The sequence below is a fragment of the Enterobacter sp. HG048 genome (genome assembly GCF_024702055.1).
Taxonomy (GTDB): Bacteria; Pseudomonadota; Gammaproteobacteria; order Enterobacterales; family Enterobacteriaceae; genus Enterobacter; species Enterobacter dykesii.
This window is the reverse complement of record NZ_JANLIZ010000012.1, coordinates 56,632-114,302: the sequence shown is the minus strand read 5'-3', so window position 1 is coordinate 114,302 and position 57,671 is coordinate 56,632. Positions and strand designations below refer to the sequence as shown.

At 51.1% G+C, this 57,671-nt stretch carries 51 protein-coding genes and 1 tRNA gene (1 of these 52 running past the window's edge); 34 read left to right on the top strand and 18 right to left on the bottom strand.

Annotated features, from left to right (window positions below; genetic code table 11):
• Nucleotides 1-888: the 5' portion of a cytosol nonspecific dipeptidase gene (pepD, locus tag NUX24_RS15010; RefSeq protein WP_047653273.1), read on the bottom strand. It extends 570 nt beyond the left edge of the window; only the first 888 of its 1,458 coding nucleotides appear in the window; the start codon lies at nucleotides 886-888; its stop codon lies off the left edge, out of view.
• A gap of 260 nt (nucleotides 889-1,148) precedes the next feature.
• Between pepD and gpt the strand changes: the two genes are divergently transcribed.
• The 3 genes from gpt (at nucleotide 1,149) to crl (ending at nucleotide 3,415) form a co-directional block, all read left to right on the top strand.
• Nucleotides 1,149-1,607, top strand: coding sequence for a xanthine phosphoribosyltransferase (gene gpt / locus NUX24_RS15005; protein WP_010427903.1), 459 nt, complete (start codon nucleotides 1,149-1,151; stop codon nucleotides 1,605-1,607).
• 104 nt (nucleotides 1,608-1,711) lie between these two features.
• The gene (gene frsA, locus NUX24_RS15000) at nucleotides 1,712-2,956 is read left to right on the top strand and encodes an esterase FrsA (protein WP_047653274.1); all 1,245 of its coding nucleotides are present in this window, start codon (nucleotides 1,712-1,714) and stop codon (nucleotides 2,954-2,956) included.
• A gap of 57 nt (nucleotides 2,957-3,013) precedes the next feature.
• Nucleotides 3,014-3,415, top strand: coding sequence for a sigma factor-binding protein Crl (crl, locus tag NUX24_RS14995; protein ID WP_023310506.1), 402 nt, complete (start codon nucleotides 3,014-3,016; stop codon nucleotides 3,413-3,415).
• Nucleotides 3,416-3,512: 97 nt separating this feature from the next.
• Here the strand turns inward: crl and phoE are convergent, their stop codons facing one another.
• Nucleotides 3,513-4,565, bottom strand: coding sequence for a phosphoporin PhoE (phoE, locus tag NUX24_RS14990; RefSeq protein ID WP_047653275.1), 1,053 nt, complete (start codon nucleotides 4,563-4,565; stop codon nucleotides 3,513-3,515).
• Nucleotides 4,566-4,870: 305 nt separating this feature from the next.
• On the opposite strand from phoE, the gene proB reads away from it, so the two are divergent.
• The 3 genes from proB (at nucleotide 4,871) to NUX24_RS14975 (ending at nucleotide 7,426) form a co-directional block, all read left to right on the top strand.
• Nucleotides 4,871-5,974, top strand: coding sequence for a glutamate 5-kinase (gene proB / locus NUX24_RS14985; RefSeq protein WP_047653276.1), 1,104 nt, complete (start codon nucleotides 4,871-4,873; stop codon nucleotides 5,972-5,974).
• Nucleotides 5,975-5,985: 11 nt separating this feature from the next.
• Nucleotides 5,986-7,239, top strand: a complete 1,254-nt coding sequence (proA, locus tag NUX24_RS14980; protein WP_047653277.1) for a glutamate-5-semialdehyde dehydrogenase — start codon at nucleotides 5,986-5,988, stop codon at nucleotides 7,237-7,239.
• Nucleotides 7,240-7,350: 111 nt separating this feature from the next.
• Nucleotides 7,351-7,426, top strand: a tRNA-Thr gene (locus NUX24_RS14975).
• A 92-nt stretch (nucleotides 7,427-7,518) separates the two neighbouring features.
• Here NUX24_RS14975 and gadC read toward each other — a convergent pair.
• The 4 genes from gadC to evgA all read right to left on the bottom strand — a co-directional run bounded on the left by gadC (nucleotide 7,519) and on the right by evgA (nucleotide 14,958).
• A complete protein-coding gene (gadC, locus tag NUX24_RS14970; RefSeq protein ID WP_257832532.1) occupies nucleotides 7,519-9,057 on the bottom strand; it encodes a glutamate:gamma-aminobutyrate antiporter in 1,539 nt (512 codons plus the stop codon).
• An 80-nt stretch (nucleotides 9,058-9,137) separates the two neighbouring features.
• A complete protein-coding gene (locus tag NUX24_RS14965) occupies nucleotides 9,138-10,529 on the bottom strand; it encodes a glutamate decarboxylase (RefSeq protein ID WP_257832530.1) in 1,392 nt (463 codons plus the stop codon).
• Between the two features lie 195 nt (nucleotides 10,530-10,724).
• On the bottom strand, nucleotides 10,725-14,321 hold the full coding sequence (locus NUX24_RS14960) for a transporter substrate-binding domain-containing protein (protein WP_257832528.1): 3,597 nt from the start codon (nucleotides 14,319-14,321) through the stop codon (nucleotides 10,725-10,727).
• A 4-nt stretch (nucleotides 14,322-14,325) separates the two neighbouring features.
• A complete protein-coding gene (gene evgA, locus NUX24_RS14955) occupies nucleotides 14,326-14,958 on the bottom strand; it encodes an acid-sensing system DNA-binding response regulator EvgA (RefSeq protein ID WP_257832526.1) in 633 nt (210 codons plus the stop codon).
• A gap of 417 nt (nucleotides 14,959-15,375) precedes the next feature.
• Here evgA and NUX24_RS14950 point away from each other — a divergent pair, with 417 nt between their 5' ends.
• From NUX24_RS14950 to NUX24_RS14925, 6 genes are all read left to right on the top strand, one after another.
• Nucleotides 15,376-16,539 (top strand): EmrA/EmrK family multidrug efflux transporter periplasmic adaptor subunit, encoded by a 1,164-nt coding sequence (locus NUX24_RS14950; RefSeq protein WP_257832524.1) that lies wholly within the window; start codon nucleotides 15,376-15,378, stop codon nucleotides 16,537-16,539.
• A 3-nt stretch (nucleotides 16,540-16,542) separates the two neighbouring features.
• Nucleotides 16,543-18,084, top strand: a complete 1,542-nt coding sequence (locus NUX24_RS14945; protein WP_257832522.1) for a DHA2 family efflux MFS transporter permease subunit — start codon at nucleotides 16,543-16,545, stop codon at nucleotides 18,082-18,084.
• Between the two features lie 123 nt (nucleotides 18,085-18,207).
• Nucleotides 18,208-18,801, top strand: coding sequence for a DUF308 domain-containing protein (locus NUX24_RS14940; protein ID WP_257832520.1), 594 nt, complete (start codon nucleotides 18,208-18,210; stop codon nucleotides 18,799-18,801).
• A 45-nt stretch (nucleotides 18,802-18,846) separates the two neighbouring features.
• Nucleotides 18,847-19,158 (top strand): HdeA/HdeB family chaperone, encoded by a 312-nt coding sequence (locus NUX24_RS14935; protein WP_257832519.1) that lies wholly within the window; start codon nucleotides 18,847-18,849, stop codon nucleotides 19,156-19,158.
• 595 nt (nucleotides 19,159-19,753) lie between these two features.
• Complete coding sequence (locus NUX24_RS14930; protein WP_257832517.1) at nucleotides 19,754-20,314, top strand: LuxR family transcriptional regulator; 561 nt, start codon at nucleotides 19,754-19,756, stop codon at nucleotides 20,312-20,314.
• Between the two features lie 279 nt (nucleotides 20,315-20,593).
• Complete coding sequence (locus tag NUX24_RS14925; protein WP_257832515.1) at nucleotides 20,594-21,163, top strand: LuxR C-terminal-related transcriptional regulator; 570 nt, start codon at nucleotides 20,594-20,596, stop codon at nucleotides 21,161-21,163.
• A 37-nt stretch (nucleotides 21,164-21,200) separates the two neighbouring features.
• Here NUX24_RS14925 and NUX24_RS14920 read toward each other — a convergent pair whose 3' ends face one another.
• Both NUX24_RS14920 and NUX24_RS14915 read right to left on the bottom strand, forming a co-directional pair.
• Nucleotides 21,201-21,695, bottom strand: a complete 495-nt coding sequence (locus NUX24_RS14920) for a hypothetical protein (RefSeq protein ID WP_257832513.1) — start codon at nucleotides 21,693-21,695, stop codon at nucleotides 21,201-21,203.
• Nucleotides 21,679-22,455: a helix-turn-helix domain-containing protein gene (locus tag NUX24_RS14915; RefSeq protein ID WP_257832511.1), complete on the bottom strand. Its 777-nt coding sequence runs from the start codon at nucleotides 22,453-22,455 to the stop codon at nucleotides 21,679-21,681. The genes NUX24_RS14920 and NUX24_RS14915 overlap by 17 nt, the downstream gene beginning before the upstream one ends.
• Before the next feature lie 331 nt (nucleotides 22,456-22,786).
• Here NUX24_RS14915 and NUX24_RS14910 point away from each other — a divergent pair, with 331 nt between their 5' ends.
• The 12 genes from NUX24_RS14910 (at nucleotide 22,787) to NUX24_RS21920 (ending at nucleotide 32,644) form a co-directional block, all read left to right on the top strand.
• Complete coding sequence (locus NUX24_RS14910) at nucleotides 22,787-23,335, top strand: fimbrial protein (protein WP_257832509.1); 549 nt, start codon at nucleotides 22,787-22,789, stop codon at nucleotides 23,333-23,335.
• A gap of 42 nt (nucleotides 23,336-23,377) precedes the next feature.
• Nucleotides 23,378-24,091, top strand: a complete 714-nt coding sequence (locus NUX24_RS14905; RefSeq protein WP_257832507.1) for a molecular chaperone — start codon at nucleotides 23,378-23,380, stop codon at nucleotides 24,089-24,091.
• Complete coding sequence (locus tag NUX24_RS14900) at nucleotides 24,066-24,626, top strand: fimbrial protein (RefSeq protein WP_257832505.1); 561 nt, start codon at nucleotides 24,066-24,068, stop codon at nucleotides 24,624-24,626. The genes NUX24_RS14905 and NUX24_RS14900 overlap by 26 nt, the downstream gene beginning before the upstream one ends.
• A 10-nt stretch (nucleotides 24,627-24,636) precedes the next feature.
• Complete coding sequence (locus NUX24_RS14895; protein WP_257832503.1) at nucleotides 24,637-25,329, top strand: molecular chaperone; 693 nt, start codon at nucleotides 24,637-24,639, stop codon at nucleotides 25,327-25,329.
• Between the two features lie 16 nt (nucleotides 25,330-25,345).
• Entirely contained in the window at nucleotides 25,346-26,086 is a 741-nt protein-coding gene (locus tag NUX24_RS14890) for a molecular chaperone (protein ID WP_257832501.1), read from the top strand.
• A 56-nt stretch (nucleotides 26,087-26,142) separates the two neighbouring features.
• Nucleotides 26,143-28,716, top strand: coding sequence for a fimbria/pilus outer membrane usher protein (locus tag NUX24_RS14885; protein WP_257832499.1), 2,574 nt, complete (start codon nucleotides 26,143-26,145; stop codon nucleotides 28,714-28,716).
• Between the two features lies 1 nt (nucleotide 28,717).
• Nucleotides 28,718-29,803, top strand: a complete 1,086-nt coding sequence (locus NUX24_RS14880) for a hypothetical protein (RefSeq protein ID WP_257832496.1) — start codon at nucleotides 28,718-28,720, stop codon at nucleotides 29,801-29,803.
• Nucleotides 29,804-30,861: 1,058 nt separating this feature from the next.
• Nucleotides 30,862-31,134, top strand: a complete 273-nt coding sequence (locus NUX24_RS14875) for a hypothetical protein (protein WP_047650388.1) — start codon at nucleotides 30,862-30,864, stop codon at nucleotides 31,132-31,134.
• 60 nt (nucleotides 31,135-31,194) lie between these two features.
• A complete protein-coding gene (locus NUX24_RS14870; RefSeq protein ID WP_072015498.1) occupies nucleotides 31,195-31,824 on the top strand; it encodes a helix-turn-helix domain-containing protein in 630 nt (209 codons plus the stop codon).
• Between the two features lie 64 nt (nucleotides 31,825-31,888).
• Entirely contained in the window at nucleotides 31,889-32,098 is a 210-nt protein-coding gene (locus NUX24_RS14865) for a hypothetical protein (RefSeq protein WP_257832492.1), read from the top strand.
• Nucleotides 32,099-32,135: 37 nt separating this feature from the next.
• The gene (locus NUX24_RS14860) at nucleotides 32,136-32,402 is read left to right on the top strand and encodes a hypothetical protein (protein WP_214576021.1); all 267 of its coding nucleotides are present in this window, start codon (nucleotides 32,136-32,138) and stop codon (nucleotides 32,400-32,402) included.
• A gap of 47 nt (nucleotides 32,403-32,449) precedes the next feature.
• Nucleotides 32,450-32,644: a DUF1187 family protein gene (locus tag NUX24_RS21920; protein WP_072015499.1), complete on the top strand. Its 195-nt coding sequence runs from the start codon at nucleotides 32,450-32,452 to the stop codon at nucleotides 32,642-32,644.
• Nucleotides 32,645-32,782: 138 nt separating this feature from the next.
• Here the strand turns inward: NUX24_RS21920 and catA are convergent, their stop codons facing one another.
• The 7 genes from catA to NUX24_RS14825 form a co-directional block, all read right to left on the bottom strand.
• Nucleotides 32,783-33,460, bottom strand: coding sequence for a type A chloramphenicol O-acetyltransferase (gene catA / locus NUX24_RS14855; protein ID WP_257832489.1), 678 nt, complete (start codon nucleotides 33,458-33,460; stop codon nucleotides 32,783-32,785).
• 63 nt (nucleotides 33,461-33,523) lie between these two features.
• Complete coding sequence (locus NUX24_RS14850; RefSeq protein WP_257832487.1) at nucleotides 33,524-35,455, bottom strand: bifunctional diguanylate cyclase/phosphodiesterase; 1,932 nt, start codon at nucleotides 35,453-35,455, stop codon at nucleotides 33,524-33,526.
• 17 nt (nucleotides 35,456-35,472) lie between these two features.
• Nucleotides 35,473-35,967: a molybdopterin-dependent oxidoreductase gene (locus NUX24_RS14845; protein WP_047650391.1), complete on the bottom strand. Its 495-nt coding sequence runs from the start codon at nucleotides 35,965-35,967 to the stop codon at nucleotides 35,473-35,475.
• Between the two features lie 406 nt (nucleotides 35,968-36,373).
• Nucleotides 36,374-36,940, bottom strand: a complete 567-nt coding sequence (locus NUX24_RS14840; RefSeq protein WP_047650392.1) for a cytochrome b — start codon at nucleotides 36,938-36,940, stop codon at nucleotides 36,374-36,376.
• Entirely contained in the window at nucleotides 36,937-38,010 is a 1,074-nt protein-coding gene (locus tag NUX24_RS14835) for a catalase family peroxidase (protein ID WP_257832483.1), read from the bottom strand. The genes NUX24_RS14840 and NUX24_RS14835 overlap by 4 nt, the downstream gene beginning before the upstream one ends.
• A 403-nt stretch (nucleotides 38,011-38,413) precedes the next feature.
• Complete coding sequence (locus tag NUX24_RS14830) at nucleotides 38,414-40,198, bottom strand: diguanylate cyclase (RefSeq protein ID WP_257832481.1); 1,785 nt, start codon at nucleotides 40,196-40,198, stop codon at nucleotides 38,414-38,416.
• Nucleotides 40,199-40,318: 120 nt separating this feature from the next.
• On the bottom strand, nucleotides 40,319-41,428 hold the full coding sequence (locus NUX24_RS14825; protein WP_193804977.1) for an AI-2E family transporter: 1,110 nt from the start codon (nucleotides 41,426-41,428) through the stop codon (nucleotides 40,319-40,321).
• 341 nt (nucleotides 41,429-41,769) lie between these two features.
• Here NUX24_RS14825 and mmuP point away from each other — a divergent pair, with 341 nt between their 5' ends.
• The 6 genes from mmuP to tauD all read left to right on the top strand — a co-directional run bounded on the left by mmuP (nucleotide 41,770) and on the right by tauD (nucleotide 47,677).
• Complete coding sequence (mmuP, locus tag NUX24_RS14820) at nucleotides 41,770-43,170, top strand: S-methylmethionine permease (RefSeq protein ID WP_257832479.1); 1,401 nt, start codon at nucleotides 41,770-41,772, stop codon at nucleotides 43,168-43,170.
• Entirely contained in the window at nucleotides 43,157-44,089 is a 933-nt protein-coding gene (mmuM, locus tag NUX24_RS14815; protein ID WP_257832477.1) for a homocysteine S-methyltransferase, read from the top strand. Before mmuP ends, mmuM begins: the two co-directional genes overlap by 14 nt.
• A 178-nt stretch (nucleotides 44,090-44,267) precedes the next feature.
• Complete coding sequence (tauA, locus tag NUX24_RS14810) at nucleotides 44,268-45,230, top strand: taurine ABC transporter substrate-binding protein (RefSeq protein ID WP_063955276.1); 963 nt, start codon at nucleotides 44,268-44,270, stop codon at nucleotides 45,228-45,230.
• 10 nt (nucleotides 45,231-45,240) lie between these two features.
• Complete coding sequence (tauB, locus tag NUX24_RS14805; RefSeq protein WP_257832472.1) at nucleotides 45,241-46,008, top strand: taurine ABC transporter ATP-binding subunit; 768 nt, start codon at nucleotides 45,241-45,243, stop codon at nucleotides 46,006-46,008.
• Nucleotides 46,005-46,832: a taurine ABC transporter permease TauC gene (gene tauC, locus NUX24_RS14800; protein ID WP_126329135.1), complete on the top strand. Its 828-nt coding sequence runs from the start codon at nucleotides 46,005-46,007 to the stop codon at nucleotides 46,830-46,832. Before tauB ends, tauC begins: the two co-directional genes overlap by 4 nt.
• The gene (gene tauD / locus NUX24_RS14795) at nucleotides 46,829-47,677 is read left to right on the top strand and encodes a taurine dioxygenase (RefSeq protein ID WP_257832469.1); all 849 of its coding nucleotides are present in this window, start codon (nucleotides 46,829-46,831) and stop codon (nucleotides 47,675-47,677) included. Before tauC ends, tauD begins: the two co-directional genes overlap by 4 nt.
• A gap of 63 nt (nucleotides 47,678-47,740) precedes the next feature.
• Here tauD and NUX24_RS14790 read toward each other — a convergent pair whose 3' ends face one another.
• Complete coding sequence (locus NUX24_RS14790) at nucleotides 47,741-49,441, bottom strand: lysophospholipid acyltransferase family protein (protein WP_257832468.1); 1,701 nt, start codon at nucleotides 49,439-49,441, stop codon at nucleotides 47,741-47,743.
• A gap of 72 nt (nucleotides 49,442-49,513) precedes the next feature.
• Entirely contained in the window at nucleotides 49,514-50,488 is a 975-nt protein-coding gene (hemB, locus tag NUX24_RS14785) for a porphobilinogen synthase (protein WP_028017695.1), read from the bottom strand.
• 450 nt (nucleotides 50,489-50,938) lie between these two features.
• On the opposite strand from hemB, the gene NUX24_RS14780 reads away from it, so the two are divergent.
• Nucleotides 50,939-53,713 carry an autotransporter outer membrane beta-barrel domain-containing protein gene (locus NUX24_RS14780; protein ID WP_257832465.1) on the top strand — a complete coding sequence of 925 codons (2,775 nt, stop codon included), beginning with the start codon at nucleotides 50,939-50,941 and terminating at the stop codon, nucleotides 53,711-53,713.
• Between the two features lie 94 nt (nucleotides 53,714-53,807).
• Nucleotides 53,808-54,431: a helix-turn-helix domain-containing protein gene (locus NUX24_RS14775; RefSeq protein WP_047650403.1), complete on the top strand. Its 624-nt coding sequence runs from the start codon at nucleotides 53,808-53,810 to the stop codon at nucleotides 54,429-54,431.
• 2 nt (nucleotides 54,432-54,433) lie between these two features.
• Here NUX24_RS14775 and ampH read toward each other — a convergent pair whose 3' ends face one another.
• Entirely contained in the window at nucleotides 54,434-55,594 is a 1,161-nt protein-coding gene (ampH, locus tag NUX24_RS14770; RefSeq protein WP_047650404.1) for a D-alanyl-D-alanine-carboxypeptidase/endopeptidase AmpH, read from the bottom strand.
• Between the two features lie 204 nt (nucleotides 55,595-55,798).
• Between ampH and NUX24_RS14765 the strand changes: the two genes are divergently transcribed.
• Both NUX24_RS14765 and sbmA read left to right on the top strand, forming a co-directional pair.
• Nucleotides 55,799-56,332 carry an isochorismatase family protein gene (locus tag NUX24_RS14765; RefSeq protein WP_126329133.1) on the top strand — a complete coding sequence of 178 codons (534 nt, stop codon included), beginning with the start codon at nucleotides 55,799-55,801 and terminating at the stop codon, nucleotides 56,330-56,332.
• Nucleotides 56,333-56,447: 115 nt separating this feature from the next.
• Complete coding sequence (sbmA, locus tag NUX24_RS14760; RefSeq protein WP_047650406.1) at nucleotides 56,448-57,668, top strand: peptide antibiotic transporter SbmA; 1,221 nt, start codon at nucleotides 56,448-56,450, stop codon at nucleotides 57,666-57,668.
• Nucleotides 57,669-57,671: the final 3 nt, after the last annotated feature.

The window sequence follows — 57,671 nt, the reverse complement described above, 5'->3', positions numbered from 1 at the left end:
TTTCTCTTTCGCCGACAGTTCGTTTTTCAGGATATCCAGGTATACGGTGGAGAGTTTTTTCAGCTCGTCCGCTTTTGCCGCGGGAACCGCTACGGTGGCGAACGCTTCGCGTGGGATCGCATTGCGCAGGGTACCGCCGTTGAAGTCGACCAGACGCAGATCCAGCTCGGCCGCATGGCCTGCCAGGAAGCGCGCCAGCAGCTTGTTGGCGTTACCCAGGCCCAGATGAATATCACCGCCGGAGTGGCCGCCTTTCAGCCCTTTCAGCGTCAGCTTGAAGGTCTGGAAACCGGCAGGAATCGCTTCGCGCGACAGCGGCAGGGTAGAGATGAAATCAATTCCGCCCGCGCAGCCCATGTAGATCTCACCTTCTTCTTCAGAGTCGGTGTTGATCAGGATGTCCGCCTGCAGCCAGTTCGCCTGCAGACCAAACGCGCCGTCCATGCCTGCTTCTTCGGTCATGGTCAGCAGCACTTCCAGCGGACCGTGCTCAACGCTGTCGTCGGCCAGCACGGCCAGCGCAGAGGCCATACCGATGCCGTTATCCGCGCCCAGCGTGGTGCCGCGCGCTTTCACCCAGTCGCCGTCGATGTACGGTTGAATCGGGTCTTTGGTGAAGTCGTGAACGGTGTCGTTGTTCTTCTGTGGCACCATGTCCAGGTGCGCCTGCAGCACAACCGGTTTGCGGTTTTCCATACCTGCGGTAGCCGGTTTGCGGATCAGAATGTTGCCAACCTGGTCACGTTCAGCATGCAGACCTTTTTCCTTCGCCCAGCCCATAATATGTTCGGCAAGCTGTTCTTCATGGTAGGAAGGGTGTGGAATGGAGCAGATTTTCGCAAAAATATCCCACAGCGGCTGCGGAGATAATTGAGACAGTTCAGACACGATAAGTCTCCTTGTCGAGGCGCTGCAAACAGGGTTGCAGGTCACAGGGTTAGCAGGTTAATAGTTACCACAAGTCAGGCTTGCGAGATGAAACTGAGAATACCACTTTCTCTGCTGGCTGGTAGCATAAAGCATGTAAAAACTCAGGCAGAGGGCGCTAAACACTGGTTTTTAGTGCGTCAGATCTCTATAATCTCGCGCAACCTATTTCCCCCTCGAACACTTTTTAAGCCGTATAAAAACAGGCTGGGACACTTCACATGAGCGAAAAATACGTCGTCACCTGGGACATGTTGCAGATTCACGCACGCAAACTGGCTGCGCGTCTGATGCCTTCCGAACAGTGGAAAGGCATTATTGCCGTCAGCCGTGGCGGTCTGGTACCGGGGGCGCTGCTGGCACGTGAGCTGGGTATTCGTCATGTCGATACCGTTTGCATCTCCAGCTATGACCATGACAACCAGCGCGAGCTGACCGTGCTGAAACGTGCTGAAGGCGACGGTGAAGGTTTCATCGTTATCGACGATCTGGTGGACACCGGCGGTACAGCGGTCGCTATCCGCGAAATGTATCCGAAAGCCCATTTCGTCACTATCTTCGCGAAGCCTGCTGGCCGCCCGCTGGTTGACGATTACGTGATTGATATCCCGCAGGACACCTGGATTGAACAGCCATGGGATATGGGCGTGGTCTTCGTACCGCCTATTTCAGGCCGTTAATACCAGTACGTAACTTTACACGCCCGACTATGTCGGGCGTTGTTCTTTTTGGCCTGCCACGCGTTACAATAGTCTTCATATGACGTATTCATGGAGGCAACGCAATGACGCAGGCGAATCTCACCGAGACTCTCTTCAAACCCCGTTTCAAACACCCTGAAACGTCGACGCTGGTGCGTCGCTTTAATCCGGGTACCCAGCCTGCCGTCCAGTCCGCGTTAGACGGTAAAAACGTGCCTCACTGGTATCGCATGATTAACCGTCTGATGTGGATCTGGCGCGGCATTGACCCTCGTGAAATCCTCGACGTGCAGGCGCGTATCGTGATGAGTGAAGCCGAGCGTACCGACAGCGAACTCTACGACACGGTGGTGGGCTACCGCGGTGGCAACTGGATCTACGAGTGGTCGAAACAGGCGATGGTCTGGCAGCAAAAAGCCAGCCAGGAAGAGGATGCTACGCTCAGCGGCAAGCACTGGCTGCACGCCGCTAACCTTTACGGGATTGCTGCCTACCCGCATTTAAAAGGGGATGAACTGGCGGAGCAGGCTCAGGCTCTGGCGAACCGTGCTTATGAAGAAGCGGCGCAGCGTTTGCCGGGCCAAATGCGCGAGCTTGAGTTCAGCATTCCTGGTGGCGCACCCGTCACCGGGTTCCTGCATATGCCTGAAGGCGACGGTCCGTTCCCGACCGTGCTGATGTGCGGCGGGCTGGATTCGCTGCAAATTGATTATTACAGCCTGTATGAGCGTTACTTCGCACCAAAAGGGATCGCGATGCTGACGCTTGATATGCCTTCAATTGGTTTTTCATCTAAATGGAAACTGACTCAGGATTCCAGCCTGCTGCACCAGCATGCGCTCAAAGCGCTGGAAAACATTCCGTGGGTTGACCACACCCGCGTGGCGGCTTTCGGCTTCCGTTTTGGCGCGAACGTCGCGGTGCGTCTGGCTTATCTTGAATCTTCTCGTCTGAAAGCCGTCGCCTGCCTCGGCCCGGTCGTACACGCTCTGCTGAGCGATCCCGCGCGTCAGGGGAGCGTACCTGAAATGTACCTTGATGTGCTGGCCAGCCGCCTTGGCATGCATGATGCATCAGACGAAGCGCTGCGGGTTGAGCTCAATCGCTACTCGTTAAAAACGCAAGGGCTGCTGGGACGTCGATGCCCAACGCCGATGCTGTCGGGGTTCTGGAAAAACGATCCGTTCAGTCCGGAAGAAGAGTCGCGCTTAATCACGTCGTCATCTGCGGATGGCAAACTGCTTGAAGTGCCGTTCAGCCCGGTCTATCAGAATTTCGATAAAGCACTGAAAGAGATTACGCGCTGGATCGCTCAGAGATTGTGTTAATAGATTGCTAAATTTTGCTGGTTTGGTAAAACAGTGGCTTCACAAAAGGAGATCGCAATGACGTTACCGAGTGGACACCCGAAAAGTAGACTGATTAAGAAGTTTATGGCTCTCGGCCCGTATATTCGAGAAGAGCAGTGTGAAGAGAATCGCTTTTTTTTCGACTGCCTGGCTGTATGCGTCAACGTGAAGCCTGCACCCGAAAAACGTGAATTCTGGGGCTGGTGGATGGAAATGGAAGCAGAGGAAAAACGCTTTACGTATAGCTACCAGTTTGGCCTGTTTAATAAAGACGGCAACTGGCAGGCCACCACGATTAAAGATCAGGAAGTGATTGACCGCCTGGAATATACGCTAAAAGAGTTTCACGATAAGGCACGCGCACTGCTGGCTACCCTGGATCTCAAGTTCGAACCCGCGGATGACTTTTCCAGCGAAGCGGTGAAGCTGACTGCCTGATAGTCTTCCCCCTCTCCCTGTGGGAGAGGGCACCAGACAGCATGAATCCCCGACAATAAAAAAACCGGCATCAAGCCGGTTTTTTTATTTCACATCATCAGAACTGGTAGGTCATACCCAGTGCAACGATGTCATCGCTGCTCACGCCCAGTTTATTTTTGTCGTCAATCTGGTTGATTTTATAATCAACAAACGCGGACATATTTTTGTTGAAGTAATAGGTCGCGCCAACGTCAATATATTTCACCAGATCTTCGTCGCCAATACCTTCGATATCTTTACCTTTAGACTGGACATAGCCCAGGGACGGGCGCAGACCGAAGTCGAACTGATATTGTGCGACCACTTCAAAGTTCTGTGCTTTATTAGCAAACCCACCGGAAATTGGCGTCATATTGCGGGTTTCAGAATACATCGCAGCCAGATAAATATCGTTTGCATCATATTTCAGACCGGTTGCCCAGGCTTCGGCTTTCTGCCCCTGGCCACGCGCCAGCAGGTTCTGAGCATTGGTGCGGTCAGAGTTGGTGTAGGCGCCGCTGACGGCGAAATCGCTGCCGCCGAAGTCATAGGTCAGAGAGGTACCAAAACCGTCACCGTTCTGTTTTTTAGCGTCACGGTTTTCGTTTTTGCCCTGGTACTGCAGCGTCATGTCCAGACCGTCAACCGCGCCGAAGAAGTCGGTATTGCGGTAGGTGGCCAGGCCGGTAGCACGCTTGGTCATGAAGTTATCGGTCTGCGCGGAAGAGTCGCCGCCGAACTCAGGGAACATATCGGTCCATGCTTCGACGTCATACAGGGCACCCAGGTTACGGCCGTAATCCAGTGAACCAAAGTTTTTCAGCTTCAGACCCGCAAACGCCAGACGCGTTTTCTGAGTAGAGTCGCTCTCGGCTTTGTTACCTGCAAATTCAGATTCCCAACGGCCATAGCCCGTCAGCTGATCGTTAATCTGAGTTTCGCCTTTAAAACCGAAACGAACGTAGGTCTGATCGCCATCTTTGGTGGCATCATCACTGATGTAGTGCATGGCTTTTACTTTGCCGTACACGTCCAGTTTATTACCATCTTTATTATAAACTTCAGCTGCGTGAACGGATGCAGAAGCCACTACGCCCATAACCATTAATGCCAGAGTGCTCTTTTTCATTTTCGATCCTGTCTTATAAACGCGCTAAAAAAATTCGCTGGACGATAAGCTCATGCTTAAGTCCCGTGAAAAAACAGGAAGGGTTTTATCGTTCTGGAATGAAACTTTTATGACAAACTAAGAATAATTTTAAAAAACTGTGATTTATTATTTCGGTAATAAAAGCGTCAAAATTTCCCGCTACGCTTCCTGATCCCGCGCAACAAAGTGTTTCGCGATGTGCTAAGGCAGTTGGCAACGGGGCTGACTCCTGTTAAAACGTTCGTTCGACATTACTTTCCCTTATCGTTGAACGGCAGAGAATCATGAGTGACAGCCAGACGCTGGTGGTAAAACTCGGTACCAGTGTTTTAACAGGCGGATCGCGCCGCCTAAATCGCGCCCACATTGTTGAGCTTGTACGTCAGTGCGCTCAGCTACATGCCGCAGGGCATCGTATTGTGATTGTGACCTCCGGGGCGATTGCCGCCGGGCGTGAACACCTGGGTTACCCCGAACTCCCCGCGACGATCGCTTCCAAGCAGCTGCTGGCCGCCGTGGGCCAAAGCCGACTCATTCAACTCTGGGAACAGCTGTTCTCCATCTATGGCATTCACGTCGGGCAGATGCTGCTGACGCGTGCGGATATGGAAGACAGAGAGCGCTTCCTGAACGCTCGCGATACCCTTCGCGCGCTGCTGGACAACAATATTGTTCCGGTCATTAACGAGAACGATGCCGTTGCCACCGCTGAAATCAAAGTGGGTGATAACGATAACCTCTCTGCGCTGGCCGCGATTCTGGCGGGTGCCGATAAATTACTGCTTCTGACCGATCAGCAGGGGCTGTTCACCGCCGATCCGCGCTCCAACCCGGAAGCCGAGCTGATTAGCGACGTTCACGGTATCGACGATGCGCTGCGCGCCATCGCCGGTGACAGCGTTTCAGGCCTCGGAACGGGCGGTATGGGGACCAAGCTGCAGGCCGCTGACGTAGCGTGCCGCGCCGGTATCGACACCATCATTGCAGCGGGCAGCCGCCCCGGCGTGATTGGCGACGTGATGGAAGGCATCTCCGTCGGCACCCGCTTCCACGCCCAGGAATCCCCGCTCGAAAACCGCAAGCGCTGGATATTTGGCGCGCCTCCTGCTGGCGAACTCGTCGTCGATGCAGGGGCAACCGCCGCGATTCTGGAACGAGGAAGTTCATTACTTCCTAAAGGAATTAAAAGCGTGACAGGCAACTTCTCCCGTGGTGAAGTGATCCGTATCCGTAACCTCGAAGGCCGCGACATCGCCCACGGCGTAAGCCGTTATAACAGCGATGCCCTGCGCCGCATCGCGGGTCACCACTCGCAGCAGATCGACGCCATTCTGGGCTATGAATATGGTCCGGTTGCCGTGCATCGCGATGACATGATTATTCGTTAAGGAGCCAGAACATGCTGGAACAAATGGGCGCCGCCGCGAAGGCCGCCTCTTATAAACTGGCGCTCCTTTCCAGCCGCGAGAAAAACCGCGTGCTGGAAAAAATCGCTGATTATCTGGAATCACAGTCACAGGAGATTTTGCTCGCCAACGAGCAGGATCTGCTGGAAGCGCGTCGTAACGGTTTGAGCGAAGCGATGCTCGACCGCCTGGCGCTGACGCCGGCACGCCTGAAAGGCATCGCCGACGATGTGCGTCAGGTCTGCAATCTGGCCGACCCGGTAGGGCAGGTGATCGACGGCGGGCTGCTCGACAGCGGTTTACGCCTGGAGCGCCGCCGCGTGCCGCTCGGCGTTATCGGTGTGATTTATGAAGCCCGTCCAAACGTGACGGTGGATGTCGCCTCCCTGTGCCTGAAAACCGGTAACGCCGCCATCCTGCGCGGTGGGAAAGAGACATGGCGCACCAACGCCGCGACGGTGAAAGTCATTCAGCAGGCGCTGGAAGAGTGTGGATTACCGGCAGGCGCCGTGCAGGCGATCGAGAGCCCAGACCGCGCGCTGGTTAACGAAATGCTGCGCATGGACAAATACATCGACATGCTGATCCCACGCGGTGGCGCGGGCCTGCACAAGCTGTGCCGCGAGCAGTCGACGATTCCGGTGATCACCGGCGGTATCGGCGTGTGCCATATCGTTGTCGACGACAGCGCTGAGATTGAACCGGCGCTGAAGATTATCGTGAATGCGAAAACCCAGCGTCCAAGCACCTGTAACACCGTGGAAACGCTGCTGGTTCATCAGGGTATTGCGAACACCTTCCTGCCGGCTCTGAGCAAACAGATGGCAGAAAGCGGCGTGACGCTGCATGCTGACGCCAGTGCGCTCGCACTGCTTCAGGAAGGCCCGGCTAACGTTGTTCCCGTAAAAGCGGAGCAGTACGACGACGAGTTCCTGTCACTGGATCTGAACGTGAAAATCGTTACCGATCTCGACGACGCTATTGCGCACATCCGTGAACACGGCACGCAGCATTCTGACGCGATTCTGACGCGCACCCTGCGCAATGCGGATCGCTTCGTGAACGAAGTGGATTCCTCTGCGGTGTATGTGAATGCCTCCACCCGCTTCACCGACGGCGGCCAGTTCGGCCTCGGCGCAGAGGTGGCGGTCAGCACGCAGAAACTGCACGCGCGCGGCCCGATGGGGCTGGAGGCGCTGACCACGTACAAGTGGATCGGCTTCGGTGACGATACGATTCGTGCGTAAATAATCACGGGTGATGCAAAAATAGCCGTTTGATTCAAAAGGGCATTGACGCATCACCCGGATAGATCTAACCTTTTGCCCCGTGGTTACGCTCGTAACCGGCCTCTCAGGGCCGATATAGCTCAGTTGGTAGAGCAGCGCATTCGTAATGCGAAGGTCGTAGGTTCGACTCCTATTATCGGCACCATTTCAAACTCTTCCCAAATCTACTGAAATCTACTAAAGCCCGTGTACTGCGGTTTATAGCGCGCTCGAAATCGCCGCGTATTTCTATAACAATTAATTCATACGTTTCCCATTAATGATAATGTGGTGGGTTTCATTACCCCGAGGATGTATGAAGAAATGCCCGTTTGGCGCGGAGTCCTGAGTGATCGGTTCCAGCATAATTTGCGTAGCTTTTTGCCGTTTATCATGCAGGGCGTAAATGATAAAGGGAATAGACAATACAACCAGAAAGCAAACTACCAGCAATACAGAGTAAATTTCATTCGCCTTCCCCCCGGGTAGCCCTGTGGGCGGGAAGAAAGAGACTACAAAGGCCAACATGGAAGTGATCAGGCCGACAATGGCCACTGCTATCTTCACGTGTTTACCCCCTGGGATATTGAAAGTGCGTCTCTTTTCTGGCTGTTTACGTACCAGCTGAATATACCCGATGAAAAGCATAAAGTAGCTACAGAGGTAAATCACTACGGTCAGCGCCAGTGCGATCAGAAACGACATATTGCTGCCGCCCCCGGTATTAGTGAGCACGGTAAGGGCAACGGAGGTGATTACGAGTTGGGAAATAACCAGCGCCACTGGAACTCCGTTTTTGTTCATCTTCGCAAAGCGCGATGAAAGAATACCTCTCTGCGCGGTTACCATCATGCCGCGTGACGGTCCGACAATCCATGCAGAGATCTCGGCAAGCACCCCGAGCAACAGCAGCGAGGCAATAATGCGTACCGCCCAGCCGAGGCCCGTACCCAGATGGTTAATCAGTATTGTGAAAGTCTGCATCACACCTGCCGACAGGTTTATCTGATCTACAGGGATAACGGATGCTATCGACAGGCCGCCCAGGGAGCTAAGGGCGATGGCCGTCGCCATAAGTAACAGCATCGCCAGAGGATAATCACGCCCAGGGTTTTTCATCTCATTAACGTGGGTAGCTGACGCCTCGACTCCCATATAACTTAGGATGAAAGCCACAGAGACCACCAGTGTACCCACCTGCGTGAAATCAGGGAAGAATGTCTTTGAATCCATTTTAATGGCCAGCGTGCCGCCCATATGTAGATAGCAGATGGACAGAATGACCAGGATCGCAGCAGGTAATAGGATGCCGGCGAAGAAGCCCACTTTTGCAATACGCGCCGTATATTTTGTTCCGCCAAACTGGGTAAATGCCAGCCCCCATAAAATAATTAAGCCAGCAACCGTTTTAAGTATCGGGTCGTGATTCAATGCAGGCCATTTTAAAATATAGGATAGTGCACCGAGCACAAAATAAAGCATGGGAATAAAGCCAATCGCGATTTGCAAATAACCAAATGAGATGGCAGCGAACCCCCATTTCTCTCCCAGTGTCCTGGATACCCAGATAAATATCCCTCCTTCCTGCCAGCCTTCTACTGTGGCCATTTCAGCCGCACATAAACCAACAGGAATAAACCAGAGCAGCCCACCTAACAGCAGGAAAAAAATAAGGGAAAAGCCGGAAGTGGCAAAAGTTGGATATTCATAAACGGCCATCACCATTGAGGCAGTTATGGAAAAGAAGCCTAAGAGTGTTAATTTTTTTGCCGCGGCGCTGCGCTGTGAGTTCGCCATAAGAGTCTCCTGAAGAAAGAATGTTCTTTTCAGTGAATAGATCGATACCAATGACGGAGCGCGTCGCCCCGTCGATAAAATCAGGCGTGGTTGAAACCGCTTGCTTCCGCTTCGGTCAGAGGGTGGGTAACGGGATGCTGGTTGAAATAGTCAAGAGCACGCTTGATATCATTGAGCAACAGACAGGCAAGGTCATAGCTTACCCCGTGTCGTACAAGAATACGCTGAATAACCAGATCTTCGCGTTGTGCCGGCATCGAGTACGCCGGAACCTGCCAGCCGCGAGAAAGAAGCTTGTCGGCCAGATCGTAGAGGGTATAACCACCAATATTCGCGCCCTTTTTGAGGCTCCAGGCCAGAGCAGGAATACCTTTATTGCTGTCACCATCAAACAGGATTTCAAACGGACCTAATTTACCAATCTCTTCGGCCAGGAACTGAGCCGTGTCGTAACAGGCCCGGTGCACTTTGGTGTAGCCTTCACGGCCAAGACGCAAGAAATTATAGTACTGCGCCACAATCTGGCCGCCGGGACGGGAAAAGTTAAGGGCAAAAGTGGGCATGTTGCCGCCCAGATAGTTCACATAAAAGATGAGTTCTTCAGGCAGGTCAGCCGCTTCGCGCCAGATTATCCACCCAGCCCCAAGTGGTGCGAGGCCAAACTTATGGCCGGAGGCGTTAATCGATTTAACGCGTGGTAAGCGAAAATCCCACTCTAGCGCCGGCGCGCAGAAAGGTGCCAGAAATCCACCGCTTGCTCCATCGATATGCATGGGAATATCAAGCCCTGTCTCGTTTTGCAACTTATCCAGCGCATCACTGACGGCTTTTACCGGTTCATACTGGCAGGTAAACGTAACGCCCAGGGTTGGCATCACTCCAATGGTATTTTCATCCACACGCTTGAGCGCCTCTTCCGGCGTCATGATCAGGCGATCGCCTTCCAGGGGAATTTCCCTTAGCTCTACGTCAAAATAGCGGGCAAACTTATGCCAGCAGATTTGCACTGGGCCGCACACCAGATTCGGTTTATCCGTCGCCAGTCCCTGCGTTTCGCGCTTTTTTCTCCATCTCCATTTCAGCGCCAGCCCGCCCAGCATTGCTGCTTCCGATGAGCCAATCGTCGAACAACCTAAAGTGGTTTCCGGGGAGGGTGCATGCCAGAGATCGGCAAGCATTCTGACGCAGCGCGCTTCAATTTCGGCAGTCTGGGGATATTCATCTTTATCAATCATGTTTTTTTCAATGGAGAGATCCATTAATTCGCGGATTTCATCATCGACCCACGTTTGACAGAACGTCGCCAGATTTTGTCTGGAATTGCCGTCGAGCATGAGTTCATCGCGTATAGCATTAAATACATGGCGGGCGTTGTGTTCATTGTCAGGAAATCCCGAGCTCGGTAACGCTTTAGCTAAATCGATTGAAGCGTATACGTCATCATCAATATTATATTGCTTTGTGTTTTTCATATTATTTGCCTTGTATGTTATAGATTTATATTACGTGTCGCCCCTCACTGAATAAAGTAATAAAGGAGAGGCCTGACACATTTCATAAATGTTACTCGGCAGAGATCTTAATCAGATCAAAAAAGTAATGATATAAGAGGGGGCGGTAATTGATGTACGCTCAAGACTACATTCGTAAGCTTTCCCTTATCACTGTCACCGATTATCCGATAAGAAAGTCTTAATAGCTGCGTTCAGCTCGTTCAGGCGCTGCTCCAGGATATGCATTTGGGATTCAATCTTAGCGGGATCGGCAGCAATAGCTAAAGCATTCTCCAGCTGTTCTGCCTGGTCGTGAATTGCCCCTGCGCCTATTAGCTGGGCGGTTCCGTTAATTCGGTGGACGCTGTACCTGGCCTGCTGCCAGTTTCTCCCGAGCATTGCCGAGCGGGCATGAATAATATCCTTTTCATTTTCCCTGCAAGATTGTTCGAGCATCTGTCTTATCAGGGCGGTATCGTTTAATGCCAGGGTGTAAACGGTTTCCATGTCGATTAGGTTACTCAGCGCCTGTTCTGCCGAAAGCTTTTTGAGATTACCCAGTGCTTTTTGCAACTGCTTTAAATGCACCGGCTTAAACAAACACGCATTCATGCCGCTGCGTAAACACCGCTCTTTTTCACTGGGCAGTGCATTGGCAGTAAGCCCCCAGATAATCATAGTATGATTTACCTCACGAACCCGCTGCGTAAGGGTGATGCCGTCCATAAGCGGCATATTTATATCAGTGATCATGAGATCGCAGGTGTATGAGTTGATTAAGTTCAGAGCTTCAATTCCATCTTTTGCCTCCATCACCTCGTAACCGATCGCCATCAGCTGGCGTTTTAGCAAAAGTCGGTTGGTGGCATGATCGTCCACTATTAAGATGCGGAGATTTTTGGGTAACTCCTCCACGCTGTCGGTCAATACGGAGACGCCCGTGATGAGCTCTGAAATGCGGGTGGTCAGGGTTACCGTAACAATTGTCCCCACCCCCGGCAGGCTGGTCATGTGCATTTCTCCGCCGGAGAGCTGCGCCAGCTCACGTGAGATCACCAGCCCCAGACCTGACCCGGTGTGCTGCTTTCCGCTGCTGGCCTGACTAAAGGGTTTGTAGAGCATTTTTTGCTCCTGCTCAGAAATACCGACTCCGCTGTCCTGAACGCGTAAAGTCAGCTGCGCTTGCCCGTTCTCCAGCATGCGCACGTCGGCAAAAATCTGCACCCCGCCTTCGGTGGTGAACTTGATGGCATTGCTGATGAGGTTGCTCAGGATCTGCTTAATAGCCTGCGGATCCAGCCAGAGCGCTTTCTCTTCCGGCAGGCGATAATCGCTGCTCAGATGAAGTTTTTTTTGAATTGCCAGCCCTTCAAAGTTCCTGAGCGTAGAACAAATAAGCGCCTTGATATCGACCCATTCGGGTTTAAGTTCTAATTTGCCCGATTCAATTTTTTCCATATCCAGAACTTCACCAATTAAACCAATCAGCGACTGGGCGGTGGACCAGGCTAACTTAATAGACTCCTCATTTTCTTTCGGCGACTGGTTACCGGATGATATTAATTCCAGGAAGCCCATTATAGCGCTCACCGGAGTGCGGATCTCATGGCTCATACTGGCCAGAAAACTACTTTTCGCCTGGCTTGCACGGATGGCCTTGTCCTTTTCCGCCTGCAATGCCTGCATGAGCTGGCGTGATTCAGTGATGTCCTGCCAGCCGCAAAGAAGTTGAGGCGGCCGGGATGCAGGCAGACGACATATCGTCATCCAGTGTAAAACCAATCGCTCTTCTTTGCCGTTATGCAGCACAGTTTGATGTGGAATAACCAGATCTGGGGTTAGGCCTTGCTCAACTTCGTGTTGAATTTTCGGAAAAATATGGGCCAGGGGATGACGACGATCGAACATCGAGAGCCGCATATTGTCATGCAGTTCGGGACTGAAAAAGGTGGCAAAGGCGTGATTATAGCTATCAAGCTCGCCTTGCGCAGTCATGACATATACCGGAACAGGAATAGCATTAAACAGGGTTTGGCGCAGCGTCAGCTGGTACCCCAGGGCGGCCTCAGAGGCCTTTCGTCTGCGCACGGAGTTTAATAAATAGGCACCCCACATCAGACAAAGAAGAACCAGTAGCGTGGCCAGTCCCACCACCCAATAGAATGGCCGACTGTAGAGATTCCAGGTTTCAATCTGCACATTTGACATGCTGGTCCATTTACCGGCAATACCAAGTATCTCTTTCGCTGGAATATTATCCAGTGCTTTGTTAATGATGCTCTGAAGCTCAGGCTCTCCACGAGGAAGGGCGAAGCTAATTTGTGCCGGCGGCTCCTCGGGAATGTGCGAGAAGTCCAGTTTCCCAGAATAGTAATGATCGATGAGGTACCGGCTGGTAAGTTGCGTAGTGATGGCGGCATCCACTTTCCCTTGTGCCACAAGGCTCAGTGCTACGCAGGTGTTTTCTACATCATGCCATTCAATTCCGGGATGCTGCCTTCTTAGCTTTTCCGAAAGGGTGTGGTAAACGGGAATAGCGACCTTCATACCCGGTTTTAATGCGATTGGACCCTGCTCGCCCGAGCGCATCACAATCACAAAAGGGGTGGAGATAAAGGGGTGAGAAAACGCGATTTCATCTGCCCGTTCGGGGCTATAGGTTGCCGAGGGAACAATGTCCCACTCTCCCTTACGCATAATGTGTGCCATCTCCTTGTTGGAGTTGGCTATTACCGGCTCAAAAGTGAGGCCCGTTTGCAGATGGATCAAATTCATGATGTCGCCGATGATACCCCTGATCTCGTTACTGCTATCGACCAGGCTAAAGGGGGCATAGTAGGGATTGACGAGCACACGTAAGCGTTCGTGTTTTTCCAGCCAACGTTTTTCCTGAGGCGTTAAATCCAGCGGGCGGGTTAAAAATGTCAAGCTGCCTATCTCAACCCATGACTGAGCAATCTGATTATGCAGCGGTTCGTTCATAGAATGGATAAAGGAATTGATAATTTTAATCAGCTTGCTCTGATTATTTGCGGCCAGAAACCGATTGCTGTTTTGAGGCCTTTGCCAGAAGCGAGTCATCTCCAGAAGATGATTGAAATCCCGCGAGATGATAAAACTGGATGTAATGTTATTACCGATATAATAATCGCTGTGAATTTTCACTACCGACTCCAACGCCTGATAAACCGTTGGATAAGAGACAATAATGGCGTGCGGGAAAGATTGTTTAATAAAATCTTCAGAAGGATAATGTTGCGTTATCGCAATCGTGACCCGTTGGTCACTGCTGTGCAGCGGTTTCATCATCTCATTTTGACGGCTCACCAGGCCAGGATAGCCTTTTACCAGCGGCAGCGAGGCGACCAGAGATGGCTCAGTAATAACGGCCTCATCCGGGTCAGTCAATACCAGGTCAACCTTCCCGGCCCGCAGCGCTTCTACAGCGCTTTGGCGGTCAGGGTAAGATTTAAGCGTGAGCGCAACGCCGAGTGCGTTTTTCATCAATTGCAGATAATCAGCGTTCATGCCCCGATACCGTCCGTTGATATCGCTGGTACTCAATGGCGGTTTTTCCGGCCCGTAAATGGCAATGCTGATTGTACGCTTGTGAACCAGCCATAGCGAGTCCTCATCATTTAACGGTACCGGCGGAACAATAATGTCGTTGTTACTGAAAAGCGTTAGCGAGACAGGAGCTGCGCCCGCCGAATAGCCAGAGGTGAATATGCAACATAGCGTTATTAAAAGGTATTCCAGTTTACACCGCATGGTTCTATCCAATTTTATTGCGGCTGGCAAAAGAAAAGAGTTCCATCAGTGAATGACATCCCAACTTTTCCATAAAGCGTTTTTTATAGGTGCTAACCGTTTTGTTGCTGATATGCATGTCGGAAGCGATCTGCATATTATCTGCACCATTTAAGATGGCACGCATTACCTTTATCTCCTGGCTTGAAAGGGATAGCAACATTTCCTGTTCATTGGATATGTTGCCGACAAACCCGTTCAGTGAAAAGGGGAAATAACTGTAGCCACTCTGCGCGGCATGAATGGCATAAAGAATATTGGCCATCCCTTCTTTTTTACTTATAAATCCGTTAGCACCAGCTTCAGCACTGCGTTTACCATAGAAAAAATCGTTCTTGGCTGATACCACAATTATACTTTTGGTAAATTGCATTTTACGTAATTTCTCAACCACTTCTATGCCGCTGATTAATGGTATATCTACGTCGATAATCACAATATCCGGATGTAGTTGGTTGATCTTGCGTAAGGCCTCAACCCCGTCTCCCGCTTCCGCAAGAATGATAATGCCCTCATTTTCCAGTACATTACGAATTGCTAAGCGTGCCAGTGGATGATCATCGATGATGACGGCCTTGAGATTAAGATGTTCATTCAAGATGGGTTCCTCACATGTTCAATCACGCACTGACGTAAAGTGGCCGTGTCAATTCGCCTGTTAAGTGCTTTGCAATAGAGTGAGTTTATCCTCCGGATCCTATTATTTATCTAAACAGATTTTTTTTACTCTGAATTATTTTTTTTTGCCCGCCAGGATGACGAGTGTAGGACCTGGCTGGCACCAATTTCCGATGCGTCTGCTGTTCTTTACCATGCCCATATTTTATTATCATCACCATGATTGACTATGCCAAAGTGCAATTCAATCCTATGTTTTATATAGCTTAAAAAACCACTCCACCCTCAATTAAAATGTTTTCGCCTGATCGAATCGCGAAAGTTACTAACACCAATGTGTAAGTTACATTACATTTTTGATCTCTCATATTTACAAATGATGAGAAAGGCTTTTGATATGAATGCTCCACAACAGGAAAAAAACATCACAACTTTACGGCAACAGACACGAAAGAAAATGATGTTTATTTTCTGCTTAGTTTTCATTATGGCAGCCGTTGCCTCAGGCTGTTGGTTATATCTTTTTCGCGCTGTCCAGTCGACTGATGATGCTTATATTATGGGGAATAAGATAGCTATTTCATCGCAGGTTGCAGGCAGCGTGATGAGTGTTCATTACAAGGAAACCGATCGAGTACTCAAAGGAGATGTTCTCGTTACGCTGGACGATACCGATGCCCGAATTAATTACCGGAAAGCGATACACAACCTCGCTGATAGCGTCAGGAAAATCAAGCAGCTATATATTAACGACGATCAATATGCCGCAGCCGTTCGCAAGAGCAACATTGTTTACCAGCAAACGTTAGCTGATTTTCAGCGTCGAAAAAGCCTGGCCGGCGTGGCGGCGATTTCTAAAGAAGAGTTGCAGCACGCCAGGAATGCGGTTATCGAAAGCGAGGCTGCCCTGGACGTCGCCAGAGAAGCATTGCGCAGCAACCATGCTTTGATAGCAGGCACTGTGCTGGAAAAACACCCCGAAATTTTGCAGGCTGCTGACAGCGTGAGGGAGGCGTGGATTTCCCTCCAGAGAACCCGGGTAGTTAGCCCGGTGACGGGCTACGTTGCTCAGCGCAATGTTCAGGTTGGCGAAACGCTCACCAGCGGCCAGTCGTTGTTGTCGGTGGTTCCTGCTGACGACATGTGGGTAGAGGCTAATTTTAAAGAAACGCAGCTGAGCGGCATCAAAATTGGACAAGACGTGTCGGTTGTCACCGATTTGTATGGCAGTAAAGTTATGTTTAACGGCAAGGTGGAAGGCATAAGCATGGGGACCGGGAGCGCCTTTTCCATACTCCCCGCGCAAAACGCCACCGGTAACTGGATCAAGGTGGTACAGCGCCTTCCCGTACGTATCAAACTCGATCCTCAGCAAGTCAACGCGCATCCATTGCGCATCGGCTTATCAACGACAGTAACACTACACGAAACCCATACCGGCGGAGAGTCTCTGGCAACCGCACAGCGTATATCGCCAGCCTGGCATAGCGATGCCCTGGTGATTGATACCACGAGCATTGATAACGACATCCTTGCAATCATCCAAGCCAACGCAAGGTGATCTATGAAAAATACAACAGCGCAGGAGCCTCTGAAGGGTGTCCCATTACTGCTGGTGACGCTCTCGCTTTCAATGGCCACCTTTATGCAGATGCTGGATTCCACAATTTCGAATGTCGCTATTCCCACTATTTCGGGTTTTCTGGGCGCTTCAACTGATGAAGGTACTTGGGTCATCACCTCGTTTGGGGTGGCAAATGCCATTTCCATTCCTGTTACCGGTCGTCTTGCCCAGCGATTTGGCGAGCGCCGGCTGTTTTTATTTTCAGTGGCTTTATTCGCTCTTTCCTCTTTGTGTTGCGGGCTATCAGTCAATCTGGAAATGTTAATATGCTTCAGGGTGATGCAGGGGCTGGTTGCTGGGCCATTGATCCCGTTATCGCAAAGTTTGCTCCTGCGTAATTATCCGCCGGAGAAAAGAAACCTGGCGCTAGCTATGTGGTCCATGACGGTAATTATTGCACCGATATTTGGGCCGATTATCGGAGGGTATATATGCGAAAACTACGATTGGGGTTGGATATTTTTAATTAACGTGCCTCTTGGAGGGATTGTTCTGTCATTAACGGCTTATCTTCTCAAGGACAGAGAGACTCCAACGACGACGGTGAAGATAAATCTGGTTGCCCTGAGTTTACTTACGCTTGGCGTTGGCAGCCTGCAAATTATGCTGGATAAAGGGAAAGATCTCGACTGGTTCAACTCGAACATAATCATTATATTAACGATTATGGCTGTATTCGGTATCGGTCTGCTGATTATCTGGGAAGCGACTAATGATAACCCGATAATAGATCTCAGCCTGTTCAGATCGCGAAACTTCTCCATCGGTATGATTTGCATTGCCAGCGCGTATTTGATCTATGCGGGTGCCATCGTCCTGATGCCCCAGTTGCTGCAAATCGTCTTCAACTACACGTCAATATACGCTGGCCTTGCCTATGCGCCCATCGGAATCATGCCGCTAATCATCGCCCCGTTAATTGGCCGATATGGCGCGAATATAGACATGCGCGTGTTAGTTACCTGTAGCTTTATGATTTATGCGCTCTGTTACTACTGGCGTGCGATCACTTTTAATCCTGAACTTGATTTCTTTTGGGTTGTGATACCGCAATTTATCCAGGGTATTGCCGTGGCCTGCTTTTTTTTACCGCTCACGACGATCTCGTTATCAGGTTTGTCACCTGAAAAATTTGCCTCAGCGACCAGCCTGAGTAACTTTTTCCGCACTCTATCAGGATCAATAGGCACCAGCATAACGATGACGCTATGGAGTCGACGAGAGTCGTTCCATCATGCCCACCTGACGGAGTCGATCAATGCTTATAACCCCTCATCAATTACGCTTTTTGAAAGGTTACATAGTCTGGGGCTCGATCAACGTCAGGCGGAGGTATATATCAATGACATCACTACCTCGCAAAGTTTATTGATGTCTGCCAACGATATTTTTCACCTTTCTGCGATCGTATTTCTGGGATTAACACTGTTAGTCTGGTTGGCTAAGCCGCCTTTTAATACCGCCAGGCCACACGATAGCTAAAGGTCTGACAATTGTAGGACGTAGATGATTAAAGCTCACCTCTACTCCTATAGATAAAACGGTTCTACCGCCATTATAATCATATTTAAGGTTAAATGGTTAACATACCTCAAGGGAGTCGATATGATGCTAATTAATAGCTCAAATATAAAAAATTTGAGCATGGGTTTGCTTTTAAAATACAGAAAAAAGACATTAATAATGGGTGGGTTACTTTTTATTTGCAGTGTTGCTTGCTTGCTTATTCCCTTTTACGCCGGTCTTGCGCTTGGTGATTTAACAGGGGTTATATTCATAGCCTGCGGTATTTATATGTTAACCAGTATAGGTGCTGTTAAAAGATGTACTTTCATCTCGACATTATCTGTGTTTATTTTTAGTCTGATTTATATATTGTTGGGTTATAAAATTATTATTAATCCTGTAATGGGTATTAATATCCTGTCCTTACTGTTTTGCTTCCTGTTCATTTTTGGTGGCTTGTGCCGCATAACCGCAGGGTTTAAAGACAGGAATATGGCGGGTCGCTACTGGTTTATATTCATTGGATTACTGGATTTAGCTATAGCCTTTATATGGTTAAGTGCGAGTTCAAATGCTAACTTCTTTATTACCACGATGGTCATTGGTCTCGAACTATTGTTCTGCGCATGGTTTTCGCTGATAACGTCATTTGCGTTAAAAAATGCTCCTAGCGCATTCAGCAGCGCACACTAACTGGTTTACGTTCACTCTTATCTCACTATTAATGAGGATATCATAATGAAATACTTCACTAAGGCTATTTTAGGTTCAATGTCTGCATTATGGCTGTGCAATGTGGCTTTTGCCAACATCACGCCATCGATCGGTGAATCCACTCCAGAAAATATGACCTGCCATGAATATATCGATCTTAATCCGCGAGCGATGACTCCTGTAGCATTTTGGGTGGTTAACAAAGATACTGATTATAAAGGTGGAGATTTTGTTGACTGGAATGAAGTGGAAACCATCTCGGTTCCGCAGCTGTTGAAGATCTGTGACGAGCAGCCGAAAAGCAAAATTACCCAGTGGATAGATAAGCTGAAGTAGGGACATTTAGGGCTGACAAAGCATGTTAGCTGGCCCAGCGAGTACTCTGCGCACGCTGGGCCAGAGTGTATATCTTTCTGCGATTTTTCTGACAGGTCAACGTTATACTCCCTTCAAACAGTATCATTAACCAATGCATATAATCATTTTTTGACATTTATTTATCACTCATTTCCATACAAAGTAGGATCTTTCTTTTTTTTTCTTCTCAACATCCTAAATAATACGTCGTGAACAAACATCTCCGCCATAACCTTATGATTTTTAAGCTGAAGTCACTCATATAGTTATTTTACATGATGACATTGAGACATTTGACGGCTTACAAAAAGCGCGGATATAATTCACCGAAATCTGTTTCACTTGAAACTTTTATTGCAGGTCTTACTCAATGATTGAATGGAGGAGACGATCGCCTGGGTATTAGCTGAATTTTATCAATCAAGAGTGACTGACGCGTTGATATCGCATAAAACTGTCCAGCATTAACTGGATTATCTCCAGACATGTCTGCGGGAAAACATTATCGTAAAACGTGCTGCTGCGTATGTGTTAAGACAGCCACACTTAAGCTTTAAGCAACAAGGAGGTTGGTATGCCATTAGTATTGTTGAATAATAATTACAGGTGTAGTTTTAGCAGAATAGCCTTCAAGTCTATTGTCGACTCTATTTCTACGGCGCCAGTGGCTGTTGAAGCCTGTATTAAGTTTGTTGACGGGGATTCTTCCGACATCCATAAAACGCTGAAGATAGTCTATGAAATGCGCAGAACTAATGAGATGTTATATGTGATAACTCTTATCAACCACAGCAAAAAATACTCACCCATAATTTGGCATATGTCCGATTGTGTGCTCGAAAAACAAATCTCTTATGATAAGTTAGAAACAATCATAAATATTATTCTCTCCAGAAAGCCAAAGGTGGTCACTGACAGCGTGTTTGGTGACATCATGGGAGATATTTTTAGAATTTCAGAAAAAGAACGCAACGTACTTACACTCTTACTCAATGGTCACTCACAAACAGAAATATCACAATTGCTCAATATCTCTGTTAAAACGGTGAGCGCATATAAAAACAAGGCTGTCGAACGCTATGGGGTAAGAAACTTCAATGAGCTGTACCTTAACTGGCTTCAACACTCCGCTTGATGCCCGCTAAAACGTTAGCTTGTTATTAACATTCCTTTTTTCTTGCTCATCTTCCTCGACCATCGGGATAGCGATTTATGCTTTATATTGCTCTATTTATATTATAAATCAGAATATAAAACTATAATTAGCGCATAAAGCATTATAAGTTACCTATCGGCGTCATTGTCTGTACATTTATCATCCCAACCATTCTGGTGGGTTACTTTTTTAATGATTATTGCTATGCGTTTTTAGCATAGCTTGTTCTATGCTATTGAACTATCTGGAGAATATTCCATGTTATTAAGTGATATCACGTATGCGTGCTCTTTTAGCCGCATAGCCTTTACTTCAATTTTACAGATGATTGAGGCAGAACGGCATGAAAACAAAGAGTTTGCTGATTTCCCCATTATTTTTATTGATGGCGATCGTGCTAACCGCTATGAGATTATTCAAAAACTCTATATGCATCGTAAAGCCAACAGTAATGTATATATCGTTACCCTATGCGATAGCGAAGATGATATTTCATCCTCGATTAAACACCTGTCCGACATTGTAGTGAGTAAGAAAATACTTTTTCAGCAACTGGAAAATCAGATCCGAATTTTAGGGACAGCCAAGCCAAAAGCGCTAGGTGACAGCGTTTTTGGGGATATTGTCGGGGAATTATTAGAATCAACTTCTAAAGAGCAGCGCGTTATACACCTGCTGCTTCAGGGCTATTCACAGACGCAGGTGGCCAAAATGCTCCACTTGTCGGTAAAGACCGTGAGCGGTTACAAGGTTAAGGCAGCCAAAAGACATGGTTTCAGAAATTTTAATGAACTATTTATACATAGATGTGAACGTAATACGCTATAAGCGCCGCAAACTGTTGATGAGTTGTGGTGCTCCTGCATTAATCGGACTGGATGCACATCAAAGCAGGGGAGAAAGCATTCCATATGATATAGCCGTTTTTCAGTTTGGTGATTCTTAACCGCCGGGTTTCACCAGAGGTATCAAAAATGGCCCGGTTAAAAAGATCGTCGGGCATATCATCGCTGACGGTTCGGGTGAAAGCCAGAGGCTTTATGGACAAGTATCCCTCACCTTCATAAGTGTAATTAAAATTTATATCACGCAAAAGATTATAGTTTTTTTGCGTCGTGCTATTCCGTGCAGCGGCAGAAAGATTAATTCGGCCATGGCCCATACCATCCAGATGTAGAGTCATAACGCCATCTGTCTGAATCTCAGTCTGGGTGGCAAAAAAAGCGGAGCAATCGACCTTTGGCCCTTTCTCCTTAACGACAAAATAATGCATCGTGCCATTAAAGAGAGCGCCTATCGCGAGTAACGCGCAGGCTACACCAATCAACTTAACGATTTTGTATTTATGCAGAGAAATCATAGATGGCCTTACAGTCTGAAAAATTATCTGAATTTTTACTGCTTTGAATACAGCGCGTCATAAAGATCCGGACGGTCTTATCTTGCATTACCCGCTCACTCGACTGGAAAATAAATATCGCATCGGCAACACAGGCTAACTTTCCTGAGGAAAGGTTGCGCGCAAGCTGTTCTTTACGTCCTGCGATCTCCGACGGAACCGGACGCAAGCTATAAACAGGACAAGCATCAATGGTCCCAAATTTATAGAGTTTAGAAGAGGGAAAGTGATAGTCCGTGGCGTTTAATGCTGTGCTAAAAGGCTGAATAATCAGAAAAAGCGTCGTAACTGCTGCGAAAACCATTAGTCCTACTTTTTGCCAGCAAAGCGTTGGCTTTCGCGAGGATATATCCGGGCCAGATAAATCCTTTTTTTCTGTCTGGTGCTTATCACTTACAGCGACCTTTCCGCCCTCAATGAAAAAACCCATACGCGGAAGGGTCTGTATAATCTCTTCGTCGCAGCCGAGTTCAACAAGAAGTTTGCGGATCATAGAGATGTACTGGTTTACAGAGTTATTCGATGGCTCAAGACCATATTTATCCCAGATGTTGTTCAGCAACTCCTCGCGGCTGATAATTTTATCTACATTTTCTAAAAGATATGTAAAGAGCCTCGCAGGGATGGTTGTCAATAAAGATTTCCGCTGGGGCTGCCCCAGGTTCCACAATGCACCATCATCGCTTCGAAAGGCTATGGTGTTAAAAATTATAAATGTCATTGACGCCGTTTCTCCGGTTGCATTCTTTTTTAAACATGAGTATGACATGTAAATTAAAATAAATCTGCTTTTTTTAAAAAAAATCAAATAAAAGAAAACTTAAAATGCAAGTTTAAAATTATTTAAAAACAATGATTTAAACAAATCTATTGTTTTGTAAGATGAATTCTTAAGATAAAAAGAAAAAACATAGAGGAAAATCTCATTTAACAAATTTTAAAAATTATTATTATGCCGCTGGTCAGAAGAACGGAGCTTTCTTCAACAGGCTTAAAAGGCTTTCTCCTGAAAATATTAACCTTGTTTAAACTTTATTTATTAAGGAACTTAAATGCGTAATTCAATTTATTCTATGGCACCCATTGCTTTAGCTCTGCTTGCCTGTTCCAGCGTGGCTAATGCCGCATCCAACGCCACAATGAACATTACTGCAAACGTAGTAGCCGCTACGTGTGACGTGTCTGTTTCTAACAGTACACTGGATCTGGGTAACTTTACAAAGACTGATTTTATTTCGGTGGCGAAACCGATCGCCAGCAGCCTTAAAACGTTCACTGTAGGCCTGAGTAATTGCGAAAAGCCAAAAGTCGCCGGTGATAAGGCGAACCTGGTCATTTCCGGACAGACTCTTGGTGGTAATCCAAACATTTTTAACAGCACCGGTACTAACACGGGTGTAATGATTAGCCAGGTATCTACGCCATCAACTTATCTCAGCGCTGGTGAAAAGATTGCTGTCGCCACCGCAGGCGCGACGCCTGCTGCTGGTGATTTTAACGGTAAGTCCGTCAGTTTACAGGCCGGCCTGGCCTCTACCTCCATGACCCCTGATATTGGTGCAGTCAGCGCGCCAATTATCTTCAGCTTTGCCTACAACTGATGATATTTAGCGGGCCACCGGCCCGCTTTTACCGGAGACATTATGTCACGCTTTATTTCCTGGTTTGCATTGCTTCCTGCGCTGCTTGCTGCCGCCCTTTCGGCACAGGCTAACGGGTTTGGCATCAATGCTACCCGACTGATTTATAAAGAAGATGCGGGCAGTATAAGCACTACGGTGCGCAATACCGAGTCGAAAACCCCTTATCTGGTGCAAAGCAGCGTCAGTAATCAGCAGCAATCGTGGGCTCCAGCGCCCTTCACCGTAACACCGCCGCTGTTTCGCCTTGAGCCCCAAAGTATTAACCAACTGCGTATCTCCTTCAAGGGTGCGCCTTTGCCGCGCGATCGAGAATCCATATTCTACCTGCATACCAAAGCCATTCCTTCAGGTGCGCAGGGAGATAACGAACAGTCGGCGAATGCTATTCAGGGCAACGTCCACTTTGGCGTCGGTAAGATTATTAAGCTGTTTTATCGCCCGGCAGGCATAAAAGGTACGTCGGAAGCCGCCCAGGGTGGACTGACGTTTGAGCGCGTAGCCGGGGGGCTTAAAGTCAGTAATCCGTCGTCCTACTTTGTCAGCCTGGCGATGCTGGAGGCAGACAATAAACAGCTCCCGCTCGACAGCCCTGCAGCTCTGATGCTTCCTCCTGGGGGCAGCCATACCTGGTCGGTTGCTACAGCTCGCGCCATAAAATGGCAGACCATAAACGATACCGGAGGCAACCATGAGTTTAGTAGAACCATACCTTAAAGGTATGCTGCTGGCCTCGTTCGCCACAGCCTGTCTGCTGCCCGTTACCGCCATGGCTATTCCGTTGAATTTTTCTGCAACGCTAACCAACGGCACCTGTTCACTCAGCCTCGATAAGAGCACGCTTCCTCTGGGAAGCCTGTCCCTTTCGGCATTAACACCGGCGCAGCTTGTTAACGCAAAGCCGTTCACGCTTTCCGTCACTGACTGCACAGGCGGCGAGGGCGGCACGCTCACGCCGGTAGTCGTTGTCAGCGGCGCGGGTGTCCGCCAGGACAACCGCTGGCTGTTTCGTAATAGCGACTCAGCAGAGGGCGTCGGAATAATGGTTATAAAAAGCAATACACCTCCAGCCCACTCCCAGTCAGAAATCATGAGCGGTACCGCCATACAGCTGGCCGCCGCTGGGAAAATTCCGGTCACGCAGTCTCACACCTTTTATGCAGGTGCGACATGCGTGAGCACTACCAGCTGTGCAAAGGCTACGACCGGCGCAGTCACAGCGAGTCTGACGTTTACGTTTGCCTATCAGTAAGGACAAGGTGATGCCCTCTCTTTTTACCCTTATGGCTCCCGTGCTGTTGTTACTCAGCGCGGTTGTTGCCAATGCCCAACAGGGCGGTATCAGCCTGAACCAGACTCGGGTGATTTTTTCTTCAGAGGATCTTGCGCAAACCGTAGCAGTTAAGAACAACAGCAGTCGGAGCTGGCTGATTCACAGCCGCATCCTGTCCGAAGCAGAAAATGACGATGCGCCGTTCATCGTCACGCCGCCGCTGTTCCCTCTCAAAGGTAACAGCAGCCAACAGTTGCGCATTTTACTAAAGCAGGCCTCCTTGCCCGCCGATCGGGAATCGCTTTTTTATCTCTCGGTCATAGCGATGCCGTCGCATGAAGGGCCCGTCCCGGACGCCGGAAAACTCTCCGTTGGGGTGCGTTTTGTGCTGAAGCTGTTTTATCGACCAGTCGGATTGCAGCTTGCGCGGAATGATGCCGCCTGTCACCTGATCGTCAGCGCGCAGGGCGGCGAACTTCGTATTGCCAATCCTACGCCTTACTTTCAGACGTTGAGCGTCCTGAAGGTAAACGATCACGTCATGGCCATCCCCGCGCAGAAGTCAATGATTGCACCGTATGACAGTCTGGCCCTGCCGGTGGAGCGCCCGTTACGTCGGGCGATATGGCAGACCATCACCGATTACGGTACCCACTCTGAGCCGTGTAGCCAGACATTTTGAGCAGTAAAGGATAAGCATGATGATGCGCATTTTGTACTTTATTACAGCCTGTTTTCTGATGGTCAGCGGCACTCTTCACGCAGAAGAAAGCTCACCTCCGGGCATCACTTTCCACGTTTTGCGACTGATCTACCCCGAGGCTGCCGCACAGGGTGTAACACTCACGGCGGGCAATACCACCCCAGATGCCTATCTGATTCAGTCCAGGATTCGTCCAGTGGATGAGAAGACCGGTGACTTGGATTTTAACTATCAGTCTCATACCGCCATGCCGTTCGTCATAACACCGCCACTGTCGCGTCTGGAAGGCAACAGCGAGTTGACCGTGCGCATACGCCGCAATGACGTTTCGCTTCCTACCGATCGAGAGTCGGTGTTCTTTGTCTCAATGAGGGCCATGCCTTCCCAGCATTCCACGCCGGAGCAGGGAAAAATGGTCATGACGGTCGTAAGCAACCTAAAGCTATTTTATCGCCCGGAGGGCCTAAGCAAACGCGCCGTGGCAGATATGGCACCCCGTCTACGCTTCCACCGGGAGGGCTCTCAGCTGATCGCCAGCAACCCCACACCCTATTGGCTGACCTTCTCACGCCTTGCCGTAGGTAACGCGCTCCTCAGTAACGCGGAGCTGCGCCTTATGGTACCTCCCTTCGGTCAGCAGGCTTATGCCATGCCGCCCGATCGCCGGGGAGAAGTCACATGGCAGTTGATTGATGAAGACGGCTGGAACACGCCCGTCAGTAAACAGCCCCTGTAATACACGAATATCAGTCATCTGGTAGAGAGACTGAATATTCAAACGGAAATAAAAACATGAAAATACATCCAGTTGCCGTAGCGATGTTAACGCTTCTTGTTGATAACACGATTGATGCTGCGGTTCCAAAAGCCTGGGCTCGAGACTATTTTGATCCCGCTCTGTTGGCTCTTGACGGCCAGACGGTAGTGACAGATATGAGCCTCTTCGAAAATGCCGGGAATATACCCGCTGGCACTTATTTAGTTATGCTGGTTGTGAATCAGCAGGAGTTAGGCCAGCAATCAATTGTTTTTAAAAATAAAAATGGAAAGGCTGAACCTGAGCTAACTCCTGAGCTGCTTGCTGAAGCGGGGGTGAACACGGCTGCTTTACAGTCATTCAGCGGTCTGGCTGTCGACCAACCGATAAACGACCTGAAAATACTGATCCCCGACGCCCGGGTCCACTTTGAATTATCACAGCTGCGGCTCGAACTGAGTATCCCTCAGATAGCGATGAAACCAAACATCCGGGGAGCAGTGGATCCGGCTAAATGGGACGATGGCATTCCTGCTTTTTTGCTGAACTACTCTCTCAGCGCAGGTCATAGCCGTCAGGATGGCCTTTATGAGCAGGCCAGCAGCGATCAAACCAACCTGTTTGCGAACTTTCATAGCGGCCTGAACTGGCAGGCCTGGAGGTTGCGCAGCGACATGAGTTACACCCGTAACGAAAGCAACACAGGCCAGGGAGCGACCCAGCGTTATGAAAAGACTCAATTTACCAATACTTATCTCCAGCGGGATATCCGTGCCTGGAGATCGGAATTTCTCCTTGGGGAAAGCTTTACCCTGAACGACGTCTTCGATAGCGTGCCGTTCCGCGGCGTCAGGCTAACCTCAAATGAAGATATGCTGCCTGTCAGCCTGCGCGGTTTTGCGCCGGTGGTGACCGGCATCGCCCAGAGCAATGCCCTTATCAGCATCAGCCAGAACGGCAACGTGGTCTATCAAACCTATGTTGCCGCAGGGCCTTTTCGTATTGAAGACCTGTACCAGACAGGCCAGGGCGGCGATTTAACCGTTACCGTGACTGAGGCAGACGGAAGCGTGAGAACCTGGACCCAAACCTTTTCGTCGCTACCGGTAATGCAGCGCCCTGGCGGGCTTAAGTATGAATTAACCGCTGGCCGATATAACGGCGGGATAACCACCGATTCGCGCGAGGCAGAATTTGTGCTGGGCACGCTGATGTATGGTCTTCCCCATAACATCACTCTGTACGGCGGCGGACTCGGGGCAAAAGATTACCTTTCAGCGGTAGCGGGTACCGGCGTATCGCTGGGAGGGCTCGGCGCCGTGTCTGCGGATATGACGCTGTCATCCGCCACGTTGCGCGACGGGCAAAGGCAGAACGGGCAGTCATACCGGCTACGATACGCCAAAAGTATGCTCAGTACCGGTACCTCGGTTGATCTTACCGCCTATCGCTATTCGACCAAGGATTACCTTAACTTTGCCGATTTTAACAATATGGGATACCGCCTTGAGGATGATCAGGTGCCCTGGGCTCTGGCCCGACAGCGATCGGAGTTACAGGTGCGTTTAAGCCAGCAGTTGAGTTCCTGGGGTTCGCTCTATCTTTCCGGTTCGCGTCAGGATTACTGGGGCCAGGAGGAGACAAATACTACGCTGTCAGCGGGTTACAACGGCAGCCTGGGCGTCGTAACTTACGGACTGGCCTATAGCATCGATCGTCTCAAATCTGATGGTAAGTGGCCGCAAAACCGACAGCTTTCAATGAATCTCCAGGTTCCATTCAGCGCGTTCAGCCGTGCGCAGACAGTGAGCCGCAACTATGCGAACTACCAGATCACGCATAACAGCCACGGTGGAGTGCAGCAGCAGGCTGGCATCAACGGCTCGGCTCTGGACGATCGTCTGACCTATAGCGCTATGGAAGGCTGGGGGAACGGTAATAATAATGCCGCGACCAGTACCCTAAACGCGAGCTGGCAGGGGAGTAAGGGCATGTTCAGTGCCGGATATAGTCATAGTCGCAGCGTCGATGCCATTAACATGAGTGGCAACGGCGGAATGGTAGTACATGCCGGTGGCATAACGTTGAGCCAGCAGCAGGGCCCCTCAATTGCACTGGTGAGCGCCCCACACGCGCAAGATGCTGAAATCATGAACGGTTCAGTGCGCACCGATAGTAAGGGATATGCCGTCGTGCCCTATCTTTCGGCCTATCAGAACAATGCTATTACGCTCAACCCTATATCCTTACCGGACAATGTCGATCTTACGCAGAGCAGCGTGAACGTCTCACCCACCAAAGGTGCCGTTGTAAAGGCAACGTTTGCCACCCGTCTGGGCTATCAGGCATTACTGACGCTCACTCGCGCGAGTAAGCCAATACCCTTTGGCGCATTAGTGACGCTTGAGGGCGCAGACGCCGAAGACCAAAGGGGGATTATGGGCGATGCCGGGCAGGTTTACCTGAGCGGTCTGCCTGAACAGGGCCGCCTGCGCGCAAAGTGGGGAGCCGCTCCTGAACAACAGTGCAGGGCAAGTTACGATCTAAAGCATGCGGCGTTTTCAGCAAATAACCCTGTACGGTCTTTAAAAATTCAATGTGAGCAATAAAATGAAGAACATTATGCGTAAATTATGCGGGCTGCCCCTCATTCTGGCGGCAGTCTTTCCGGCCTCGGCCGAAGTGATAACCATCGGTAAAGGTAGTGGTATTGTTTGGGAAGGCTTGCCCTTTAATAAGAGGCTAACGGGCGCATTGGATAGTCCGGTGCTTTTCCTGAGGTATGGATTACTGTCTGTCTCAAATTCATCTGCAGTATGTACGGGACCCACATCACTTAAACAGATTGCAGGTTATTGGGCTCTGCCTCTGGGGGATTCCGGAGCAGGGCTCATTCCCCGCGCAACCGGCACAGCAACGTATTATCGATATGAAGGTTCTTATGAAACCTTAACAGGGACAGTTGGCCTTCCCCAGACAAAAGGAAACACGTCGGCGGGAGCAACTACAATGCCTCACACTGGATATGAATGGTGCCTCCCTCCTTCAATGTCAGAGAATCAAAGATTCTACAGTACTTATGGTAACAGAACTGCGAGTTTGGTTGGTACGTGGGTTATCGTGGCTGATGGAAATCAAAAAAATGCGGAGGTTAGAGTGCCTACGATGTATTTTGGGTCTTTCTCTGCGGTTGGCTCGGGTGATAGATCCACTCAGATTCTGCCGAACGACATTACCCTGCGCATCTCTTCGCTTGAGTGCACGGTAAATACGCCCACTGCCATCGACTTTAAGAATGTGACGCGTATCACCGAAGCGGGTGCACAACTGGCTTTGCTAAGTTATCCATTAATCACTACCTGCGGGCAGCCAGACAATAAAATTAGTGCGAATATTAACCTTCAGTTTCGTGCGATCACCGGGCTGGATTCAGGAAACGCCGCCAGACTGGCCCTGCGGCAGGGCGGTGGTTGGATAACCGGTGAAATCAGTAACGGGGCGACGGGGAGCGGGGCATGTACGAGCACCAGCGGGATCCCCTTTGATAACAAGCCAGTAAAACTGGGGGCCATCACAAATTCAGAAACCAGCAAGAGTCTGAACCACCAGGTCACCTGGCGGTTGTGCTCGGCAGGAAGTAGCCTGCCAGAAGGAGCGGTCGATGCAGCTGCGGAGATGCTGGTGACATTTAACTGAGTAAGGTGCTCATCCCACGGGAGAATGCCGCACAGAAGTAGATAACGTGCAGGCATTCTCTTTGTATTTGGGTATATAAGAAGAGAATAAAAACCATCTCGTCTCGCCAATAATCGCATCCTGGGGGCAGGTCACCCTGATAAGGTGTGAACTTTCTGGCAGTCTCATTCTTAATTTTTACTTCAAAGGTAACAAAGAAGGGGATCATGTCCGTAGATATTCTTCTGCCTCGTTACCATGGGCAGATCCTGTTACCGATAGCCGGTCCGCGCTGCGTATGACCGACACGTCGGGTGGCCCAAACAGCACGGTGAACGTCGACGGCACCATACTGAGGATCAATCATGTGCGGATGTTTAGGTGGGGGCTGTGGGGAAGCAGAAGGACGCAGTCAGGCTGGGAAGGGGAACGGTTTCTGGAACACCAGTAGGCGTATTTTACGCATGCCGGAAACGGTATCTCAGCCCGGCAAAATGGGCGCAGAATGTTATTCGTTTTGGCCGTATGTCAGAATTTTTTCACCGGAAAGCTTTCCGGATGAAGTTATGACTCAGCGAGGGGGGCATTCCCTGCTAATTTTTACAGCAGAACTGGGAACGTCAAAGTCATCTCAATCACGAAGCCAGGCATTTTTTTATCTCACTGAATGCGAGTGGTTTGCTTTGTACCCGAGAATTTACATAAGTTAGGATTCATTGTGACCTCGTGAATTGTGGTAATGAACCAACTTTTTATTTTAAACGAATTAAAATATAAAAAATAAACCCATGCCCATAATAATGATTGGTCAGCGTCTACTATAGCTATGCTTTCATTAAGTAAAGCCAAAAGATAAAATTCTTTTGTGCTGTTATAATGTGACTAATGCAAAAAGTGACAATTCTGTATGGCTATAAATTGGGGTTTAATAAAAATTTTTATATTCCAATGAGTTATATATTTAAGGGGGACTTGCCATAGATCCCAATTTGGACTCGATATTCATTTGAGTTTCTGCGCCTTAAGGCTATGCTTAAGAGCATTATCTGATATCGTATAAAAGGTTCAACGGGAGATTTATGCAAACCGTGATTAACTTAAAAACGGAAAAACAGACGCTTATTGTCCTCCACTCCTTTGAGGAGTTTAAAAAATGGTATTTGCGTTTTTTTGATCTGAGTATCTTTGCCGAAGGTGAAGTGAGTGCCCTTCTGAATGAGGGGAAACCTGAGCATTATCCCTGTATACCCCTGATCCTTGATAAGAATATGAATCTTATATTTTTTGATGCAACGTCTGTGAACTGCTGGTGCGAACAGTTGAAGTCCATCACCTTAAAACATAAGCATTAAGTTGATAAATGCAAAACCTGTGCTATATATTATACCTACTGGCTTGTTTTGGTTGCAACTATGAAAAAAAAATCAACCCGCACTGATACCCATTATCTTAAAGTGATAATGGAAAAAATTGAACCATTTTTGAATTATGAGAATTATGGTGCAAATACTCGGTTTACTATTAATGAAAAACATAATGAAAAATGTTATTTCATTAAAAGCGGTGCGGTTTCGTTGTATCGGTATCCTGACGGAGTATTACTGGAAATTTTTGATGCGCCAACACTAAGAGGTTACATACCACTCATTAAAGACAGTGAAACAGAATATGTCATCAAACTATTATTAACATCCGAGGTTGCGATCGTTTCCAAAGAAGCATTGTTTAATTTATTATCGACTCAAAATTTATGGGAAGAGTTCGCACGTTATCAAATGGCGCTTATTTCATCTGTATCTGAAGTCATTTACAGACTATCGACGCCTAATAGTTATGATTCAATCCGCCATCAGTTGATTGAATTGATGGCAAAGCCGAGTGAAATTAGGGAGCTCATTACGGCTGAGAACTATATCCGCTGTAAAACCCGCATGTCCCGAAGCAGTATAATGCGTATATTATCAGATCTTAAAACAGGTGGTTATATTACGATTGAAAGAGGGATTCTACGTGGAGTGCATAATCTCCCGCTAAAATATTAAGAAAATCGTCACGGAATCAGAGGTAATAATTGTTTCAGGCGTGGCAGGAAAAACGTACAACAGGATGTTTATTTTGCTTAGAATTTATATTATCTCTGATGGTCAATATTTTGCACTGGGTATTGCTGGTTTTTTTTATAAGATAGATGCAAACGTCATTCGCCCGCAATATATATTTCATAAAAAACAATTCCTTGAAGAAGGGATTCGTATGAATAGATCTTCACTCTTTACGGAAAAGAACAGCGCAGGTCTCACTCAATTACAATTATAATGTTCATTCCACATTAACTTCTGCGGCTCAGAGAAGTATGGAATTAATTTCAAAGGGTGTTGAAACTTATGTCACCTGGATTAAGGCCAGCAGTAAAGATGCTAAAGTAGTCCAAAGATATTACCATGCTGTCAAAAAGTCTGCAGGCATTGAGAGCGTAAGCGTTCATAATTCATTTCTTACAGAATATATCGCTGTAAGTCATACGTTGATGCTCTGGCTTTCAGGTTGGACTGAGCGAAATATATTTCGGAACCTGAAACAACAAAAGATTGTTAATGCTGGATTGGTTGACTCAGTATAAGTTTCAGTAATTAATATTATCTATATAGAAGCATTGAGAAAGGAAAAATGTATCTAATCACAGGATTAATACACAAGGCAGGGGGGGCGCCTGTCTCATGGAAACATTATTCGTGCCATAAGCTTACACTGGAGCAGTGTGTAAAAATGCTATCGAGGCCAAAGGCGGCGGGTAAAAGCTATGGATATCCGGTTACGATTACTGATTACCACTGCAAAAAAATGGTGGAAAATGATCGGTAAAATACCCCTGACAGAAACAGAGGGCTGACACGAGAGGAGCTTTGTCTACTAGCTTGACGAGCGGAAGGATGAGTTATAGAAAAGCATCACCCTGATACTCTATAACTTAAGATAAAGAGCATGCTCATTTTTTGCGCATTAGCCATTACATTCCTTCGATAGCTCCGGCAAACCATCACACATCACCTGCAACTCATTAAACATCCTTGCCACATGGAAACCATCGCACACCGAATGATGGACCTGCACCGCGAGAGGCAACAGCACTTTTCCATCCTGTTCGTAGTATTTACCAAACGTGAACATTGGGGAAAAGAAGTTCTTCATATGCGCAATATTCATCGTAAAGTTCGTAAACGTTACCCACGGAATAGACGAGACGAAGAAGACGTTTTCGCGGGTCTCTTCCTTAGGCCAGTATGAAAGGTTATTGCCATAGTGCGCCGTATCTTCTGCATACGTGTTCTGGAAGTGATGAATATTGCCGTCGAAGTGGCTCCACAATGACGAAAAGGTCTCCGTTTCTGGGTGGAAGATGGTGTAGCTGGGATGAACTTCATTCCATATGACAAGCTCATCGTCCTTCATGACCATACGGAACTCAGGATGCCGGTTCATGATTTTAGACAGGAGAAAAATGATCGTAGGGTAAAACTTCCAGCCCACCTCTTTGATATGTTTTCGCAGCGCGGTGATGTCGATCAGAACCGTTTGGTTAATTGTACACTCAGCAAATGACTGGAAGACTTCAAAATGCTCTTTCCTTGCCCAACGAGATAAATCAACAGGCGTATAGTCCGGGGCTGTTTTTTTCATATTATAACCTTTGATTATCAATCACCTGAAGGGTTTTGGGTCAGAAACAACCGCGCAACCATTTCAACCGTACCTAATCTTCCTGTCAATCTCAGCCTGTGGTTTTCCGAACAGATATCCCTGAACGAGATCGCAGCCAAGCGCCTGAAGACGTTCAAGCTGCGCTTCGGTTTCAACGCCTTCTGCAATGACCCTCATATTGAGGCTCTTCGCCATGCCGGTAATTAATTTAACGATATTAAGGGCATCATCCTGCGTGGATATTGGGTTCACAAAGGATTTATCGATTTTAATTTTATCAAAATTCAGTTCACTCAGTCTTGATAGCGACGAATAGCCCGTTCCGAAATCATCGATAGAAATTTTTACACCGAGCGTTCTGAGCTTTTTGAGAATAGTGATCGGCGTATTGCTGTCACTGAAGAGCGAAGACTCCGTAACTTCTAATTCAAGACGGTTTGCCGGAAGTCCTGTCTCCTTCAGGACGGACTGTACCATCGCCGTAAAGGATTTCGTGCCCAGCTGAACGGGTGAGACGTTCACAGAGATCCTTGCCGGAACCGCCCATGAGACCGCTTCCCGGCAGGCAAGCTCAAGCACATTTTTGCCAATCTGATTGATCATCCCCGTTTTTTCAGCGACAGAGATAAAGTAATCAGGTGACAGTATCCCCTTCACCGGATGTATCCAGCGAATAAGCGCTTCGTAGCCGTAAATTTCATTGCTGAATGAATCGACAATAGGCTGATAATAAACAACGAACTCATGGTTATCGATCGCCAGTGCCATATCATGTTCAAGGGTTCTACTTTCCTGCAGCTTTTGCAGCATCCACTGACGGAAGACTTTTATCTGCTGTGAACCCTCTTTTTTGGCTTCGTAGAGCGCCAGATCGGCAAATTTATAAAGATAATCAGAGCGCCGTTCATTATCCGATAACACGATACCCACACAGGTGGCGATTTTTATCAGCTGGTTATTAATCGTATAGGGCTGGCTGATATGCTCGCTTATCTCTTTGGCGCGCGAAACGGCTGCTGTTTCGGTGAGGCCGCTGGAAAGCAGAGCGAATTCATCTCCGCCCAAACGGTAAAATGTATCAGTGGCGCTGCTCATTGAGGTGAGGCGTCTGGATACCTGGTTCAACAGCAAATCTCCGGCATCATGGCCATAGGTATCGTTGACCTCTTTGAATCGGTCTAAATCAAATAGCATTACCGTGACAGGGGTGTGGTTTTTATCGGCCTGAAGAGTAATTTTGTTGAGATCGTCCCAGAAGAAAAGGCGGTTTTTCATGCCGGTGAGGGAGTCATGATAAACATCATACTCCAGCTTCGAGTTCTGAATTTGCAGTTTTTCTTTTGATATTTGAAGTTCGTCAGCAAGGCTTTTAACCTGCATGTGTGCTTTGAGAATGTTTTTATTCTGGTAGATCATTAAGAAACCCAGAATAAAGCTTAAAATCACAAGGAGTAATGAAAGTACGGAATAAATATAGTACAGGATCTGTATTTTATGGTTGGATTCATTAACCGTGTTAATATCTTTCGTCAATGCCGTTGCAGAAAGCTGACTTAGCGGCGCATCGAGATCATGCATATTTGTCAGGTATGCCTGTAACTCCGGATGGCTCATTTTTTCAAGATGGCTATCCAGATAGGTCAGTATTTTTTCTAAGCGCAAAGCGAGTTCCTGATGCGCTTTATCGCTGTCAATATAGCGGCCTAAATCTCCCCCCTTCATTAAATCGCTCTGGCTTAGCATAATTTCGAGACGCATGCGGACCTGGTCTATCGTAACGTCATCGGTATCGGTTGCGTATAGACCAAGCCATGATTCAAAACGGTAATACTCTGATACCAGTTGTGCCACGGACCAGGACTCAGTGTATTGAGTCAGTTTTTGCAATTCCTGCTGTCGATCGTAAACAAGAAATGCAATATATCCTGTCGTGATAAAAAGAGAAAAAATGATACCAACCAGTATCCTGTTCATTATGTTCTCCTGAACGGCTACTCAATCTTCATTTTGCTAACCTGCCATGCTGATCGCGAGTAATAAATCTGATTATTCAACTCAGGAAGACTGTCATAGGGGTAAACAATGAATGATGGGCCTTTATCTCGGATGCGCATATATTCGCCATTGACCTTTAAAGCAAGTATGGCGTTGTATTTTTTGAAATCACTGAGAGGGATCACGGTAGAGTAATCATTGAGCGCAATAACATTAACGTTAGTCCCCTTCGCACCCACATAATCCATGAGTTTGTTCATGGGGACACCCTCAAACTTAGTACGTCCATTATACCAGGGGGATGTCGTCTCGAAACTCACCACACCCAGTTTTTCAAGGCTGGCGAGATCAAACACTGCTTTTCCATTTTCATTGGTATTTTCTATATTACCGTAAATCGTTAAAATGGGTTTACCAACTGGTTTTGGCAGTTCGCCAGCCCAGGTTACACTTTGTACCAGACAGCATAACAGCAGTAGGGTTAATCGCATTTTGGCCTCCACCTTTTTAACAGAAGTATAAGAATTATAATTTAGATATCACACGAGTTGATATATTTTGTTGGGGAGTAAGGGTTTTTATCGTTTTTATTGATGTAAACCCATTTTAATCAATGGGTTATGCGTTGTGGGTGAGAGGGTTTTTGATACTCTAGCGACGCTTAACTTTTTGATAAAAGCTAAAATTGCGGGCATGAATGCACTTCTGTTTAAAAAATAATCGCTTTAATTGATTGATATTAACTTCGACGACAATTTTGAGGTGCCCGTGGCTTTTTGGGGGCGCGAATCTGGAGACTAAATACGCGCCCCGGGTGTGTACGCTGTTTCAGGATCACGATGATAAGCGAGAACACTAACATTCCGATTGAGCGTGTCCCATAGCGCTTGCCTTACTTCATGTCCTCCTGGATCCCCCTTTCGCCATGCTGGCAAACACTGCGTCCCGGTAGATCCACGCATGGACGAGTGCGGCAGAGAGATGGACCAGCACCACAGCAAAAAGCAACTTTGCCAGAAGGCTATGGGCATCGTGACACCAGGCATACAGCACTGGACTGGTGGGGACAATCGCCGGCAGGTTGACGCCATCAAACATTACGATTGGCAGGCCCGCTGCCGACAGTTGCGCCCACCCCAGCAGCGGCATTGCCAGCATTAACCCATACAGTATCCAGTGTGATGCCTTTGCTGCAAGCACCTGCCAGATGGGCAAATCGGCAGGAAGTGGCGGCGTCCGGCTAAGAAGCCGGTTGACCAGACGCACCAGTGCCAGCAGTAAAATGGCGATACCCAGCGGCCGGTGCAGGTCGATTAACCAAATCCGGTGATGTAACGACGTCATCATCGCGGTACCGATGAAAAGCATGGCCAGGATCATCACCGCCATCAGCCAGTGCAGGCTTCGCGCCAGGGTATTGAAATGCTGCGGCGCGTGCTCTCGCATGTCTTTATTCGAGCTCATTTTACCTCCTGCTTTTGCACGGCTTCGGTGGCCTTGCCGTAGCCGATTTCCCGCTCACGGCGGCTGAAAGAGTGGGAGTAGGCCGCGGAGCGGGCGTTTAAAATGGGATCATCAGACACCGCAACGCCTGCAGGAACAATCGAAGGGTCAAAGTTAACGTCGCGGCACGCGCCTGTGGATTGTGTTTCGACGCGCGTCACTTCCAGCGTGCCGGCTACCACCTTTTTGCGATCGTCCGGCCATGGCTGGGAAGGGTCATCCACCGGATCGCCCGGCTGTGCGAGCTGCAAAACCATATCCCAGTAGATTGGTTTCTGTGCCAGTCTCTGGCTGATACCTTCGAAAAGGAAGTCATGATCGACCTTCTGCCGTACCGTCTCATCCAAAGGCATAAACAGATCGTGCGGGCGCATCATCCAGCGTACCGGCTGTTTATGGCCTTGAGCGTCGATAAGGTAGAAAGCATTAATGCTGTTAAACGTCGCACCGGAAAAGCTACCGGGAGCCGGGGTTTGTGCCGCCCACGCGAGGTATTTCTTTGCCTCGGGATACGCTTTTAAAAATGCCGCAAGGCGCTGCGGATCCGGCTTGCCGGTAGACCCATCTACCGCGAGCGCTTTTGGCATGGCGAGAAATCCTTCAGGATCCCGTGTTGCGAAGAATGGCACGTTGTTCATTGCCATACGCCATTGTTGTTTGTCATCCGTTTTAAGCAATAGCGCCATGCTCAGCGTTTTCGTCGAGGTATCCGCGGCATATGGGTTACCGGTGCCAATAGAGAATCGTCCTACAACGGGGGTTTTTGATTGGGAAAAGAGGCGTGCGGTTGATAAAGACGTTGCTGCACCGTCTGGCGTGAACGTACCCGCAAAACAGATGCCTTTCCCGTGCGCACGACGAAAGCCGGCAGGAAACGGTTTCGGTGTTTCTGACACTAACGACTGACTGACGGTACGAGATCCGAACCAACCCGCAGTCCACGCCAATACGGATGCTAATACCCCTGCGATGACAGCAATCGACGCCAGCGCTCCCCAGGTTTTTTGGGATTTGAAATCCAGCTTATACATAGACGTTTTTCCATAGCAGAAATGTAATACCCGTTAGGCCCAATAATGAAAGCGAAACATTCATAATTCAGAGATAATAGAGAAGACGATTAGGTGTAAATAATCGTAGTGGCACTTATGTTGAGAACGGAAATATTCGTGTTAAGTATTTTTTCGAGCCGGTCACGATTATTTTCGAGTATATAAGCCAGGCAGGCAAAAAAAAGAATATCACGAAAAGTTTATACTTTGCGCCTGTGGGGAGAAGGTTTAAGCTCAGCGCTTAGCTGGCTGTTCGTGCCGTGGAAGCATGGAAGCGACTCGGGGTAAATATCTGTTCCCCCTTCAGAGGTATTGCCGGCATATCTGGCCAGTGAGTGCCTTCGCCGGCAGTAATCAGAGCCATAATTGATCTGTTGACCGGCTAAACCGCCTCCAGCATCCCAAAACTCACAATCCGCGCGCGTCCCAGCTCTTTTGCCCGGTATAGCGCCACATCCGCGGCGCGCAACAGATTGTCGGTCTGGGCATGTTGAGGGTAGCTGGCAATGCCAATTGACACATCAATCGGCCCAATCTCGGTCAGTCCGTAGCGAAGCGACAGCTCATGTACGCCGGTGTAAATCTTCTGCGCACAGGCGTACGCGCCTGCTTCATCGGCACCAGAAAGCAGCACCAAAAACTCCTCGCCCCCGTAGCGGAACGCCAGTCCGTTGTCATGTGCGACCCGCTGAACGATTGACGCCACGCTTTTAATTACCTGATCGCCCGCTTCATGGCCGAATCGGTCATTGATGCTCTTGAAGTGATCGATGTCTATCATCATGCAGCTTAACGGTTCGCCGGTGCGTAACGCCTGTGCCGTTTGGGTTTGCAGGGTATCTTCCAGATGATGACGGTTACGCAGGCCGGTGAGCGGGTCGAACAAGGCTTTTTCCAGCAACGCGTCGCGCAGACGCTGGTTGGCCAGCGCCAGCCCGAGCGCTTCGGCCATCAGTTCCAGATAGGCGCGGGAAGGGGCGTTGTCCGCCGTAATATTCTGGAAGGAGAGCAGGCCAATGGCCTCGCCCTGGGCGATAAGCGGCACGCACAGGGAACTTTCCGCCTGGGAGGACGGCAGATGGTAGCAGGCGACATCCGGCTCACCGTTTACCGGCGGGTGGCTCTGCCCGCGGCGCACGGCCCAGCACTCGTCCGGATGGAAGCTTATCTCTTCACCAACCGGTGAAAGCCATTGCGCGACGCAGCGCATCTGCCACGGCTCCCGGTCAAGGACGTAGAGTCGGCCCGCGATCCCCGGCGCAATATTAGGCGCAAAAAGCTCCGCCACGTTAATCACATCGTTAAAGTTCTCACACCCCTGCAGCCGCTGGGTCATGCGCGCCAGCAGCTCGCGGATGGCCCAGTCGGCATCGCGCTCTTTCTCCAGACGCTGTCGCGCCAGGCCGTTTTCGCGGAAAATGCGGATGGCCTGGGCCATATCGCCAATCTCATCAATCTGGTGGAAATTGGGCGTTTCAACCGCGTAATCCTGGGACGCCAGACGATGTACCACGTCGCTCAGACGCACCACGGGGCGCAGCACGCGGCGCTTCAATATAAAGCCGAGAACAAACAGGAACAGCAGGGCGGTCAGGCCGACCATCAGCTCAGAGGCCGTACGCAGCGCTTTCGATTTTTTTGTCGCGTCCTGAACGGAGGAGATGACGCGTTTGTCGAGTATCTGGCGGAAGTGATCGAGCTGGCTCTGCGCGCGCTCCAGCTCCAGCTCATAGGGCGCGCCGTAGATCAGCGCAACGGCCTTAGCATCTTCTCCCTGCGCCGCGCTCGTTAGTGCCGTCTGCTGCTCGTCCTGCAGTTCATCGACGATCTTTATTCCTTCATGCAGCAGGGCCAGTTCTTCATCCGATGCGCCGTTATCCTGCAACTTTTCCAGCCGAAGCTCGATGCTCTTCAGGCTATTTTCTGCCTGGTTATATTCCTTGAGAACCTGAGGATCTTTTTTAATGACGTACAGCCGTGCTAAATCAGACTGCGCCCAGATATCGATTTCAATATCTTCAGTGAGCTGATCGAACATCTGCCGTTGTTCAACGGCCTGACGCTCGAGGGTATCAGCACTGGACGCCATCAGCATGATGATGCCGGAGGCGATGGTCAGGCAGACCGTGGCACCATAGGCCCAGTTGGTTATCGTCGCGATTCGCACCAGATGATCCTTTTACGACATGAGTAGGATGGCGTTCTTTCAAATTATAGAAAACGTCTGATTTAAGGCGAAAAAAAAGGCGGCACAGCGCCGCCTGGTATGGTGTATATCGTCACATCCTCACAATTCTGGAGGATTTTTTCCTTCTTCGATGAAGTCGGGGTCCAGCTCTTCGGCATTACCTTCGTGATCGCGCCCAGAGAAGAGGTTCCAGCAGGCGATAAACAGCGCGGCAATGAGCGGCCCGATCACAAAGCCGTTAATGCCGTACAGCTCCATGCCGCCGAGGGTGGAGATCAGAATCAGGTAGTCCGGCATTTTGGTGTCTTTCCCCACCAGCAGCGGGCGCAGAATATTGTCCACCAGCCCGACGATAATTACGAAGAAGCCGACAATAAACAGCCCTTGCCAAAGCTGATGGGTGGCGAACAGGAATATTGCGGCGGGCACCCAGACAATCGCCGAGCCGATGGCGGGCACCAGCGAGAGGAAGGCCATCAATGCGCCCCAGAGCACGCTGCCATCAATGCCTGCAATGGCAAACGCAATCCCGCCGAGCGTGCCCTGCACCACCGCGACCACCGCCGTGCCTTTTACCGTCGCCCGAGAAACGCCGACGAATTTGGCGAACAGGTGCTGTTTAGCGAAATCAGACAGCGGCAGGGAATCAAGGATCTGGCGCACCAGATAGGGGCCGTCTTTCAGCAGGAAGAACAGCAGATACAGCATGATGCCGAAGCTAATCGCAAAGCCAAACGTGCCTTTGCCGATCAGGAACGCGCTGCCGGCGAGATATTGCCCGCCCTGCAGGGCAACATCGGAGAGTTTTTTCTGGATCTGCGCCGCGTTGGTCAGGTTGTGATCCGCCAGGAAGCCGCTGGCCCAGTCAGGCAGATGGTTAAAGATGCTCGCCACCACTTCCGGGAACTGGGTGTTGTTCTCCTGGAGCTTCGTATACACCACGTTCAGCTCAATGGCGAGCGAGGAGAGGATCACCATCAACGGAATAAAGACGATCAGGCAGATAATGCCAATGGTCAACAGCGAGGCAAGCCCGTTGCGATCACCCAGCGCTGCGCGCAGCCTGTTTTTTACCGGGTTGAAGATGACGGTCAGAATGGCAGCCCAGAGTATCGCGGAGAAGTAGGGCGACAGCACGTCGAAGAAGGCCCAGGTCACGAGGGCAAGAATAAAGATAAAGAAACCTTTGGTCAGTCCGTTAAAGCGCATCAGTCAATCCTGGTTACTAAGAAACTGTGTCGACTATAGAACTGATTGTGAGAATTACCAACCTTGCGCCGAGTGTCAGGCAGTGTTGCGGTATGAATCCGCTCTTCACGGATACCACTTTCGACTGACCGAAGATCGCCGCTTCCCGCACCATGCTGTAAGTATCTGCTTGCGGAGGTGCTTATGGCCTGGCGTCCGATTCTCTATGTGATCCTCACAACCCACCCCAGACTCAGCGCGAGGCGTGCCCGTTTGCGTCTTGTCATCTAGCTTTTTATTAACAATCGCGGTATAACACACCTTCTTTGGATGTTTAGATGTCCATACGTATAGAAGGTAATATGCAAACACAACAAGAAAATGGGCAGCTTAAGCGCACCATGAAAACACGCCACCTGATTATGCTCTCGCTGGGCGGCGTGATTGGGACAGGGTTATTCTTCAATACCGGCTACATCATTTCAACGACCGGGGCGGCAGGGACGCTGCTGGCGTACCTGATAGGCGCGCTGGTGGTCTGGCTGGTGATGCAGTGTCTGGGCGAACTTTCCGTGGCGATGCCGGAAACCGGCGCGTTCCACGTCTATGCCGCCCGCTATCTTGGCCCGGCGACGGGCTACACCGTGGCGTGGCTCTACTGGCTCACCTGGACGGTGGCGCTCGGCTCGAGCTTTACCGCCGCCGGGTTCTGCATGCAGTACTGGTTCCCGCAGGTGCCCGTCTGGGCCTGGTGCGTGGTCTTCTGCGTGGTGATTTTTGGCCTGAACGTCATCTCGACGCGCTTCTTTGCTGAAGGCGAATTCTGGTTCTCCCTGGTCAAAGTCATTACCATCATCGCCTTTATTATCCTTGGCGGGGCGGTGGTCTTTGGCTTTATCCCGATGCAGGACGGTTCCCCCGCGCCGGGCTTAAGCAATATCACTGCCGAAGGCTGGTTCCCGCACGGCGGCCTGCCGATCCTGATGACCATGGTGGCGGTGAACTTTGCCTTTTCCGGGACAGAACTCATCGGCATCGCAGCGGGCGAAACGGAAAATCCGCACAAGGTGATTCCGGTTGCGATCCGCACCACCATCGCGCGCCTGATTATCTTCTTTATCGGCACCGTGTTTGTGCTGGCGGCGCTGATCCCGATGCAGCAGGCGGGGGTGGAAAAGAGCCCATTCGTGCTGGTATTTGAGAAGGTGGGGATTCCTTACGCGGCGGATATTTTTAACTTTGTGATCCTGACGGCGATCCTTTCGGCGGCGAACTCAGGGCTGTACGCGTCCGGGCGCATGCTGTGGTCGCTCTCTAATGAGAAAACACTCCCGCGCTGCTTTGCCCGGGTGAACAAAAACGGCGTGCCGCTGACGGCGCTCTCGGTTTCCATGCTCGGCGGCGTGCTGGCGCTGTTCTCAAGCGTCGTGGCCCCGGATACGGTCTTTGTCGCGCTGTCGGCGATTTCTGGCTTTGCGGTGGTGGCGGTGTGGATCAGCATCTGCGCGTCGCACTTCGTTTTCCGCCGTCGTCATCTGCAGTCCGGGCAGCCGCTCTCTGCGCTGCAGTACCGCGCGCCGTGGTATCCGCTGGTGCCGGTGCTTGGTTTTATCCTCTGCGTGGTGGCCTGTGTCGGCCTGTGGTTTGACCCAAGCCAGCGCATTGCCCTTTATTGCGGGATCCCGTTTGTCGCCCTGTGTTATGGTGCCTACTACCTGACCCGAAACATGACATCGCAGGAGCCTGAACATGTCGCAGAATAACCCGCTTATCGCCATCCTTGAAAAACAGCCGTTTGTGGTGCTGGATGGCGCGATGGCAACGGAGCTGGAAGCGCGCGGCTGTAACCTTGCAGACAGCCTATGGTCTGCCAAAGTGCTGGTTGAAAACCCGGATCTTATCCGCGAAGTGCATCTCGACTACTATCGAGTGGGCGCGCAGGTGGCGATCACCGCCAGCTATCAGGCCACGCCTGCGGGGTTTGCGGCGCGAGGTCTGGACGAGGCGCAGTCCCGCGCGCTGATTGGTAAAAGCGTGGAGCTGGCGCGTAAGGCACGCGAAGCGTATCTGGCTGAAAATCCGCACGCGGGTACGCTGCTGGTAGCGGGCTCCGTTGGGCCGTACGGCGCATATCTGGCGGATGGCTCAGAGTATCGCGGCGACTATGTGCGCAGTGCGCAAGAATTCACCACATTCCATCGTCCTCGAGTGGAAGCGCTGCTGGATGCGGGCGCAGACCTGTTAGCCTGCGAAACCCTACCATCCTTTGAGGAGATTAAGGCGCTGGCGGCGTTGCTGTCTGAATATCCCCGCGCCCGGGCGTGGTTCTCGTTCACCTTACGCGACAGCGAGCACCTGAGCGACGGTACGCCGCTGCGTGAGGTGGTCAGCGTACTGGCGAATTCTCCACACATTGTCGCGCTGGGCATTAACTGCATCGCACTGGAAAACACTACGGCGGCGCTGAAGCATCTGCAAAGCCTGACGTCGCTGCCGCTGGTGGTCTATCCGAACTCGGGCGAGCACTATGACGCGGTAACTAAAACCTGGCACCACCACGGCGAAGCGTGCGAGACGCTGGCGGGGTATCTGCCCCAGTGGCTGGACGCCGGAGCGAAGCTGATTGGCGGCTGCTGTCGCACCACGCCGAAGGATATTGCTGAGCTTACCGCGAAGCGCTGATGCCCTCACCCTGACCCTCTCCCACGGGGAGAGGGGAAAAAAACAACCGCACAAAACCAACTATCCTTTCCCGCTTTTTATCTAAAAACGAATCGTTATGAGCGATTCATTTTTATTCCTTTATCAAAATTCCCGCGCCGGAAATACTGCCCTCATAACAACAAGGGGAGCAGGCACTATGGCAATTTCATCGCGAATCACACTTCTCGGCGCACTGGCGCTGTGGGTATTTCAGGCGCAGGCGGTGGACGTCACCGTCGCCTATCAAACCTCTGCTGAACCGGCGAAAGTCGCGCAGGCGGACAACACCTTTGCCAAAGAGAGCGGCGCGAAAGTCGACTGGCGCAAGTTCGACAGCGGCGCCTCCGTGGTGCGTGCGTTAGCCTCCGGCGACGTGCAGATCGGCAATATCGGATCCAGTCCGCTGGCGGTTGCGGCCAGCCAGCAGGTGCCGATCGAGGTTTTCCTGCTCGCCTCGCAGCTCGGTAACTCTGAAGCGCTGGTGGTGAAGAAAAACATAACCAAACCTGAGGATCTGATCGGCAAACGCATCGCCGTGCCGTTTATCTCCACCACCCACTACAGCCTGCTGGCGGCGCTCAAACACTGGGGCATCAAGCCGGGTCAGGTACAAATTATCAACCTGCAGCCGCCGGCGATTATCGCCGCCTGGCAGCGCGGGGATATTGACGGGGCCTACGTGTGGGCTCCGGCCGTGAACGAGCTGGAAAAAGACGGTACCGTGCTGACCGACTCTGAAAAAGTGGGCCAGTGGGGCGCGCCTACCCTCGACGTGTGGGTCGTGCGCAAAGACTTCGCTGAGAAGCATCCAGAGGTGGTGAAAGCCTTCGCCAAAAGCGCGATTGACGCTCAGCAGCCTTACATCAGCAACCCGGATGAATGGCTGAAGCAGCCTGCTAACCTGGAAAAACTCTCCCGCCTGAGCGGCGTGCCGGAAGCGGACGTGCCGGGTCTGGTGAAAGGCAATACCTATCTGACGCCCGCGCAGCAGGTGCAGCAGCTGACCGGGCCGGTGAACAAAGCGATTGTGGATACCGCCACCTTCCTGAAAGAGCAGGGCAAAGTGCCTGCGGTGGCGGCGGATTACAGCCAGTACGTGACCGATCGTTTTGTGAAATAAGGAGTCCGCCATGCTGAATATTACGAACCTGTACGCCGATTACGGCGGTAAGCCCGCGCTGGAGGAGATCAACCTGACGCTGGACAGCGGTGAGCTGCTGGTGGTGCTGGGCCCGTCCGGGTGCGGAAAAACCACGCTGCTGAATCTGATCGCCGGGTTTGTCCCTTATCAGCATGGCACCATTCAACTGGAAGGCAAAAAGGTGGAAGGCCCGGGCGCCGAGCGCGGCGTGGTCTTCCAGAATGAAGGGCTTCTCCCCTGGCGCAACGTGCAGGAAAACGTGGCGTTAGGGCTGCAGCTTGCGGGCATCAACCGCGAAAAGCGGCTGGAAACGGCGCGGGCGATGCTGAAAAAAGTGGGGCTGGAAGGGGCGGAAAAACGCTTTATCTGGCAGCTTTCCGGCGGCCAGCGGCAGCGCGTAGGTATTGCCCGCGCGCTGGCAGCTAATCCGCAGCTGTTGCTGCTGGACGAGCCGTTCGGGGCGCTGGATGCCTTCACCCGCGAGCAGATGCAAACCCTGCTGCTGCGCCTGTGGCACGAGACGGGCAAGCAGGTGCTGTTGATTACCCACGATATCGAAGAGGCGGTGTTTATGGCGACGGAGCTGGTGCTGCTCTCGCCGGGGCCGGGCCGCGTGCTGGAGCGTTTGCCGCTGGATTTCGCCCGCCGCTACGTCGCGGGAGAACCCGTGCGCAGCATTAAGTCCGATCCGCTGTTTATCGAACAGCGTGAATACGTTTTAAGCCGCGTGTTTGAACAACGGGAGGCCTTCTCATGAGCATCGTCTTCAGTGAAAAAACGCGTCGCACGCGTCTGGCGCTGCGCTGGCCTTTCTCGCGCCAAATCACGTTGAGCGTCGGTACGCTGCTGGTGCTGCTGGCGGTGTGGTGGGCGGTTGCTGCCCAGCAGTGGATCAGCCCGCTGTTTCTGCCCCCGCCGGGCCAGGTGCTGGCCAAACTCATTACCATCGCCGGGCCGCAGGGCTTTATGGATGCCACGCTCTGGCAGCATCTTGGGGCAAGTCTGGCGCGTATTCTGGTGGCGCTTCTGGCTGCCGTCATCATCGGCATTCCCGTGGGTATTGCGATGGGGCTGAGCCCGACGGTGCGAGGCATCCTCGATCCGCTGATCGAGCTTTACCGCCCGGTGCCGCCGCTGGCCTGGCTGCCGCTGGTGGTTATCTGGTTCGGCATAGGTGAAACGCCCAAAGTTTTACTCATCTATCTGGCGATCTTTGCGCCGGTTGCAATGTCAACGCTGGAAGGCGTGAAGAGCGCCCAGCAGGTGCGGATCCGGGCGGCGCAGTCGCTGGGGGCCAGCCGCACGCAGGTGCTGCTGTTCGTGATTTTACCGGGCGCGCTGCCGGAAATTTTAACCGGGCTGCGCATCGGCCTCGGCGTGGGCTGGTCCACGCTGGTGGCGGCAGAGCTGATTGCGGCCACGCGCGGCCTTGGATTTATGGTGCAGTCGGCGGGAGAGTTCCTGGCGACTGACGTGGTGCTGGCAGGGATCGCGGCGATCGCCGCGATCGCCTTCGGATTAGAACTGGGGCTGCGCGCGTTACAGCGCCGCCTGACGCCCTGGCATGGAGAAATACAATGAGTGAACGTCTGACCATTACCCCGCTGGGGCCGTACATTGGCGCGCAGGTGTCGGGCCTGGATGTGACCCGTCCGCTGAGCGATAACCAGTTCGAGCAGCTGTACCACGCGGTGCTGCGTCATCAGGTCGTTTTCCTGCGCGAGCAGGCGATCACCCCGCAGCAGCAGCGCGCGCTGGCCCTGCGCTTTGGCGATCTGCATATCCACCCCGTCTATCCGCATGCGGAAGGTGTGGAGGAGATTATCGTTCTGGACACCCACAACGATAACCCGCCGGATAACGACAACTGGCATACCGACGTGACCTTTATCGAGACGCCGCCCGCCGGGGCGATTCTGGCGGCGAAGCTGCTGCCGGATACGGGGGGCGATACGCTGTGGGCCAGCGGGATTGCAGCGTATGAGGCGCTCTCCGCGCCGTTCCGGACGCTGCTGAGCGGGCTGAGGGCGGAGCACGACTTCAAAAAATCGTTTCAGGAATACAAGTATCGCAAAAGCGAAGAGGAGCATCAGCGCTGGCAGGAGGCGGTTGCGAAACATCCTCCGCTGCTGCACCCGGTGGTGCGGACCCATCCGGTGACGGGCAAACAGGCGCTGTTCGTGAACGAAGGGTTCACCACGCGCATTGTGGACGTGTCCGAGAAAGAGAGTGATGCGCTGCTGGGATTCCTGTTCGCGCATATTACTAAGCCGGAGTTTCAGGTGCGCTGGCGCTGGCAGGAGAATGACCTGGCGATATGGGATAACCGCGTGACGCAGCATTATGCCAATGCGGACTATCTGCCGCAGCGCCGGATTATGCAGCGGGCGACGATTTTGGGCGATAAGCCGTTTTACCGCCCTTGATCCTGTAGTACCCGTAGGCCGGGTGGCGGCTACGCCTTACCCGGCCTACAAAAAACTGCACGCTTAAAGGTGCGCCTCAATATACCGCTGGTAGCGGTTCGCCTTCAGGTAACACAAATCCACCAGCACCAGCCCGTCGACGCAGTTGTTGAACGCCGGGTCGCTGCCAAAATCAATAAACTGCACGCCGCCGGGCTCGCAAAGCTCGGAATATTGCTTGTAGAGCGGCGGAATGCCGCAGCCCAGATTGCCGAGCAGGGATTTCAGCTTTGTCAGGTCGTCTACGTAATCCACGCCGCCAAACTGCGCCAGCACGTCCGGCAGGGACGCGGGATACGGCTGGCGCGAGGCGGCTAGCGGATGCGTCGCCGGGAACCACAGACGGTAAAAGGCCACTAGCAGATCCCGCGCGGCTGGCGGTAACCCCCCGGAAATTGAGACCGGGCCAAACAGGTAACGATAGTTCGGATAACGCGCCAGGTAAGCCCCAATGCCGGACCATAAATAGTCCAGGCCGCGGCGTCCCCAGTAGCGCGGCTGAATAAAGCTGCGCCCCAGCTCAATGCCGTGCTCCAGCACGTCCTGCATTTTGTCGTCGTAGTGGAACAGGCTATAGCTGTACAACCCTTCCAGACCGCGACGTTCAACCTGTCTGGCGGTCGGCATAAAGCGATACGCGCCGACGATCTCCAGATCCTCATCATCCCACAGGATCAGGTGCAGATAATCATCGTCGTAGCAGTCGGTGTCCCGGCGCTTACCGCTCCCTTCCTCCACCGCGCGAAAGGCAATCTCGCGCAGGCGGCCCAGCTCGCGCAGCAGCGGAGCGTCTTCCTGACCGTTGCGCTGCCAAAGATAGATGGTTTTACCGTCGCTGGTATTGCCCAGACATTCGGCCTGCGCCAGCGCGCGTTTCAGGGTGGCCCGGTCTTCCGGACGGGCAATCGCGCACTGGGTTTTAAAGACGCCGGGCACTCCCTTGCCAAGACGCATCACGTGCTGACGGCACTGCTCGGCCATCTCACGCGACGAAAGGGTGGCGCTGTGCCAGTGATGCCACGCAATCTGCTGGCCGATTTTAATCGGTAGCTGGCCGTGGCGGCGGCGGAACATCTGCTGCATCAGTAACAGCATCGACAGCGTCGGGGAGACCAGCGTGCTGGCATAAAAGAGCAGGCTGTTATGCGCCTGAATATGCACCGGCAGCAGCGGGGCGCGCAGCTTGCTGGCGAGTTTGATAAAGCCGGAGTGCCATTTTTTATCGCGAATGCCTTTGCGCGTGGGGCGGGAAACTTCTCCGGCCGGGAAGAAGATCAGCACGCCCGCGTTTTGCAGATGCTGTTCCATCTGAACCAGGGACGATTTCGCCGTCCTGCCGCCCATATTGTCCACCGGAATAAACAGCGAGCTGAGGGGCTCAAGGTGAGTCAGCATCCGGTTGGTCACGACTTTAACATCGCGACGCACGCGGGAGACGGCGTACATCAGCGCCAGCCCGTCCAGCGTACCCGTCGGGTGGTTGGCAATAATGACCAGTGGGCCATGTTCGGGGATTTGTTCGAGATCGCGGGCGGAAACGGTGCAGAGAATATCAAGGTGTTCCAGAACTTGCTCCACCATATCCAGCCCTTTCAGGTGGCGGTGGGCTGCGGCAAATTGCTGAAATTCGTCTTCGTAAAACAGTCTTTTTAACAGACTTTTTTGCCAGGGTGCAGGCCTCGCCTGAGGCCAAAGATCGTCGAGAACGCTATCGAGGCTAAACATGGTTACTCCTCCTGCCGTCTTGCGAAGACAGTAGAAGGAGCAGATGTCGGTTGTATTGCAGTTTGGTGAAGATTAGCGGAGGATTTTTTTCTCAGCCAGATCCAGCGCGAAGTAGCTGAAGATCAGATCCGCGCCTGCGCGTTTGATGGCGCCGAGGCTTTCGAGGACCACTTTCTCTTCGTCAATCGCACCGGCCAGCGCGGCGAATTTGATCATCGCGTACTCGCCGCTGACCTGGTAAGCGCCCAATGGCAGCTCGGTGCGCTCGCGAATGTCGCGCAGGATATCAAGATACGCACCAGCCGGTTTCACCATCAGGCAGTCTGCGCCTTGGGCTTCATCAAGCAGGGATTCACGAATGGCTTCCCGACGGTTAAGCGGGTTCATCTGATAGGTTTTACGATCGCCCTTCAGCGCTGTGCCCGCAGCTTCACGGAACGGGCCGTAGAAGGAGGAGGCAAATTTGGTGGAGTAAGACATGATGGCGGTGTCGGTAAAGCCCGCCGCGTCCAGCGCCTGACGGATCGCCTGAACCTGTCCGTCCATTGCGGCAGAGGGCGCGATGAAGTCCGCACCCGCAGCGGCAGCCACAACCGCCTGCTTGCCGAGGTTAAGCAGGGTAGCATCGTTATCCACGCCGTGATCGCACAGCACGCCGCAGTGGCCGTGAGAGGTGTATTCGCAGAAGCAGGTATCTGACATTACCACCATTTCCGGCACGGTCTCTTTGCAGATGCGGGACATGCGGGCGACGAGACCATCTTCCTTCCACGCGTCGCTGCCGGTGGCATCGGTATGGTGAGAGATGCCGAAGGTCATCACCGAGCGGATCCCCGCGTTGGCGATACGTTCGATCTCACGCGCCAGATATTTCTCCGGAATGCGCATTACGCCCGGCATGGCTTCGATGGCTTTGTAGTCATCGATCTCTTCTTCGACAAAAATCGGCAACACCAGATCGTTTAAGGTCAGGGTTGTCTCTTCAAACATAGCGCGCAGTGCAGGTGACTTGCGCAGGCGGCGGGGACGTGCAATTAAATCGGTCATGGTATGCCTGATGTTTGTGGAACAAAGAAGGCTAGTGTACCGCAAAGTGAAGCCAGGTGTTTTACTAAAGTGGGCATTTTGTTTTTGCGAAATGCGGCAGATCGGGTTTCATATCATCAGTATATAATACCGTTCAGGATATTATTGAAAGGAGGTGAGATATTCGTGTTGTTTCTATATTAATGGGTATGCATCATTAAAAATGATTTATTATTTGTTATTATATGTTTTGCATTGGTGTACCTGTATTTTAACTTTTTGTTTTTATAATATTAATCTCGAGTGACCCATGCGTTTGTCGCTTTTGAAGTGTTATTAGTCTGAATACGGACTTAATGGAAACATTCATTGAACCTTTTTCAAATGAAACTGCATAATTCCCTCCGCAATTAGATGTTGCAAATTCAATGATGGACAAACTTGCTTACGTCCCTGAGGAGGGATGACCCAATGCAAACATGGAAAAAGAAACTCGTTGTATCTCAACTTGCATTAGCCTGCACACTGGCTATCGCTTCTCAGGCCAATGCGAAGGATATTTCCGGTACGACCTATAATACATTCGGATACGATAATACCGCTTCCACTCCCTGGTATTATGGCTATGCCGATTGGGATTACTCAGACGCGACACACGACGGTGATATTTATCCGGTGATTAATAAAAGCACCGTGAATGGCGTTATTTCAACATACTATCTGGATGATGGCATCAATGGCCGGGCAAATGCGTTAAGTATTTCCAACAGTACTATTAATGGCATGATTACCTCGGAGTGTATGACTTCCTCGTGTGCGGACGGTCTGGATACCGATGGCACCAACCATTCTCAATACGATCGTTTTAGCCTGACCGTTGATAATTCCACCATTAACGATACCTATGAGCATTATGCGTATGACGTCGTGAATGGGGAAAATACGGAAAGACACTATCTGGACACGTATAATCTGGGTAATGCGATTACCCTGGATGTGGAGTCCGATATTGTTATCCAGAATAATTCCCACATTGCCGGTATTACCCTGACGCAGGGGTATCAGGAACTGGATAACACTCCTTACGACGGTATTGAAGGCGTAGCCAACAGCAGCAAAGTATTTACAGACACGCTGGTGGTGAAAGACTCCGTTCTGACCTCAGGCGCATACAGCGATCTGGGGACCAGCGGGTTCTACGGTCAAACCGCGAAGCCTGGCGACTACGGTGAAACGAATGCCACGGCAGCGGATGATGCGGCGCTGATCGTTGCTGCTAGCGCGTCTGATAACGCGATGCAGACCACTGCCACGTTCGATCACTCCACCGTTACTGGCGATATTCTTTTCTCCAGCACCTTCGACAACAACTTCTATCCGAACGGCGATCCGGCAACCGATACCACCGACGATGGCATCTACAACCCAACCACCAACGGCTGGGATGGCACCGATAAGCTGGATGTGACTCTCACCAACGGCAGCAAATGGGTCGGCGCAGCGCAGTCCAGCGTCGAGGCTATCGGTACTGCGCAGATGTATGGCCAGGGCTACAGCAACGTAGACTGGAGCACTCTATCCCCTAACAGCATTTGGCCGGACTCCACCTATGACAGCAACGGACACGTTACGGGTGAAGCGGTATATCAGAGCGGGCTGTTTAACATCGCGCTGGATAACGGCTCAGAGTGGGATACCCGCAAGCTTTCTAATATCGACACGCTGACGGTAAACAACCAGTCTCAGGTTAACGTTGAAGACTCTGGTCTGCTGGCGGACTCCATCACCCTGACCAATGCTTCATCAATGAATATTGGGGACAGCGGTGGCGTGGCGACCGACCATCTGTATCTGGACAGCTATAGCCGTGCGGCACTGACGGAAGAAACGGCCGAACTGTATGCCAACACCATCACCGTGGATAGCGGTGCTGAGCTGGCGCTGGGGCTGGGTCAGGTTGATACGCATAATCTGGAACTGACCGATGGCGGGGTACTTAACGTTGCCAGCCGTGATTACGTCCTGAACAGCGATCTGAACAACGCACGCTATATCACTAACGATAAGTACAATGCCGACTACGACTACGGTGTTGTGGCGATGAACTCAGATGGCCATCTGTCAGTGAACGGTGACGTGGCAGGTAACTACCAGGTACGCATCGACGATGCGACCGGTGCAGGTTCCGTTGTTGATTACAAAAACAAAGAGATTATTCGCGTCTATGACAATAACGCGGATACCACTGCCAGCTTTACTGCCGCAAACAAAGCGGATTTAGGTGCTTACACCTATCAGGCACAGCAGCAGGGTGACGCCGTTGTCCTTCAGCAGAAAGAGTTGACCGACTCTGCGAATATGGCGCTGAGCATCCCATCAGCCAATACCAATATCTGGAATCTGCAGCAGGATTCCGTTGGCACGCGTCTGACCAACAGCCGTCACGGCCTGGCGGATAACGGCGGGGCGTGGGTGAGCTACTTCGGCGGCAACTTCGACGGTGACAATGGCGTTATCAGCTACGACCAGGACGTGAGCGGTATTATGGTGGGTCTTGATACCCAGATTGACGGTAATAATGCGAAGTGGATCGTCGGTGGGGCGGCAGGTTTCGCGAAAGGTGATATCAGCGATCGTACCGGTCAGGTCGATCAGGATAGTCAGACGGCGATGATCTACGCGTCTGCGAAGTTCATGAACGATCTGTTCCTCGACAGCTCCCTGAGCTACACCCGCTTCAACAGCGATCTCTCCGCTAACATGAGCAACGGTCAGTATGTTGACGGCAATACCACTAATGATGCTGTTGGTTTTGGGCTGAAGCTGGGCTATGACTGGAAACCAAACCTCTCTGGCTACGTTACGCCATATGCAGCCGTATCTGGCCTGTTCCAGTCTGGTGATGATTATCGTCTGAGCAATGACATGCGCATGGATGGGCAATCTTACGATAGCCTGCGTTATGAACTCGGTGTTGATACGGGCTACACCTTCAACTACGGCGGTGAACAGGCCCTGACGCCTTACTTCAAACTGGCCTACGTCTATGACGACGCCGATAACAATGCCGATATTAACGGTGACAGCATTGATAACGGCGTGAAAGGTTCCGCTGTTCGCGTTGGGCTGGGCACTCAGTTCAGCTTCACGAAGAACTTCAGCGCTTACACGGATGCCACTTATCTGGGCGGCGGTGACGTTGACCAGAACTGGGGCGCAAATCTGGGTGTGAAATATACCTGGTAATGAATAAAAGCGGGGGAGTAGTTATCTCCCCCACTTTTTATAGAAGTAATAAAAATAATATTGAACCGACAAATACGGATGTCTTGAGGTCTGCATGAACGTTAATGCGAAACCGCTTTCTGAATTACGCCGGCTCGAACAGTATTTAACAGCGGCCAGTACCCCTTTTACATGTGCGCCCCAGCAATTAATTACGTCAGGCGAATGGAATGAGCCTTGTACGATCGTATTACAAACCGGTGTTATTGAGGTTTATCGTTCTTCTGATGAGCTTTTGGTAGGGATTGCGACAGCCCCTTTTATTTTCGGTCTGTCTACGGTGATGATTAATCACTCTCAGGAATACAGGGTGATGGCTAAAACGGTCTGTACCGGTTTTTATTTGCCCACGGAAACCACCCGTCAGCTCATCCAGCAGTATTCACTCTGGAAAGAGGCCTTCTGCTGGTTATCCTGGATAAATTACATTCTTGAGAAACGCGATAAGCAGCTGGTTGGAAATAACTCCTATCACCAGATCCGCTCGATGCTGTTGAATATGGCGGAATGGGATGAAACGCTGCGTTCAAAAATCGGTGTGATGAATCATATTCAACAAAGCACACGAATTTCACGTTCCGTTGTTGCCGAAGTTCTTGCCGCTCTGAGGCAAGGAAACTATATCAATATGAGCCGGGGCAAGCTGGTCAGCATTAACCGCTTGCCCACGGAATATTAAATTTAGTTAGATGCGGTGAGCACCTGGGCCTTATTGGCGCTCAGTTCTGCCACCAGGTTATTAATCCCGTCACTCATATTGACGAAACGCGTATGCGGGGAGCGGGTGACCACCACAAACGCGCCGACGTTTGACTGCGGGATCATGGCCATATAGGTGATGAATCCGCCGCCGCCGCCGGTTTTCTGAATAATACCCGGACGGCCATTTTTCGGCGCCATATAGACCCAGCCCAGGCCGAGCGCATCGGCTTTACCCGGCACGTCCATCCCGATGACGCGGTGCAGTTGAGTACGCTGATAAATCAGGGTCTGCATGCGATCGGCCTGGCTGGTGCGAGCGTAGAAATCTGAGGAGAGGAACTGCTGCATCCAGCGCATCATGTCGCCAGGCGTGGAATAGACCCCGCCGCTGCCCACGGCCGCGAGCGTGTTATTGCAGGGGCTGGCGCCTTTCTCCGCCACCATCAGGCGACGGCACTGATCCGGGGATGGGGTAAAGGTAGTGTCTTTCATACCCAGCGGACGGGTTATCTGCTCTTCAAACAGCTGCGTGTAGGGTTTGCCAGCCGCCGTTGAAAGGGCGTCCGCCAGCAGGTCAAAGGCCAGGTTTGAATAAGAGGCCTGCGAACCCGGAGCCGCCTTCAGCGTGGCGGTACTCAGGTAGCTCCAGCGCTGTTCGCGCGTAGGCCAGACAAATACGTCACGGTGCGCTGCCCCGCCTGGCTGCTCACGCGGCAGGGCGCTGGTGTGAGTGGCAAGATTCACAAGCCGAATCGGCGTACCCTGCCAGGTTGGAACCCGGGCGCCTGGAGGCGCGTATTTGCTGAGCGGGTCGTCGAGTTTCACCACGCCCTGGTCGAGCAGTTTCACCAGCATTTCGCTGGTCATCAGCTTGGTTAAGGACGCGATGCGGATAACGGAATCCAGCTGCGGGTGAACGTTATTTCCTGGTCGCGTTTCGCCAAAGCTGCGGAACACACGCTGGTTGCCGTCGATGACGACCATCGCCATCCCGGTCGCGCCGCTGCCGTAATAGATAAGGTTCGCGTAGCGATCGGCAATATCTGAAGCTAAAACGGGCGCCGTCAGCGGTTGGGCTGCCTGGGCGGTAGAAAAGCTCACCGCACACAGCGCGGCAAAAGAGAGCAGACAACGTTTCAACGAAAAGCATCCATGAAGTGTATGAGGAAAGTAATGGGTATTTATACTACTAAACGGTACCGCGCAATGCCCCGAATTGCATAACGATAGCGAGAAAAACGTAACCATGGGTAAATATGAACAATTTACTGACGAGCCATCTCCCATTTTGTGACATCGGGCTTATGATAGGCACCAGTGTCACTCAATCTTACGGAGAACGGTATGTCTGAGAAGCGTGTGGTTATGGTTGTCGATATGCAGAACGGGGTATTTGAAACCCCTCGTCATCAGCGCGAAAAGTGTGTCTCTCTGATCAACCAGCTTACGCAGGCAGCCGACAAGGTGATTTTTATTCAGCATACCGAGGCCGGGGGGCTGGAAGAGGGAAGTGAAGGCTTTGCGTTACTGCCTGAACTCCATCAGCCTGCTGACGCGCTTTACGTCACAAAAACCGCCTGTGATGCCTTCTATAACACCGCGCTTGAGGCGCTGCTGCGTGAGCAGGGCATTCGCGAGTTTGTCATCTGCGGCTGCGCCACCGATTACTGCGTTGACGCGACGATAAAGAACGGCGTCAGCCGGGGTTATCACATCACCGTGGCGGAAGATGCCCATACCACATCCAACCGCCCGGCTGCTGAAGCACAGATCCTGATTAACCATCACAACGACGTCTGGCGTAACTTCATCGCGCCGGCGAATCCTCTCGCGGTGAAATGCACCGAAACAATTCTCGAAAACTGGAAAGCGAACTAATAATCAACCCTCGGGTCTGACCTTTTTGCCTGAGTCGGGAGGCTGGCCTGGGCACGTTTTTCGTGTGGTAACGTGTTGTGCACAGCAACAGCCATAACAACAAGAAGGAAGCATTATGTTTAAGTCTTTTTTCCCAAAGCCGGGGCCTTTTTTCCTGTCGGCATTTATTTGGGCACTCATCGCCGTCATTTTCTGGCAGGCAGGCGGCGGCGCATGGCTGACGCGCATCACGGGGGCAACGGGCGAGGTGCCGATTAGCGCGGCGCGCTTCTGGTCGCTGAGCTATCTGCTGTTTTACGCCTACTACATGGTATGCGTGGGGCTGTTTGCGCTGTTCTGGTTTATGTATTCTCCGCACCGCTGGCAGTATTGGTCAATTCTTGGCACATCGCTGATTATCTTTGTCACCTGGTTCCTCGTGGAAGTGGGCGTGGCGGTTAACGCCTGGTATGCGCCGTTCTACGATCTGATCCAGACCGCGCTGAGCTCGCCGCATAAGGTGACCATCAACCAGTTCTACCATGAAGTTGGGATCTTCCTCGGTATCGCCTTGATTGCGGTGATCATCGGCGTGATGAACAACTTCTTCGTCAGCCACTACGTTTTCCGCTGGCGTACCGCGATGAACGAACATTACATGGCGCACTGGCAGCACCTGCGCCATATCGAAGGCGCCGCGCAGCGTGTGCAGGAAGACACCATGCGTTTTGCCTCCACCCTTGAAGACATGGGCGTAAGCTTTATCAACGCCATCATGACGCTGATCGCCTTCCTGCCCGTGCTGGTAACGCTCTCTGCGCATGTGCCGGATCTGCCGATTGTTGGTCATCTTCCGTATGGTCTGGTGATTGCCGCGATCGTCTGGTCGCTGATGGGTACGGGCCTGCTGGCGGTGGTGGGGATCAAACTGCCGGGTCTGGAGTTTAAAAATCAACGCGTGGAAGCCGCTTACCGTAAAGAGCTGGTTTACGGTGAAGATGATGCCAACCGCGCCTCGCCGCCTACCGTCCGCGAGCTGTTTGGCGCCGTACGTCGTAACTACTTCCGACTCTACTTCCACTATATGTATTTCAACATCGCGCGTATCTTATATCTTCAGGTGGATAACGTTTTCGGTTTGTTCCTGCTGTTCCCGTCGATTGTTGCGGGTACGATTACGCTCGGTCTGATGACGCAGATCACCAACGTTTTCGGTCAGGTTCGCGGGTCGTTCCAGTACCTGATCAGCTCCTGGACCACCCTGGTAGAACTGATGTCTATCTATAAACGTTTACGCAGTTTTGAACGTGAGCTGGACGATCGTGACCTGCAGGAAGTCACCAACACATTTAGCTAATAC

Excerpts from the sequence above, each read along its gene's own strand:
- NUX24_RS14910 (WP_257832509.1), top strand. The coding sequence starts at position 22,787 with ATGCGTAATTCAATTTATTCTATGGCACCCATTGCTTTAGCTCTGCTT.
- NUX24_RS14780 (WP_257832465.1), top strand. The coding sequence starts at position 50,939 with ATGCAAACATGGAAAAAGAAACTCGTTGTATCTCAACTTGCATTAGCC.
- NUX24_RS14895 (WP_257832503.1), top strand. The coding sequence starts at position 24,637 with ATGCCCTCTCTTTTTACCCTTATGGCTCCCGTGCTGTTGTTACTCAGC.
- tauD (WP_257832469.1), top strand. The coding sequence starts at position 46,829 with ATGAGTGAACGTCTGACCATTACCCCGCTGGGGCCGTACATTGGCGCG.
- tauC (WP_126329135.1), top strand. The coding sequence starts at position 46,005 with ATGAGCATCGTCTTCAGTGAAAAAACGCGTCGCACGCGTCTGGCGCTG.
- NUX24_RS14945 (WP_257832522.1), top strand. The coding sequence starts at position 16,543 with ATGAAAAATACAACAGCGCAGGAGCCTCTGAAGGGTGTCCCATTACTG.
- mmuM (WP_257832477.1), top strand. The coding sequence starts at position 43,157 with ATGTCGCAGAATAACCCGCTTATCGCCATCCTTGAAAAACAGCCGTTT.
- frsA (WP_047653274.1), top strand. The coding sequence starts at position 1,712 with ATGACGCAGGCGAATCTCACCGAGACTCTCTTCAAACCCCGTTTCAAA.
- NUX24_RS14965 (WP_257832530.1), bottom strand. The coding sequence starts at position 10,529 with ATGAAAAACACAAAGCAATATAATATTGATGATGACGTATACGCTTCA.
- NUX24_RS14875 (WP_047650388.1), top strand. The coding sequence starts at position 30,862 with ATGCAAACCGTGATTAACTTAAAAACGGAAAAACAGACGCTTATTGTC.
- NUX24_RS14765 (WP_126329133.1), top strand. The coding sequence starts at position 55,799 with ATGTCTGAGAAGCGTGTGGTTATGGTTGTCGATATGCAGAACGGGGTA.
- sbmA (WP_047650406.1), top strand. The coding sequence starts at position 56,448 with ATGTTTAAGTCTTTTTTCCCAAAGCCGGGGCCTTTTTTCCTGTCGGCA.
- NUX24_RS14920 (WP_257832513.1), bottom strand. The coding sequence starts at position 21,695 with ATGATTTCTCTGCATAAATACAAAATCGTTAAGTTGATTGGTGTAGCC.
- NUX24_RS14835 (WP_257832483.1), bottom strand. The coding sequence starts at position 38,010 with ATGTATAAGCTGGATTTCAAATCCCAAAAAACCTGGGGAGCGCTGGCG.
- NUX24_RS14880 (WP_257832496.1), top strand. The coding sequence starts at position 28,718 with ATGAAGAACATTATGCGTAAATTATGCGGGCTGCCCCTCATTCTGGCG.
- NUX24_RS14925 (WP_257832515.1), top strand. The coding sequence starts at position 20,594 with ATGTTATTAAGTGATATCACGTATGCGTGCTCTTTTAGCCGCATAGCC.
- NUX24_RS14940 (WP_257832520.1), top strand. The coding sequence starts at position 18,208 with ATGATGCTAATTAATAGCTCAAATATAAAAAATTTGAGCATGGGTTTG.
- catA (WP_257832489.1), bottom strand. The coding sequence starts at position 33,460 with ATGAAAAAAACAGCCCCGGACTATACGCCTGTTGATTTATCTCGTTGG.
- NUX24_RS14865 (WP_257832492.1), top strand. The coding sequence starts at position 31,889 with ATGTTTATTTTGCTTAGAATTTATATTATCTCTGATGGTCAATATTTT.
- NUX24_RS14840 (WP_047650392.1), bottom strand. The coding sequence starts at position 36,940 with ATGAGCTCGAATAAAGACATGCGAGAGCACGCGCCGCAGCATTTCAAT.
- NUX24_RS14890 (WP_257832501.1), top strand. The coding sequence starts at position 25,346 with ATGATGATGCGCATTTTGTACTTTATTACAGCCTGTTTTCTGATGGTC.
- phoE (WP_047653275.1), bottom strand. The coding sequence starts at position 4,565 with ATGAAAAAGAGCACTCTGGCATTAATGGTTATGGGCGTAGTGGCTTCT.
- NUX24_RS14775 (WP_047650403.1), top strand. The coding sequence starts at position 53,808 with ATGAACGTTAATGCGAAACCGCTTTCTGAATTACGCCGGCTCGAACAG.
- NUX24_RS14790 (WP_257832468.1), bottom strand. The coding sequence starts at position 49,441 with ATGTTTAGCCTCGATAGCGTTCTCGACGATCTTTGGCCTCAGGCGAGG.
- NUX24_RS14885 (WP_257832499.1), top strand. The coding sequence starts at position 26,143 with ATGAAAATACATCCAGTTGCCGTAGCGATGTTAACGCTTCTTGTTGAT.
- mmuP (WP_257832479.1), top strand. The coding sequence starts at position 41,770 with ATGCAAACACAACAAGAAAATGGGCAGCTTAAGCGCACCATGAAAACA.
- NUX24_RS14825 (WP_193804977.1), bottom strand. The coding sequence starts at position 41,428 with ATGCGCTTTAACGGACTGACCAAAGGTTTCTTTATCTTTATTCTTGCC.
- tauA (WP_063955276.1), top strand. The coding sequence starts at position 44,268 with ATGGCAATTTCATCGCGAATCACACTTCTCGGCGCACTGGCGCTGTGG.
- gadC (WP_257832532.1), bottom strand. The coding sequence starts at position 9,057 with ATGGCGAACTCACAGCGCAGCGCCGCGGCAAAAAAATTAACACTCTTA.
- NUX24_RS14870 (WP_072015498.1), top strand. The coding sequence starts at position 31,195 with ATGAAAAAAAAATCAACCCGCACTGATACCCATTATCTTAAAGTGATA.
- NUX24_RS14950 (WP_257832524.1), top strand. The coding sequence starts at position 15,376 with ATGAATGCTCCACAACAGGAAAAAAACATCACAACTTTACGGCAACAG.
- NUX24_RS14915 (WP_257832511.1), bottom strand. The coding sequence starts at position 22,455 with ATGACATTTATAATTTTTAACACCATAGCCTTTCGAAGCGATGATGGT.
- NUX24_RS14900 (WP_257832505.1), top strand. The coding sequence starts at position 24,066 with ATGAGTTTAGTAGAACCATACCTTAAAGGTATGCTGCTGGCCTCGTTC.
- NUX24_RS14850 (WP_257832487.1), bottom strand. The coding sequence starts at position 35,455 with ATGAACAGGATACTGGTTGGTATCATTTTTTCTCTTTTTATCACGACA.
- proA (WP_047653277.1), top strand. The coding sequence starts at position 5,986 with ATGCTGGAACAAATGGGCGCCGCCGCGAAGGCCGCCTCTTATAAACTG.
- proB (WP_047653276.1), top strand. The coding sequence starts at position 4,871 with ATGAGTGACAGCCAGACGCTGGTGGTAAAACTCGGTACCAGTGTTTTA.
- NUX24_RS14935 (WP_257832519.1), top strand. The coding sequence starts at position 18,847 with ATGAAATACTTCACTAAGGCTATTTTAGGTTCAATGTCTGCATTATGG.
- NUX24_RS14845 (WP_047650391.1), bottom strand. The coding sequence starts at position 35,967 with ATGCGATTAACCCTACTGCTGTTATGCTGTCTGGTACAAAGTGTAACC.
- tauB (WP_257832472.1), top strand. The coding sequence starts at position 45,241 with ATGCTGAATATTACGAACCTGTACGCCGATTACGGCGGTAAGCCCGCG.
- NUX24_RS21920 (WP_072015499.1), top strand. The coding sequence starts at position 32,450 with ATGTATCTAATCACAGGATTAATACACAAGGCAGGGGGGGCGCCTGTC.
- crl (WP_023310506.1), top strand. The coding sequence starts at position 3,014 with ATGACGTTACCGAGTGGACACCCGAAAAGTAGACTGATTAAGAAGTTT.
- NUX24_RS14860 (WP_214576021.1), top strand. The coding sequence starts at position 32,136 with ATGGAATTAATTTCAAAGGGTGTTGAAACTTATGTCACCTGGATTAAG.
- NUX24_RS14930 (WP_257832517.1), top strand. The coding sequence starts at position 19,754 with ATGCCATTAGTATTGTTGAATAATAATTACAGGTGTAGTTTTAGCAGA.
- NUX24_RS14960 (WP_257832528.1), bottom strand. The coding sequence starts at position 14,321 with ATGCGGTGTAAACTGGAATACCTTTTAATAACGCTATGTTGCATATTC.
- hemB (WP_028017695.1), bottom strand. The coding sequence starts at position 50,488 with ATGACCGATTTAATTGCACGTCCCCGCCGCCTGCGCAAGTCACCTGCA.
- gpt (WP_010427903.1), top strand. The coding sequence starts at position 1,149 with ATGAGCGAAAAATACGTCGTCACCTGGGACATGTTGCAGATTCACGCA.
- NUX24_RS14905 (WP_257832507.1), top strand. The coding sequence starts at position 23,378 with ATGTCACGCTTTATTTCCTGGTTTGCATTGCTTCCTGCGCTGCTTGCT.